Origin of the sequence: Lactobacillus sp. M0396, assembly GCF_016101625.1 — a bacterium.
Classification (GTDB): domain Bacteria; phylum Bacillota; class Bacilli; order Lactobacillales; family Lactobacillaceae; genus Lactobacillus; species Lactobacillus huangpiensis.
The window spans coordinates 173,015-230,685 of the sequence record NZ_JACFQE010000002.1 but is presented as its reverse complement, the minus strand read 5'-3'; the positions used below and the strand labels follow the sequence as shown (position 1 = coordinate 230,685).

Sequence of the window (57,671 nt, the reverse complement as noted above, 5' to 3'; positions counted from 1 at the left end):
TGATATCATGTCAAAGAAAATTTGAGCTAAATTTTATAGCTGGTTTATGAAAGAAATGAAGGAAAAATATGGATGAAGAATGGCAAAAAATGTATGAAGCAGCTAAGAAAGTACAAGGTTTCACCGCAATTGGACCTCATATGGAAGCCGGTGGTGTCGCTGCTGCTGTTTTAGCTGAATCGGGAAAAATTTATACAGGAGTTTGCGTTGACACAGCGTGTGGATTAGGCGTTTGTGCAGAACGCAATGCTCTTTTTAATATGATTACCAATGGTGAAACTAAAATTAGTCGGGTTTTAGCACTAATGGCAGATGGTAAAAATGGAGCTCCATGTGGTGCTTGTCGCGAATTTATTGTTCAACTCATGGAAAAAGATTATCGACAAGTTGAAATTATGCTGGATTATGAAAAAGACAAAGTCGCTACAATGGGCGAACTAACCCCAGAATGGTGGCTATAATGGACAAAGAAGTAAAACTATTTTGGCAGGATTTTTGCCTTAAGCATAATTTGCCTGCAGGCACTAAAGTTGAAGCTTGGGCTTTTGGTTCTAATGAAAAAGATGCAGATGAATTGGCTGAGTTAGTTAGGAGAGGCATAAAAACTGCTACAACTTCAGAATATGTACCAGGCGATGAAGATATGACTAAAGTTGGCGATTGGAACATAATTCTCGATGGTCAAGGCAAACCTGTCTGTGTTGTCCAAGATAAAGTGGTAGAAATTATTCCTTATAATCAAATTTCCGCAGAACATGCTTATCATGAAGGTGAAGGAGACCGCAGTTATCAGTACTGGCGCCAAGTTCATGATCAATTTTTTGAAGAAGAATTTAAAGCCAATGGTCAAAAATTTTATCCACAGGCACCAATGGTATGTGAGATTTTTGAAAAAGTTGAATAATTGAGCTGTTGAAAAATGAAAGAAATATGATATAGTTAAAATAATTTAGGAAAAGAAGGTATTGCAAAAATGGAGAATTAATTTCTGATTTTATTAGTAAGCAAAAAAGTTTGATAACCAATGCTTTTATCACGCATTTTTGCCGATAATCAGAAATTAGTACTGTTCTCTATTAAGGTGGTTCTTTAGTTTCACTGGCTTTTTGTGCACTGCTAATCAAATTATGGGCAATTTGGTTATCAGTGCTTTTTCTTTAGCAAAAAGCAGGTGTTAATATGGAATACATTAAAATTACTAATCTTAAAGTAGATTATCAAGGTGAAGTTTTATTTCAAGCTCCTCATTTAAATGTTCAAGACCGACAAATAGTTGGTTTGATAGGTGATAATGGTGTAGGTAAAACTACGTTGGTCAACATTATTGCTGAAAAGCCTATAATTTTTGGGATAGAAGGGCAAGTTAAACGAAATTGTCATACTATTTTAGTACCCCAAATTTTAAATAACAGTGAGCAAAGTGGTGGAGAAAAGAAAAAAGCAGTTATTATTCAAGCATTACTTCAGATAAATCAAACTCAGAATTCTCTGCTAATTTTGGATGAGCCGACATCTAATTTAGATATTGAGCAACAGAAATGGTTAATTAAAGTCTTAAACGGCTTAAAACAGCCACTTTTAGTAATAAGTCATGATCAGACTTTTTTAAGCAAGCTTGTCAATGTTATTTGGCAGATCAAAAACCAGCAAGTTTATGAATTTAAAGGTACTTATGACGAATACCAGCAATTTCTTAGAGCACAAGAAAAAAGGCAGAACACTCAGTATTTTCAAAAACAAGTTGAGATTAAAAGACTAAAAAAGAACCAACAAGGATTTGAAACTAGGGCTAAAAAATCTACTAAGAAAAAGAAAAATATTTCCTGGTCTGATTGGAAAATAAAAGATAGTAGCGGTTTAGAGAAAAGCCTTTTTCGTAAAAGTACTTTACTGAAAAGGCGTATAGCTAAAGCAGAAACGACGCTGGAAAAGCCACAAGTTCATCATCCAATCACTTTGGGTAATATTGAAAACATGAACCTGGAGCTGTCACAGAAAAGCAGCATAGTCAGATTCAAGACTCAAGATGTTGCTGTTCATAAAAAGCAATTATTCAGTATAACTAAAGAACTGAAAATCAAAGGAAAAGAAAAAATAGCGTTAACTGGAAAAAATGGTGCTGGAAAATCAGTTTTTTTAGCAAAATTATTTCAAAAAAAATTGGCTGTCTGGCTTAATCCACAGCTAAAAATGGGCTATTTCAAACAGAATATGATGCAGGAAACTAAAGAAACAGCTACAGTAAAAGAAGTAATATATAAAAACAGCATTTTTAATAAAACCACTACAATGCAGCTTTTAGGTGACTTACATCTGCAAAGGTCTTTGGATAACCAAGTTAGTGCTTTGAGTGGAGGCCAGCTGGTTTGTTATAAATTGGCAAAAGTGCTTTTAGGTGAGCATAACTTGCTGATACTTGATGAGCCGGACAACTTTTTAGATATTTCATCTATTAATGCTTTAGAAGAATTTTTAAGAAACTATCCGTTTGCTGTTATTGTAGTTTCTCACGATCAGAACCTGTTAAAAAACTTAAACTTTACTTCTTGGAAAATAAAAAATCACAAGTTAATAACTCCTAGCGATTTCTCCAGTAAAGAAAATGCTAAGACTGCTAATCAAATCAGTTTATTACAATTTAAATTAGACCAACTGATTTCTGATCCTAACGCTTCATTTACTGACATTGAAAATATTTCCCAGGAAATAAACAGTCTCAAAAATAAATAAAGTCTCTAAAGAGAACCAAGTTCTATTAATTGAGGTAATAGTAGCATGACTATTCCCGCTAGTAGAATTAATAAAATAAAGTTAAAGGCTAAAAAGCCTATTAATATTCGACTACTATGGACATGAGCCTGTTTTAATGCTAACAAATTAGCAAATGAAGCTAAAGGAGTTCCTAGACCACCAACATTCACACCGAGAAAAATTGAGACTATGTCTGTACTGAATCGAGTCATGAGAAAAGTAGCTGGAACGTTACTGATTATTTGGCTTAATGTTATACCTGTCAGATAAGTGATAAGAGAACTCTGATGCAATAGTTGGGTGACAGTGTTAATGATCAGCTTTTGCTTGCCCAAAATTCCGACTATTAAGAAAAAGCCGATAAAGGTAATTAAAGTACCATAATCGACTTTTGTAAAAAGCAAATGGTTTATGACTATGATAGCTACTGTTACTGCTATGGTGGTATAAATTAGCGGTACGAAATGAAGTACTCCTGCAAGTGTAACTATTAGTAGTGCAAAAGCAATGATTAGAGAAATTGGTTTTACCTCATAGTCTGTTTGTTTTAAAACTGGAAGTGGAGTTGCTGGAATTACAAATGTTGTTAACAAAATTAAAACAAAACTAATTAGGAACAATGGGAGTGAAATTTTGAAAAAATTAGCCGTAGAAAGCTGATAGTGATTGTATAGATAGAGGTTCTGCGGATTACCGAAAGGAGTCAATGCACTTCCTAGATTTGCTGCAATTGTGATTAGTGCCAAAGGAAAAGTAAATGGCCCATGAACCTGCTTGTGAATAACTAAAAATAATGGTACTAAGCTTAGGATCGCAACATCATTAGTTAAAAACATAGCTAAAAATCCTGCTAATAGAACTAATAACTGAGTAACTTGTCTATGGGTATGAGCTAGATTGATGATTTTTTGACTTAAGTAGTCCAATGCCTTAATGTTAATCAAATATTGTGTGACAAGCATTAAACTAAATAAAGATAAGATTGTTTGCCAGTTAACATCGGATATTTTTGGCAGGGTTCGACAAATCACACAAACTAAAAATAAAATTAGAAGAGTAGCCCACATTATTTTTTGCTGCTTAATGATTTTATTGACTGCTTTCATGCTGCATCACTCTTTTAGAAATAATCTGCTCAAAATTTTTAACTTGAATATTTTACTACGAAAAGTAAATAAGAGTTAATTTTTTACATAAATAACTATAAATTATTATTATACTTCTGCTAAAAAAGATTTAAAAACAAAAGATACACTTAAATTGATAATAACTATTATAATATTAATAACTATTAGTATCAGCTTAAATGAGGAGAAAAAATGACGAAACCAATTATTGGTATTGCCGGATCTGAAATGATTGATTCTGGTGGAATGTTTCCTAGTTATAGACGTAGTTATGTTAATGAAGACTATGTGGATTCTGTTGTTAAAAATGGCGGAATTCCGTTTATAATTCCATTTACCGAAAATGACGACATTATAAAGAGCCAAATGGAATATGTTCAAGGTCTTATTTTAAGTGGCGGTCACGATGTTGACCCTCATCTATACGGTGAAGAATTATCGCCCAAAATAGGGCCGATTTGGCCTGAGCGAGATCATTTCGACATGCTGTTATTAAAGATTGCGGAAGAAACCAATAAACCGGTTCTTGGAGTTTGCCGAGGTGCTCAAATCATTAATGTAGCACATGGTGGCAGTCTTTACCAAGATCTTAGCTATCGTCCAGAACAAACTGTGAAACATGAGCAGGGTCATACGCCTGATTTACCTACCCATAAAGTCACTATTAAGAAAAACAGCTTACTAGCTAAAACTTTAGGCAAAACTGAATGCATGGTTAACTCATTTCATCACCAGTTGATAAAAGATGTTGCTCCAGATTTACTTGAAGTTGCTGATGCAAGTGATGGCGTGCCCGAAGGGCTAGAAAATAAACAAGGTACGGTTCTAGCAATTCAATGGCACCCTGAAATGTTACATAATAATCCGAATACAAAATATATGAATAATTTATTTAAATTTGTGGTTAAAAACGCCAAGTAAGGAGTAATAATGACTCAAAATAAAAACGCTGGGGATAAACTAGGCTTTTGGTCAATTGTCTTTTTAGCAATTAATTCGATTATTGGCTCGGGTATTTTTTTAACTCCCGGGAGCGTGGTTAGCCAGGCAGGGAGCAAAGCATTAATTGTCTATTTCATCGCTGCAGTTTTTGCTTCAATTTTAGCTATTTCATTTTCAGCGGCAGCCAAATACGTAACTAAGTCTGGCGCTTCTTATGCTTATTCTAAGGCGGCATTTGGTGACAATGTTGGCTTTTACGTCGGTATCTTGCGCTATTTTTCTGCTAGTGTTGCTTGGGGAGTAATGGCTGTCGGTGTAATAAAGTCAACTATTTCTATTTTTGGTGGAAATCCTGACAAATTTTTAAATGTCACCATTGGCTTCATTATATTAATGCTTGCAGTAACTGTAATTAACTTATTTGGGCAAAAATTTGTGAAACTTGTAATGAACATGGCTACAGCTGGTAAATTAGCTGCATTAATTTTGATTATTGTAGCTGGAGTTGTTTTACTTATTACCACTGGAGCCAGCCATAGCCTGTCATCCGTTGACCAAATAACGCAAAATGGGCATAAAATAGTACCGGTTTTAACTACTACCGGACTTGTTATGGCTGTGGTTTCTGCGTTTTATGCTTTTACTGGGTTTGAATCAGTTGCTTCTGGTTCGGAAGATATGCAGGAACCAGAAAAGAATTTACCTAAGGCTATTCCACTGGCAATTTTGGTTATTGCCGCTATTTATATTGGGGTAGTGGCAGTAGCGATGGTTTTGGATCCTAAGGCATTGATGACAACTAAACAAGTGGTGGCAATCAGTGCGATTTTTAAAAATGATATATTGAGGGATGTAATTTTAGTTGGAGCGCTTATTTCGATGCTGGGAATAAATGTTGCCTCTAGTTTTAATGCACCACGCATTTTGGAGGCAATGGCCCGTGAACATCAATTGCCGGCTACTTTAACAGAAAGGACTAAAAATAACTTTCCCATTAAAACTTTCTTTATTTCTGAAGCACTAGCAATTTTAGTACCCTTAGCTTTTCAGTATAACATGACTAACTTAATTACGTTGAGTGCTATGGTCAGATTTTTAGGCTTCATCATTGTTCCTCTGGCAGTAATCTGCTTTTACTATGGTAAAAATAAGCAGCCAATTTTACCGGCTACTAAAAATGTATGGACTGATATCTTTGTACCAATATTGTCAATTGCTTTAGTAATCTTTTTGCTAGTTAAATATAATTGGCAAGCTCAATTTGGTATTATTGAAAATGGCAAAGTCGTTGGTGTTAACTGGTACGCGATTTTTATGATGATTTTTGGCTTCATAATTTTGCCGCTGTTTATGTTTTGGTTTTCCAGAAAAGAAAGAAGCAGTCAGCAATAAATTTTAAAATTTACAAAAAACCGGACTAGACAATACTAGTTCGGCTTTTTTTCACTGTTAATTAATGTATTTACGGAAGAAGTTTAGCTCATCTTCATTACATTTCTTGGCCAATTCATCTTTTTGATTAACATGAAAAACATGACCTCGTGGATGCTTCTTATCACCATAGAAATGAAGTTCATGGTAAATATTTTTGGCTTTCAGATAGCCTGAAAGCATATAGGCGTTATCACGTAAGAAATCATCAGTGCATGTCATTAAGAAAAGCGGTGGCAGTGCTTGGGTCAAAAATTGTTCGGCGTTTAATTCTTCATGTTTATTTAAACGAATTTCAGGTCTGAAATAGGCTTCGGGTGCCCCAGTATATGATGGGATTTCAGTTAGGAAGTAGGCGCCACAATTTAAAGCGACAGCTTTAATTGTTAAACGGGGTACTGAATAACCAAAATACTTGCAGTATTCATTGTTAGTGTATGCTGCTAAAATTTGTTCTCCCATTTGGCCGCCGGCACTGTCTCCAACAATAAAGACGTTATTTAGATCGAATTGATATTTTGTCGCATTTTCCTCTTGGGCTACCCAGTGAAATACATGGTTGATATCATCCAGTTCTCCGGGATAGGCCACATCTGGTGCTAATCGATAATTGGCATTAACTACGGCAAATCCTTCTTTAGCCAGAGCCAAGCAATAAAACTGATAGGTTTCTTTAGTGCCATATATCCAGCCACCACCATGAATATTTACGATTACCGGTAATTTAGCACTGGTTCTATTCTTTGGTAAATAAACATCGAGTATCTGATACTTGGGATCCTTACCATAAGAAATATTGTCAAACCGTTCTACTTCCGGAATTTGTGTTGGCAATCCAGCATCGCGCTGATCATCACCTTTTTTTATTGCAATTCGTGTTTCTTCAACTAATTTTTGATAGTCAGGTTCTGACATTTTACAGCTCTCCTTTTTTGTAATCGCTTTAGTATTATATTTTACTTCAATATAAGTAAAAAAGAAGGTCATAAATTAACTTTAAAGTGATTATTGAATACGTTTTTAAGAAATAAACACAACCTGTAACTAGTCAATCCACGTGCTTTTTTCGGATAGTTCCGCATGCTTTAAAGCTGTGAAAACTTGTTGAAAATATTCCTTTTTTTCATACCCTTTGCGATAGGCAATGCCATTTGCAAAAGAAATATTGTAATTCAATAAAATAAAATTCAAATTTTCATTGACCTTGTCGTAAAGAATACTCGGAACGATTCCTAAACATCTGTTACTGGCACAAAATATTTCTAATACTACTTCATCGCTGATACTTTTGAAATCAAATTCAGGATATTTAAGAGTTAATTCAAATTTAAAGTGATTGATTAAAGGTAAGGGTGGAATAGAGTTCCAAATGTAAACTTCTTGTTTTGATAAATCTTTGATTTTTAAAGATTTATTTTTGCTAATCGGGTTCTTTTTAGAAGCAATAACTGATAGACCAGTTGAAAAGACCGGTTCAAAATTTATTTCCTTTTTGTCTATAAAAAAATCTTTCTGATATAAAACAAAATCATATTTTCCTTGAATCAATGATGTGGAAATATCATTGCCGTCATTAGGATCAAAAATTTCAAGATTTATTCTGGACTGTAATTTACTATCTAGGTTTTGAATAAACTTTGATAAAAATTCAATTTCAAATAATGATCCTGTAAAAGCAATTGTAATCGGTTCAGTAGCCCTTAAATTGCTGTTTTTAATATCTGTAACTGTTTCATTGATATCTGCATATATTCTTTTAGCCTTAATATAAAAGAATTCACCACTTGCCGTGAGTTCAATACCACGTCTACCAGGTTTTATTAATTTCATCCCTAAGAAGTTTTCTAATTTATGAATATTTTTTGAAACTGTTGAAGGAGCCACAAATAACTGATTTGCAGTCTGGGTAATATTTCTGGTTTGAACTAAAGATAGAAAATATTTAAGTTGATTAGTATTCATGTAATTTCCTTATTTCATTAACAAAAATAAATTAGCAGCTTTGCTAAATTGGAAAAGCTGTTTTCTTTATTATCTGCTGAAAGTGCTTTACACCATGCTACCATAAATTTAATTAAACTAGAGAAGGAGATAGAGGAAATGAGTAAAAAGCAAAAAATATATCCTTGGTTGATGATTGTTACTACTGGTTTGCTTTGCGGTGTAGTCTCTGGTGTTTTTACACAAGTAATGGGACTATTTTTGACACCGCTTGCTAATTCTATTGGTGGCGGAAAATTAGGTTCAGTTTCTTACTACTACACTGTTTTAATTTTAGCCACTGCAGTTGGTACAACCCTAGTGGGAAAATTTATTCACAAGGTTAACGTTTCATTAATCTTGTTAGGTGCTATTGTCGTTACGGCAGCTTCGACTTGGTTATTTTCCATGGCTAACAATGTGATGGCTTTTTATGTTTTAGCGGCAGTTGTGGGTATTTGTTGTGGTTTCAGCGGTTATGTAGTGCAAGGAGTCGTTATTAACAATTGGTTTGTTAAACGCAAAAACTTTGCTTTCACTGCTGGGGCATTCTTTAATACTATCTTTTTGGCAATTATTACTCCAGTTGCATCTCAAATTATTCAAAGTAATGGTTGGCGCAGAGCTTTTATCATATTAGCAATTATTATGTTGGTCGTTGGTGTTCCATGTTCATTGTTTACTAAGGTAGAACCAGCTAAGTTGAATTTATTGCCTTATGGAGTTTCTTCACAAGCTGAACTAGATCAAGTAAATAATGATAGTGAAGAAGAGGAAAGTAATAATTCCAGTACAGGTAAAGTGCTTTTATCAGTTTCATTTGTTCTTGTTTTAATTTTCTTCTGTTTCAATGAGTTTGCCGGTAATATGACATCCCTTTGGCCGTCATTTGCTGAAGGTGTTGGATTTGGAGCAAATGTGGGTGGTTTAATTGCAACTATCATTACTGTAGCTGATTTGATTATGACTCCATTATTTGGGGTTACGAGTGATCACTTTGGTGGAAGAAAAGCTTTGCCTTGGTGGCTATTTTTAACAATTCTAGCTCCAGTATTGATGATTATTGCAAATCAAACGAGGCTGATTCCATTGGCTTTGATAGCTGCAGTACCTGCAGATGCTATTTCTGTCATTATGGGCTCAGGAGAACAAATTTTTGCTAAAGATATTTAGGCAAAGATTTTGATGCCGGTTATTCTTATGCAAGTTCTATTACATATGTAGTAAGTGCTTTTGCTACGCCAGTTTTGAGTAATATTGCTGATGCAACACATAATTGGAATATTGTTGTTGGTATTGTAGCAATCTGTGAAGTTATAGTTCTGTTTGCAGTTATTATTGGTGAAAAAAGAGCAGATAAATTAGCAAAATAGGAGGAGATTATGAATATGAACGAATATGATGTTATTGTTGTTGGTGCAAGTAATGCTGGCGGTATGGCAGCTTGTGCAGCTGCTGAAAAAGGCGCTAAAGTTTTAGTCATTGATAAAATGAATAGTACGGGCTTTTTATACCGTTTAAGTATTGCAGCTGTTGGAACAAAGGCTCAGAAAAAAGCAGGAATTGAAATTGACAAGTATAAGTTAATTAACTATTTGTCAGCATTTGCTCAAGATAATGTAGATCAAAAATTATTGTGGAAGTGGGTTAATAATAGTGCCGAAACTGTTGATTGGCTCGAAGATAATGTTTTAAAGCCTCATGGTTCACATCTTTATGCACAACCAGATGCTGAATATCATACTTTGATTAACACGGCTTTTCCAACTGAACATGATGTTACAAATGATAAGCATGAAGATGTTTTCTATGGTAAGTGGGTCGTTGAAAAAGCCAAGGAACTTGGTGCCGAATTTTTATGGCAAACTAAGTTAGAACATTTGATTACTGAAAATGGTGTAGTAACCGGTGTGGTAACTAAAAATACCAAAACCTCTGAAGTAAAGAAATTTAGAGCCAAAAAGGGTGTCATTATTTGTACAGGTGGTTATGGTTCAAATGAAGCCTTAATGGCAAAATGGAATCCATTAGGCCTAAAGAAGAATGTATACTCTGATAGTCCACGAGATGATGGTTCAGGTCAGGTTGCTGCCTTAGAAATTGGTGCCTGGAGGGATGAAGAACCTGCAGAAATCATATTTGATCGTGGGTCAGTTCCAGTTGGCACTAATACAAATGAATATTATGTTAAGTCTTGGGAAGATGTCGGCTATTTTTGGATGGGAAGCTATCCATTGTTAAAACTAAACTTAAATGGTGAACGTGTAGGAAATGAAAGTGCGCCATATGAGTTTGATATGAATAGGGCAACTAAGCAGCCAGGATATTTACAAGTAGCAATTTGGAATGATGCTACAATGGATAATTTGCAAAAATTCCATACTTTAGGTTGTGCCCGCTTAAACTGGCCCGGCTTTTACAATACTGAAGAAAACAAGCAAGAAATTGCAACTAGGATTAAAGAAGGCTTCATACAAAAAGCTTCTACGATCGAAGAATTAGCTGAGAAATTGAATCTTCCGGTAGAAAATTTAAAGGCCAGCGTGAATACTTACAATAAAATGTGTGCAGAAGGTAAGGACACCCAATTTGGTAAAGAAGATTTCAGACTTTTACCACTCAAAGAAGGTACTTTTTACGGAGCAGTTTATGGTGGCCGGTTGTTAGCAACACTTGATGGCTTGAGAATTAATACCAAGATGCAAGTACTTAATAAAGCAGGAGAAGCGATTCCTCATTTGTACGCAGCTGGTAATGCCAGTGGTGGCTTTTTCTGGGGTTCATATCCAGACCATGTTCCAGGTTTAACTTGCAGCCATGCTCAAACTTTTGGCAGACTAGCTGGGCAGCAAGCGGCTTTGCAATGATAACTTGACTTTTAATAAGTTCAATGATTGTTTAGTTGAAAAATGACAAAAATAACAAAATTACAAAAAATATACCCGTGGTTAATTATTATTGCTTCAGGCTTACTAATGAGTTTGTTGGAATATACCTACACATTGTTATTTAGCCTTTTCCTAAACCCTTTAGTTCATTCACTAAATAGTAGAATGTCAATTGTGTCACTTTATTATACGTTGATTAGTTTTTCCATTGCGGCAATGCTGCCGTTAATTAATAAAATAATTGCTAAAATCAGTTTAAGTAAAATAACTTTCACGGCAATAATTATAGGCTCACTCAGTATTTGGTATTTTTCACATATCACTCAAGTTTGGGAATTATATATTCTTGCTGTTATTGTTGGAATTTGTAGTGCAACGTGTGGAACCGTTGTTCAAGGTATTGTCCTCAATAATTGGTTTGTTAGTAGAAAAAATTTAGCTTTTACAATGGGCTCATTTGTTTCTACTATTTATTTATTGATTATGACACCAGTTTTAACTTATCTAATTTCTATTTCAGGTTGGAGACAAACAATGTTTATATTGTTTTGGTTGACAATAATTTTAGGAATACCTTGTTCGTTAATAATGAAGGCCAAACCTCAGGATGTAGGCCTAACCTCAGGATGTAGGCCTAAAGCCATACGGTTTTGATAAGCGTTCAAAAAGAAATACTAATAGTAAAACTGTAAATAATTCAAAGCAGTTGAAAAATCTTTGGCTTTCGCAGCCATTTATACTCACATTGATTTTCTTCATTGCAATTACTTTTGCTTCAAACATGAATCAGCTTTTTCCTACTTATGCGGTTAAAGTTGGTTTTGGCGCAGCAATAGGAGGCTTAATGGAAACAATTATGACGGGAATTGATATTCTAATTACACCAGTGTTTGCTATCACTACTGAAAAATTTGGTGGGACCAAGTCTCTGCCAGTATGGTTATTTTTGGGTTTATGCACATTTCCTCTTCTGATTCTGGCAACAGTTAAACATGAGCCGATTTTTGCCCTAGTTAGTGCCATTGGCGCTGACATCTTGACAGATATTTATGGACCAGGAGAACAGATCTTTGCAAAAGACATTTTAGGTAAAGATTTTGCGGCAGGATATTCATATATTAATTCTATTACTTATTTAGTAGGAGCCTTTGCAGTACCTGCAGTTAGTCTGGTTTATGAACTTTCATTAAACTGGAACGTGGTTTTTATTTTAGGAATCATTTTGTTAATAATAATGCTATCTGTACTCTTTTGGGGTTATCACAAAGTAGAATATAAGTAGACTAAAAGGGATTGTTCAGTAATCTACCGTACTGAGTAATCCCTCTTTTGTTAAATTACGTACTTTCTTGTTTATTTTGCAATGTCATCGATTGCATTTCTTGCAGAGTAGACACAGTATCCTGCGTGTGTGCCGCTAACTTCGACTCCATATGTATCACCATAAATAACGCCGGAACCATCGCTTCCGATAGCATATAAGTGATTTATAGCTTTGCCGTTGGTATCAATAACTTCGTTTTTCAGGTTAACTTTTAGACCGTCACCTGTTGTAAAGGCTCCAACTTGCATTTCCAAAGCATAAAATGGGCCTTCTTTGACCGGTAGCAAATATTCTACAGATTTACCGAAGTCATTATCACTTCCAATTTCTGAAAAATGATTGTATCTTGCAATATTTCTTTGAAGGTTAGGAGTATTTAATTTTTCTGCTAAGTCAGATATAGTTTCACTTTTAGTTATAAAACTGAGTTTTTTGTCTAAGGCAGTTTTAATTTCCTTTTTCAAGTTGGGATAGTTAGGTAATTCATAAAATGGATGCAAATCAAGTGGGAACTGTTTATTAGTAAAATCATCAATTGTTTTTTGATCAAAAATCGCAAAAATACGATCTTGACGTAACATAGAATTCCCTTCATTGGCCCAATTTGTTACACATGCATATTCATTAACGAAACGATCGCCATTTTCGTTAACCCATAAAACTGGCTCATCACAGACAGCACTGCCTAAGTTCCAATCAGATAGTTCGTAAGCGGGCACTTGATTAGTTTCATCATAAATTTGGCCACCAAAATTCATTGTCATTCCGGTGAAAAATTTACGTGCACCTAGTGACCAGGCCAATTTTAGACCGTCACCTGTACTTTTACCAGAATTGACAGCAACAATTTTTTGAGGATTATATTTATGAGCATGCTTCATTAGTTCTTTATTGTTTAAGTAACCTCCAGAAGCCAAAACAATATTTTTAGCTAAAACAGTCTGTTCAGACTTATCGCTAACATTAACAAGTTTAAGACTAAATTCTCCTGTTTCTGTCTGAGTTATTTCAGTGGCTTCGGTTAAAGTTTTTATTTCAATACCTTTACTTTTGATATAGGGTTCTAAGGCGTTATGAATAGCTTTATCACCATATCCTTCAAATAGATGCCATGTGGCAAAACCAGTGCCCATATTAACGACACCTTTGAATTTTACGCCATGTTGTTGCAGCCAAGTGACATTTTCAGCTGATTGTTCAATATACTTTTTCCAGATTAATCCATTAGCTTCATAATGGGAGTAATCTAGTTCGGTTTTAAGAATGCTTTCAGGTTTAATGTTGATTCCTGCTTCTTTTTGCATCTGTGACTGAACTGCAAAAATCCCTTCAACATAGTTGCCTGTTCCACCAGTAGTATGACCCTTTTCTACAAGAAGAGTTTTTAAGTTTTTATCAGCCGCTTCAGTTGCTGCGGCAAATCCAGACAGACCACCGCCTACAATGACTACATCATAATTGTCTAACATTTTAAATATCCTTTCTTTTACTCTTGCAATTAATGATAGACTGCGGGGTATAGTACTGAGTTTTATAATTTGGAATAGGTTATCACTAAAAGGAATAGTAAAATGAATTTTACCCAACTTCGTTGTTTCATCACTGTCAGTGACAATTTAAGCTTCACGGTTGCAGCACGCAAACTTAATTTTTCGCAATCTGCAATTTCAAAAAATATTAATGACTTGGAAAAAGAATTAAAAACCCAACTTCTTGTTCGTAATCCACATCAAATTGCATTGACAACTGATGGTATCTATTTTTACAATGTGGCCCTCAATATTCTTAAGGAAAAAGATGCAGCAATTGCTAATATCAAAAATATTCATCAGGAAAAGTCTTTCCGTGATATCAAAATTGGGTTGGACTATTCGCCTTTTGAAAGTATCTTTTTACCAGATTTTTTAAAGGGGTTTGAACCAACAAGTTTCAATTTTATTGTTAATTATTTAGGAAACTATGTTTCTCAAATTGCTAATAATAAGATCGATATGGCACTGGTTTCCAGTGACCTTGTTAATAATGCTGTAGGAATAAGATTTGACCAATTACTTGCTGGAAAGTTTTTGCTGATGTTTAATTCTGATAACAAACTGCGTTTTAAAAAAACAGTAAATTTAGCTGAACTTAAAAATTATAGAGTATTAGTTTTATTCACAGATCAAACTTATCCTAGCCTTTTTAAGCTTAACCAACTTCTATATCAAAAACTCGATAAGAAGAATGTTAAGGCAGTTGATAACTACTTTTTAATGTACAACTACGTTCTGGCTGCGGAAAGAGTAGTAGCGATTATTCCTAATTTTGCCATTAATCCTGCTCAAAAAGGTATAAGTTACCGACAACTAAATTACTATGATGATTTTTCATATGGATTAGCGTATTCATCTCTAAGAGAAAGAGATCCGTTGATTCCAAAAATAATGGCAAATTTAAGGCAAAGTATCAAATCTGATATCTAGATATTATTCTTTAAAGAAAAAGCCCAACTTAAAAAATTGGGTCTGTAATATGATTTCAAAAGTTGTCTGTGTTCTGCTGATTTTGGTAAAAATCATCAACAAATTATTAATATACTAATCAAAATCGATGATAAATTAACTGTAAATATAAGCCATAAAAAACCAAACTTAAACAAGTTTGGTTTTTAAAATATCAGCTGCTTTAGTTATTATTCACAGCAATAAAATTCTGATATGCTTCATTTTCTGAAGTAGTTGTAATCTTAAAATTATTAAAATCAGGCTGCTTCTGGTGCAAGTCATTTTCTGCAACGTCAATATAATGTGTAACTGTCGCATTTCCAATTAATTCAATCCAATAGCTATTGGCGTTGCGATGTACCTTTGTTTGGACAAATCCTCCGGGATTTGAAACAGTCAGCAATTTATTAAACAGATCCTGTGACTTGTTAGTCAAAGCGTAAATTAAGCTTGCTGCAGACATGCCAGTACCACAAGCATTGGTAAAACCTACACCGCGTTCGAAAGTGCGGACGAAAAGGTGGTCAGAACTCAGAACCTGAGCAAAACTGACGTTTACTCCGTCTGGAAAATAAGGATTTTTCTGATTTAATTTTGTTCCTAAATTTGCTAACAAGTCACTTTTTAAAACCTCATCTGAAACTAAACTAATCAAATGAGGATTGGGAACAGCAACTGCTGAAAAGGTTAACTTGGGTGCAAATTCAGGTACTGCTTGGTTTAGTAGTTCAGAGCAACCTAAGTTAGTAAAAGGAAGATCTCCAGCTGCAAAACTAACTGGGCTGATTTCGACACTAACTGCTTTAACGTTTTGAGCCCAGTCTGCCTGACAACTGACACGTAAATCGCTTTGCATTGTTTCGACTTTGAAAGATTGCTTGTGGTATTTTTGCGCTAGATAACGACCTACAGTTCGTAGGCCATTGCCACACATGGAAGCAAAAGAACCGTCAGCATTAATGACCTGCATTTTGCCTATGGCTTGTGGGTGCTGCGAATTGCTTACTACTAACAAGCCATCAGCACCGTTTAATAATCCTGTGGCGGAGTTAGTTATTTGTTGGGCCAAATTAACTAATTCATTTTTAGTTAAAGGAGTTTGCAATTGGGTTTGATCTAGTAGAAAAAATGTATTCTGTGAACCGTGAACTTTTTGTAGTTGTACCATAAAAATTGCTCCTTAAATCAATTAAAAAACTTGTGATAGATTTCTTTAACGGCAGCTGCTGCGTCTGCTTTTTTAGTACCTAGCATAATTGAGATCCTTGAAGCACCTTGGTTAATCATATGAATTGCAATATGCTTTTGTGCCAAAGGCAGCGTGATATTCTTCATTACCCCAATTTTGTTTTTCATTCCTTCTCCTACAACCATGATAATGGCATAGTCATCAATCCACTCTAATTGATCAGGATTAAGTGCCTGTTGAATTTCAAGACACATTTGCTGGCGGATTTGCTCATTAAATTGGCGTTTGTCAAAAATCACAGTTAAATCATCAATTCCTGAAGGCATGTGCTCATAAGATATATTAAATTTATAAAAAATTTGTAGTAATTTAAGAGTAAAACCAACTTGTTTATTTAGCAAGTACTTATGTAAATATAATGCTGCAAAATGACCAGAACTAGCTACTCCTGTAATTGTACTTTGAGGCTGAAAGTTATTTTCAGGTACGATCATTGTTCCCGGTAAATCTGGGTGATTGGTATTTTTGACATTAATTGGTATTTGTCCTTCAATTGCAGGAATAATAGCTTCATCGTGAAAAACTGAAAAGCCCGCATATGACAGTTCCCGCAACTCGCGGTATGTCATAACATTAACAGCGTGAGGATGCGTAACTATTCTAGGATCAGCAGCGTAAATAGCATCGACATCAGTGAAATTTTCATAAAGGTCAGCGTCAAGTCCCCGTGCCCAAATTGCTCCGGTAATATCAGAACCACCACGAGAAAAAGTAGCAATTAAACCGTCTTGAGTAACACCATAAAAGCCAGGAACAATTAATAAGTCTGAAGTTTGAGTCCACTTTTGCAAATTGCTGTAAGTTTCCGGCAAAACCTGGGTGTCATTAGGGTTGTCAGTCACAATAAAACCAGATTCTTTAGGGTCTAAGAAACGAGCTGGTATATGACGACTTTGTAAAATTAAAGTCAAAAGTTGAGCATTTAGTTTTTCTCCATGCGCTTTAAAGCCTGCCATTAAAAAATCTTTACTTGGATAAGAAACTTGAGGTAGATTATGTAATTCCTGCAATAAAGGCTCTAATAATTGTTCGGGTATTTTAAAATAAGCGGCAATGTCATGATACCTGGACCAAATTGTTTTAACGACTTCCCTGTAATCTTGTTTAGCAATTGCTTTTTGCGCATACTCGATTAATAAATCTGTTACTTTAATGTCATTTTTATATCTTTTTCCTGGCGCTGAGGTAACTACGATTTTACGAGCCGGATCAGCATTAATAATTTTTAAAACTTTTTGAAATTGTTCTCCGTCAGCTAGAGAACTACCACCAAATTTTACAACTTTCATGTTAATACCTTTCACAATTAAATTTAATTTAAGTAATTAGTATTGGATTTTAACATTAAAATTTTAATCTTCAACCGAAAAAGAAAATTGCTAATTAATAACGCTATTATTTCTCTTAAGAAAGCTTTGGTAAAAATGCTGTCGATAAATGCCGAATATAATAGCCTTTGCTACAACTTTGAGACAATTAATTGCAAAAAATAATTTTGAGGATTTGAAAGTTAAAAAATATTTACCAGCAAAAATGGTTGACAATCATATTAATTAATAATAATATTTTAATAAATCGAAGAGGTTGCAACCAACAAAAGTAGCTGGTGGAGTTTCTGCAAAAGCTGAGAAGCCAGTCAAAGGGGCGGTTGCCGAAGCGTTAGTTATTGCGGTAATTAATTAGCTGGGACGTAATCTAACAGGTTACGGACTGTCGCAATTTTATATTCGCGGAGCGCTATCGACAAAATTGATACCAGATAATAACTTGAAGGACTCTTTTGTTAGGCACAACAAAAGAGCCTTTTTTTATTTAACAAAAGGGAGAGACTTAAATGGCTGCTAATGATTATTACCAGACTAACGCTCAAGGTCACTTGGCAATTGGTGGAGTAGATGCATTGAAACTGGCAAAAGAATTTGGTACTCCATTAGTTGTTTATGACGTACAAAAAATCAAACAGCAATTTCAGGCTTTCCAAAAGGCATTCGCAGAAGAAAGTGTAAATTATGCAATTAGTTATGCCAGTAAGGCTTTTGCTACAATTGCGATTTATCAGGTAATTAATGAACTTGGTGGACATGTTGATGTTGTTTCTGGCGGCGAATTGTATACAGCCTTAAAAGCAGGATTTCCGGCAGAAAAAATCAGTTTTCATGGTAATAATAAGACAGCAGATGAGTTATTAATGGCTGTGCAAAACCATGTCGGTGTCATTGTTTTAGATAATTTTTATGAAATTAAGTTGCTGACGCAAATTTTGCAAAAAACAAATGCTCAAGTGCAAGTAATGCTGAGGCTAACTCCAGGGGTCTCAGCACATACTCACGAGTATGATCAAACTGGTCAAGAGGACAGTAAATTTGGTTTTGATATTAGATCAGGCCAAGCCGAGCAGGCATTTTTAGAGGTAAAAGCTAATAAACAGATGGACTTGATTGGCTTGCATGCACATATCGGTTCACAAATTTTGGAAACAGCGGGTTTTAAGCTGGAAGTTGAAAAACTTATGCAACTGGTCAATAACTGGAAACAAAAATATGATTACCAGCCTCAAGTCTTAAATTTAGGTGGCGGGTTTGGCATTAGATATACCAAGCAGGACAAAGTTTTGACTGCGCAAACTTTTATCAGTCAAATAGTGCAGACAGTTAAAAAATGCATACAAGAAAGTCACTTAAAAATGCCGGCTATCTGGATAGAACCGGGTCGTTCAATTGTAGGAGAGGCTGGTTATAGCTTATATACAGTTGGTGCACGCAAAGAAGTACCGGGACTATTGCCTTACGTTACAGTAGATGGTGGTATGGGAGATAATATCAGACCGGCACTTTATCAAGCACAATATGAGGCATTATTAGCAGAAAATCCTCATGCAGAGCCTGAAAAAACTGTCAGACTGGCAGGGCGCTATTGTGAATCAGGCGATATTCTTATTAAAGAACTGGCACTGCCTCAAAGTAAACCAGGTGATGTAATTGCAGTTCTGGCAACTGGGGCTTATGGCTATAGTATGGCTTCAAATTACAACCGTGTTCCACGGCCAGCCGTTGTATTTGCAGAAAATGGTCAAGCACAAGTAGTAGTTACACGTGAAACTTATGCGGATCTAATCAGCCATGATCGCTTTTATCAAACGAAAGGATAATTAATAAATATGAAAAAAATGTCGGCTGCTGAAATCATTGATTTCATTGCTAATTCAACCAAAAAAACACCAGTTAAAGTATATGTCAAAGGTGACATGGCTAAACTGGACTGGCCTGAAGATTGCAAAATTTTTAATGAAACTCACACTGGTGTCGTTTTTGGAGATTGGCAAGTATTGAAACCCTTTTTAGAAAAAAACGCAGAAAGGATAACATATTATCAAGTGGAAAATGTCAGTCGTAATTCTGCTATTCCGTTATTAGATCTAAAAAACGTCTCAGCCAGAATTGAACCTGGTGCGCTTATCCGTGAAAACGTTGAGATAGGGAAAAATGCTGTAATCATGATGGGTGCAGTCATTAATATTGGTGCGGAAATTGGTGAAAATGCCATGATTGATATGAATGCCGTTTTAGGCGGTAGAGCAATCATTGGTGCTAACAGCCATGTAGGAGCGGGTGCCGTAATTGCCGGAGTTGTCGAACCGGCTTCAGCACAGCCTGTGAAAATTGGCAAAAACGTTTTGATTGGTGCTAATTCCGTGGTTTTAGAAGGAGTCCAAGTTGGCGACCATGCAGTGGTAGCAGCAGGTGCTGTAGTAACTAAAAATGTCCCAGCAAATAGTGTCGTAGCCGGAGTGCCGGCAAAAGTTGTTAAAATGCGTGATCAAAAAACTGCCTCTAAGACAGGAATTGAACAGGGATTAAGAAAGCTGTGAATTAATTAATGTTAACTTCTGAGCAACTCGTTAAAATTCGCCGAGATTTACACCAAATCCCTGAATTAGCCTTGCATGAACACCAAACACAAAAATATTTATTACAGATTATTGGCAATTTTACTCAAAAATATATTGAAGTTTGCACATGCCCTGAGGTGCCCACAGCAATATTGGTCAGGGTTCAGGGAAGTAAACCGCAAAAAACAATCGGTTATCGAGCAGATATTGATGGATTACCTATTGAAGAAAAAACGTCTTTGCCGTTTGCCTCCAAAACTCATGGTCAAATGCATGCCTGTGGTCACGATATTCACATGACAGTGGCACTGGGAATTTTGGATTATTTTTGTGAACATCAGCCACAGGATAATTTGCTTTTCTTTTTTCAACCAGCTGAAGAAAGTGAAAGTGGGGGCAAAAAAGCCTATGAGGCTGGAATCTTTACTGGCAAATGGCGTCCAGACGAGTTTTTTGCCTTGCATGTTACTCCTGACTTACCTACTGGCACAATTGGCTGCCGTTTAGGAACATTATTTGCGGGAACAACTGAAATCAATATTGATTTATATGGTAAAGATGGGCATGCCGCATATCCACAACAAGCCAATGATATGGTAGTAGCTGCTTCTTCTTTAATAGAACAAATTCAGACAATTGTCTCACGTAGTATTGATCCCATTGCAAGCGGAGTTATTACAATAGGAAAGGTCAGGGCCGGAACAGTTAGAAATGCTATAGCAGGTCATGCTCATCTAGAAGGGACTATTCGCGGACTAACCCAAAAAATGATTGAAAGAATAGATCAGCGCCTGCGGGATGTGACTCAAGGAATAGCGCAAAGTTTTAATGCTAAGGTTGATTTGCAGCTTAATCAGGGTGGCTATTGGCCAGTTGAAAATGACCCCCAAATTACAGCAGAATTCATTGATTATATGAAGAAAAATCCTCAAATTGATTACCAAGAGATGCAACCGGCTATGACAGGGGAAGATTTTGGCTACTTACTGGCACAAATTCCCGGTACCATGTTCTTGCTGGGGGTGAACGATAATTCTCAACTCCATTCTGCAACCTTTAACCCACACGAAGAAGCAATAGTAACAGGAATTAAAGCAATGGTAGGTTTTTTACTGAGTCATATGTAGCTCAAAAGGAGAAAAAACATGACTAATTTTGATAAAGCAGATTTATTGACCGCGATAATTACGCCCTTTAATAAAGAAGGAAAAGTTGATTATCCCGGACTGAAAGAATTGACAGAACATTTAATTAATAACGGCAGCAATGGTTTGGTGATTGGTGGCACCACTGGGGAAACAGCAACAATGACCCATGATGAAAAAATAGAACTATATACTAAGTTTGCTCAAATAATTGCGGGGCGAGTCCCCGTAATTGCGGGCACGGGCAGTAATAATACTGAACAGACAGTTGCATTTACTCAAGAAGTAGGGCAAATTCCTAGCATTGATATGGCTTTGGTAGTAGCGCCATATTATAACAAGCCTAATCAAAGAGGAATTATAGCCCACTTTGAAAAAGTAGCAGAAAATTCTCCCGTCCCAATTATTATTTATAACATTCCAGGTCGGACTGGAATTAAGATCAGCAAAGAAACTTTGGTTAGTCTGTCGCATAATCCTAAAATTGCTGGTGTTAAGCAATGTGCGGAGTTAGAAGACTTAGAATATATTGTCGAACACGCAGCAAGTGACTTTTTAGTGTATACAGGCGAAGACTTGCAATCTTTAACTGCTAAAGTTTTAGGTGCAAAAGGAGTGATTTCGGTAGCTTCTCATGTTTATGGTTCGGCCATGCGTGAAATGTATGATGATTTAGATCAGGGTAAAGTAGCTGCAGCAGGGAAATTGCAAAGACGACTAATGCCGAAGATGCAAGCCTTATTCATGTATCCTTCACCATCTCCAGTTAAAGCTGTCTTAAATGCACAAGGCTTACCATCTGGTGGCTGTCGTCTGCCTATTATGGATTTAAATGAAGCAGAAAAAAGGCAATTAGCTGTTCATTTAGGTTTAGATGAATCAGCTTTATTGCATAAACTGCCGTTAGAACTAGGAGTATAATATGAAAAAAATTTTGGTAGCTGGGGCCACAGGATCTATGGGAAAACAAACAGTACAATTAGTTAATAAATTAACGGATTGTCAATTAGTAGCTGTTTTAGCTCCAACGGCATCTAAAAGTTCAGAATTTGGAGCTTCAGTTAAATGCTTTAACAATTTGACTGCTGTCGATATTGATGCCGATATTTGGATTGATTTTACCACCCCACAAGCTGTTTATGAAAATACTAAATTTGCTTTGGAACACCATATGCACCCCATTGTTGGAACAAGTGGTTTAACCCCAGATCAAACAAAAAAGCTGCAAGCAATTGCACAAAAAGAAAAAATTGGTGGCATTATTGCTCCAAATTTTGGTTTGTCAGCTGTCTTATTAATGAAGTTTGCACAAGAAGCTGCCCGTTATTTTCCTGATGCAGAAGTAGTTGAAATGCATCATGCTGATAAAAGGGATGCACCTAGTGCAACAGCAATAGCGACTGCAAAATTAATAGCAGCTAGTCGTAACCCAGAAAATTGCTCTCAATCTGCGAATGATTCTGCAGCTCGCGGTGCTGATTATGACGGTGTTCCTGTACATTCCGTTCGCTTACCAGGCTATGTAGCTCACGAACAAGTGCTTTTTGGCGGTTCCGGAGAAGCTTTAACTATCAGACAAGATTCATTTTCTCGTTCTTCATTTATGCAGGGCGTGAAAGTGGCCTTGAGTCGGGTAATGGATTTACCAGATTTAGTGGTCGGTTTAGACCAGATTTTATAATTTATAAGGAGAACAAAAATGCCACAATTAGCTACTGATTTAACTTCTATTATTCATACACCATTAGAAAAAATCCCTCCTTCTGGTATACGTGCTTTTGCCCAAAAAGTTGAGGATATTCCTGGCTTAATAAAATTGACTTTAGGAGAACCTGATTTAAATACACCTGAACATGTTAAAAAAGCAGCTGCTCAGAGCATTTTAGATAATGATTCACATTATTCTGCTCAAAAAGGAACACCCAGATTGCGTCAGGCTATTAGCAACTTTTTACTGCGCAAGCAGGGCTTAACTTATGATCCTGACAGCGAAATTGTAGTTACAGTGGGTGCAACTGAAGCTATAGCCGCAACAATGCTGGCTTTGTTTCAACCGGGGGATGAAATTATTGTACCTACTCCTTCTTATGCCCTTTATTTTCCATTAATTCAATACACTAAAGCTGAGTTGGTTGCTATTAATACAGCAGACACAAATTTTGTGTTAACTCCCGAAGATTTGGAAAAGACACTGGATGAGCACCCTCATGCTAAAGCAATTTTACTGAATTATCCTACTAATCCAACTGGCAGGGAATGTCCCAGTTCTGTTTTAGAGCAAATAGCACCAATCATTAAAGAGCATCACCTTTATGTAATTTCTGATGAAATATACAGTGAGCTGACTTATAACTTTAATCACGTATCGATTGCGCATTATTTACCCGATCGTACCCTACTAATTAATGGCTTATCCAAGTCTCATGCGATGACCGGTTACCGTCTGGGTTATGTAACTGGACCAGCCGCTCTAATTAGCTTAATTGCAAAAATGCATGCATTCTTGGTTACAGCTCCATCAAATCCGGCACAAGCAGCAGCTGCTGAGGCCTTGGAAAATGGTGATCAGGATCCGGTAGAAGCACGACCAATTTATCAAAAACGGCGTGATTATATTGTTAGTGAATTAAATAATATGGGTTTAGAAACTCATGCCAGTGAGGGTGCATTTTACGTTTTTGCCAAAATACCGGCAAGTTATGGTAAGGATGATGAAGCCTTCGCACTGGATTTGGCCCATAAAGCCAAAGTTGGTGGCACTCCGGGTAATGCTTTTGGTCCTGGCGGAGAAGGCTACATTCGCTTTTCTTATGCTGCCAGTGACGAAAATCTACATACGGCTATGAGTCGAATTCAAAAGTTTTTAACAGAAAAGGGTGAAAATTGATGAGAGAGTATGTAGTTGCAATTTTGGGCGCTACAGGTGCAGTAGGTCACCGTTTAATTAGTGAGCTGGAAAAAGCAGCAATTCCAGTCAAGCAAGTTAAATTGCTGGCTTCCAAGCGTTCAGCAGGCAAGAAGTTACAGTTTAAAGGGCAAGAAATTACAGTTGAAGAGGCACAACCTGAGTCATTCACTGGCGTTGACTTGGTTTTATCATCTGCTGGCGGTGCTGTTTCAAAAAAGTTGTTGCCTGAAGCTGTAAAAAGGGGGGCAGTATGTGTAGATAATACTAGTGCTTTCCGTATGAATGATGATGTTCCACTAATTGTGCCTGGAGTTAACGATGACCAATTAGCTAATCATCATGGCATTATTGCCAATCCTAATTGCTCGACCATTCAGATGGTAGCCGCGCTTTATCCGCTTCACGTTAAATGGGGTATTAAGCAAATTATTGTTTCAACTTACCAAGCTGTTTCTGGCGCTGGCAAAGCGGCCTGGGATGAATTGTTGCGACAAGCACAAGATAGGCTGAATAATCAACAAACTGAAGCCAAAATTTTGCCAACTGCGTCTGCTAAAAAGCATTACCCCATGGCGTTTAACCTATTGCCTCAGATTGATGTTTTTGAAGATGATGGCTATACGCACGAAGAATGGAAAATGATTCATGAAACTAAAAAAATTTTGTTTAATGATCAGGATTCAAAGCAAATAAAAGTTACTGCTACTTGTGTCCGTGTGCCAGTTGAGATTGGTCATGGTGAAACGGTTTATTTCACCTTAAAAGATCAGTCAGCGTCTGCTGCTGAAATAAAGCAGGAAATTGAGCGGACTCCCGGGTTAGTTTTACAAGACGATCCGCAAAACCAAATTTATCCGCAACCACTTTTAGCAGCAGGCAAAAAAGAGACTTTTGTTGGCCGTATTCGTCCAGACCAAGAAAATCCTGGTGCGTTTAATATGTGGGTGGTTGCTGATAACTTATTAAGGGGCGCTGCCAGCAATACCGTGGAAATTGCTGAGTGTTTAGTCAGAGATAATTTAGTAGATAGGAAGTTTTAAGTTAATTAATAAGATAAACCAAGCTTGTAAAAGACAAAAGCTTGGTTTTTATTTACTTAAAATTAGTTATTGAAATAAATATTAGCCAAATTTTCCTACTATTTTTTTGCAATTTTAAACAGTAAAAAATCCATGGATATTGTGAAAGCGCTATTTTATACTGGCAATGTATTAATCAAATATATATAAATTAGAAGTTATTTTATGAAAGGAGTATATTAATGAGTCTTTTAAAAGCTTTGCTCATCGCATTTTGGGCAGGATATTGTTCGTTTGACGATCAGGGACCACAAATGTTTCGGAGGCCTCTCCTTGTTGGTCCAATTGTTGGCTTTATTTTGGGAGACTTGCCAACTGCATTGGTAATTTCAGCAACATTGGAATTAATGTGGATGGGATTAGGCAATATGGCTGGTTATCAAACACCAGATATGATTGTCGGTACAATTATCGGGGTAACTGTTTCCATTACTTCTGGAACGGGAGCTACATCAAAAGGAATTGCAGCTGGAGTTGCAGCAGCAACTACTGTAGCTGTTTTGATTCAACAATTAATAGTAGTTACTCGAGTATTAAAGCAGTTTTTTGAACCGTGGGCTCAAAAACTGGCTAATAATGGTGATTTAAGCGGAATAATGCAAATAAATATTGTTGCTTTTATCATTCAGTTTTCAATTCGTGCAGTGCCAACATTTCTTTTTGTTTATTTTCAAAAAGGCATAATTGATAAAATATTGGCGTTTGTTCCAAGCAATATTTTAAATGGTTTAGGAACAGCGTCATCTCTACTGCCTGCCGTTGGTCTATCTATTTTAATGACAATGATGATGAAAGGAACGTTATGGCCATTCTTAATCTTTGGCTTTGTTTTATCAGCTTATTTAAATTTGGGTATTTTACCAGTTACGTTAATTTCTTTGATTTTCGCTGTAATTTATTCCTACATTATGGAAATCATCGATAAGCAAAATGAAATGGGCTCAGAAGGTAATAGTGTTAATAATCAACAAGTTGATGAAGATGCGGGGTACGATTTATGACTAATGAGGTTGAAACTAAAAACAGGAAAAAAATTACCCGTAAAGATTTGAATAAAGTATTTTGGCGGTTGCAAATTTGGGGACTAAACGTTACTTCAACGTTGGTCTTGACTCAAGCTATTGGCTTTCTCAATGCTATGGTGCCGATTATTCGTCGTCTTTATGGTGATAATAAAGAGCTTAGGATAGAGGCCATGAAGCGACATTTGACCTACTTTTTATCACAAATTACGGCAACAGGTATGATACTTGGAATTACTGCGGCTGTTGAAGAAACAACTAGTGAAGATGAAAAAGAAGCGGTCGTTGCTATCAAGGCAGGGATGATGGGCCCGTTAGCTGGTATTGGTGACAGCGTCTTTAAAATAACTATTCAGGCTATAGCAGGTAGTATTGGTGCTGCATATGCATTGCAAGGAAATGTCTTAGGCCCAATTTTAATGTTTTTAATCTATAACGGAATTAACATTGCTGTTAAATATTATGGAATTATTTTTGGCTATGAAAAGGGTACCGAGTTTATTAAAAGTGGCAACCAAAAGAAAGTTATGCAAAGGATAATTAATATTTCAACAGCGATCGGCGTAATGGTCATTGGCGCACTTATTGCCCAATACGTCAAAATAAATGTTGGTACGGTAATTTATACTAAAGGCACAAAAATTGTGATTCAAAAACTATTAGATGGTGTCATGCCTAAACTTTTACCTTTGCTCTTTACTCTAGGTCTATATAAATTACATTCTTATTTACCACGTAAGTATTTAACTTGGTTAATATTTGCTATTTTGATTTTGGGAACAGTTTTAGCAGTAATGGGAATTATCAAATAATTGTAAGGAGGTTAATGATGGCTATAAATATTATCTTGGCCAGTCACGGCTTGTTTGCTCAAGAAGCATTAAAGTCGGCTGAAATGATTATCGGATTGCCCCAAAAAAATATTGCGGTTTTATCTGTTACTAAAGGTAAAACTTATGAAGAAAGTCTTGATGAGATTCAAACTAAATTAAAAGCGCTTAATGAAAAAAATGCGGAAACTCTTATCTTGGTTGATATTTTCGGTGGCACCCCAGCTAATGTGTCTACGTATTTAACTTTGACAAATGAAAATGTTTTGGTTTATTCAGGATTAAATATGCCAGTTTTACTGGAACTATGCTTAAGCAATCCTGAAAATTTAGCAGAAGCTAAGAAGATTATTGAAAGAGCATATCCGCAAGCATTAGTGAATATTACTGAAAAAGCAAAAGAAGGAGAAAAGCAAAATGGCAATCAAATGGACTCGTATTGATGATAGATTGATTCACGGACAGGTAGCCAGTTCTTGGCTGCGTCATGTTGGAGCTGAACAAATTATATGTATTAGTGATAGGGCAGCTAGTAATCCAGTGCAGGAACAAGTGTTAAAAATGGCCGCACCTGGTTATATTGTGCATGTTTTTGGAGTTGATAAATTTGTTCGTGTTTATCAGAAAAATCCGATTAAAAAAACCACTTTTTTGATACTAACCAGTACTCTTGATTTATTGCACTTAATTGAGGGGGGAGTTGACATAAAGTCAGTTAACTTCGGTGGCATGAGAGAACGTAAAGAGCGTACGATTCGTTATAACAATGATTTGTGTTTTACTCATGAAGAAAAAGATGCTTTGGACAAATTGGTGGACTCGGGATTGGAAATTAATTTCCAAATGGCCGCTTATGATGCTCCTATACCGATCAAAGAATATATTCAGCAAGTACAGGGAAAGAACAATGGAAATTGATTACGCAGAAGCATACGTTTTGGATAATGGTCAGACAGAAATAGATATTAAAACTAGTGAACAAAATCTAGATAACTATGAACTTTATTGGACTCTAGATAACGATAGATATACTAGACAAAGGAAATATCTGTTAACAAGTAATAAATGTAAGGTATGTTTTCAATTTGCTTATTCGACTGTTAGACCAACTTATTTTATTTTAAATTTTAAAAACTATGAGCCATTATTATTTGGTTACCGCATTTTGCCCGTACCAGGTATGTACAATCTGCGTGATATCGGTGGATATAGAACTACCGATGGCATGAGAATTAAATGGGGCCAAGTTTATCGATCTGACTATTTGCATAATTTACAGCCTTCAGGTTACACCTTTGTTAAGAACCTGGGATTACATTCAATAATTGATTTTCGTAGCTCTGATGAAGTTAAAGAAACGCCTAATCCTGTTATTGATCCAGAGATTCACACTTTCAATTTTGATCCTAATGCACAAACAGCGGCTATAGCAGGTAAAGCTCAAAATTTGGATACGGGAAAAGACATGAAAGAAAAGGCAAAAGAAGCCTTAGTTAAAGGTGAAACTGGTAATGATCAAATGATCAGACAACAGGAATCTTTTGTTAATAGTCATTCAAGTATTGCGGCTTTTAGCAATACTATAAAAGTCACAGCGCAAAGCAAATATTTACCTAGCTTGCAACATTGTCGAGGTGGCAAAGACAGAACGGGTTTTGCTTTTATGGTTTTAGAAGGTATTCTGGGTGTGCCGCAAGATTTACTAGTATATGATTATATGTTAACTAAAAAAGCACGAGCCAAAAAGAATGCCCGTTATTATCAAAAGTTTTTAGAACAAACTGGCGATAAGAAAATTGCAGATTATATGTATTCTCTTTTTGATACTAAAGAAGAATTTATCACTGCTTCAATTACAAAAATAATGCGTGAATATGGCTCTATTTATAACTATGCAACTGTCGAGTTAAGACTGACTGAGACGGAATATCTGAAGTTGCATCAGTTATTATTAGAAAAAGCATAAGTTTTCAGTTAAAGTAAGTATTAAGATTGTCTAAAAAGGTGAGTTTGTAAAACAATGTTAAATTTAACTTTTCGCGAAATTAATTTGCTAAATCTTTTTTTAAACAATGATTTACTTACTATTTCCGAATTAAAAAAGAAAAGCGGAATTTCCGCACGAACATTGAATACTGAATTTGCGCAAATTAATAAAACTTTGCTTAATGCAGGACATGATATCAGAATTGTTAGTCAAAGAGCTAAAGGCTATTTACTTGACTATTCTTTAGCAGAAAATGAATGGCTGAAATTATTAAAGCAAAATTGTTCGGAATATTTAAATCTTAAATTTAACCACTTATTTCATAATAAATTACGAATTGCTAAAATCTGCAGATTCCTTTGTGCAAGCCCAAACTTCACTAAAATTGATCAACTCGCAAGCAGGCTAAATTTTAGTATTGCAACTATTAATAAGGACATGCGTGATGTGAAGAATTTCTTTAGAATTTATAACTTAAAAATAAAGTCTGTTCCATACTATGGTATGAAAATAATAGGAAAATTTGGTGCAATTCGCTCATGTTTAGTCGATTTATTTGACGTTTATAATTTTGATCAAGAAGATTCGTTGTTGCCCGAATATGCTTTTTCTGAATATGGAGTCACTAAAGATAATTTATTGAAAAAGAGCCAAAGTATATGCCAATTAGTTCATAAATATGATTTTCCGTTGACAGATGATGGCTTTAAACAAGTAACAAAATACCTGCTTATTTATAAATTACGTCCAGACATTAACTTAAAAATAAATCAAAGCATTAAAATTGAATTGATGCGGTCAAAAGCATTCTTAATTGCAAAAGAGCTAATTAAAAATAATATAAAAGAAGAGCTATATTTAGCCTTGTTTTTATTAATTAATGCGGAAATTGATCAAATACCTGATCTTAAAATACTAAAAACTTTTTCGCAGCAAGTATATCTTCAAACTAAACAAATCTCGGAATCTCTTACAGAACAATTTTCTTTATACATTGATAAAAAATCTGATATTGCTTCTTACATTTATCGAGGCTTCTTTATTAGATATCTCAAAAAAAAATATAATTTTGTTTTCTACAATAGAGAGCTAAGCACAGAAAATGTGGCTCATAAACTTTTTGCCACCAGCTCCTTAACTGTGGCTTTATATAATTGTTGCTCTGATTATGATCAAATGGAGTTAAATGACAGCCTCTTCAATGAAATTATTTTGGGTCTATACAGTAAAATTCACCAGAAACAAAATAGCTATTTTCCCACCAACTTTTTAGTTGTAAACGACTATGGTAAATTAGCAAGTAGTCATTTAATTGGCAAACTTAATTTAGCTAAATATAATGCTAATTATACTTTTGTTTATTCGTATGAATTAAAGAATATCGATTATGCTAATTTTGATTATTTATTAGTTTCTTCAAAGATTAAATCCAGGCTTAAAAATATCCCCATTCCTAAAATAACCTTTTCTTTCTTTTCTGATGATCGTCTGAGAATGGCTTTATGGCAAAGGATATTATCGACCAAGCGAAAAATTGGTTCAATAGCCAATTATTTTAAACAGCCAGTAATAATTACAATAGGAAGTTTGAATGGAAGAATCCAAGAAATAATAGCTGACCATCTAATCACTCAATTAAATATTTTGCCAAAATATCAACCTAATTTTATTAGATATGTTGAGGCACTAATTTTAAGTGAAGGGTATCATGCTTATCCATATAATATGTATCTCACACTTTTGGGTCCTCACCAAGTTAATAAACATTATTTTGTTTTTAAATTTAAACAACCGGTGATGTTAAATAAGCATAAGGTTTTTAGTTTACAAATTATAGTTCTCGATCTTAGTAAAGGTTTATTAGAAATTAAAAATGGTGACTCTGAATTGCAGCAATACTTTAATATTACTGTTAACAGGTAATTAAGGCATTAATAATAATTTACTTTAAATATAAAAATTAACTCTTTTAAACTGAATTATCCAGTTTAAAAGAGTTTTTTGCTTAATGTTCGTATTAATTATAATTATACGCGTATGCTAAACTTAAGCACTTTCATAAGCTAATAAATACAAACTATTTAATGAATAAGTATAAATTTTATTCGTATTTGATGTTGACAGCAGATTAAAAATTCGATAACCTAATATACAAAGCGGAGGTAATATATGAATCGCAAAACAGCAATATGGTTGTTAATTCCTGCATTCTTGGGAGTATTGGTATTCACTTTTTTCCCTTTAATTCAAATTGCAATACCAACATTCCAAAGTAAAAGTGGCTTCTTTTCACTTTACGCGCAATTTTTAAAAAGTTCTTTTAATTGGGCAGTCATTGGACGTAGTTTTCTAATAGCAATTGTAACGGTGATTGTTGTTTTGATCCTTGGAGTGCCTATTTCTATCTGGATAGGAAGACAAAAAACAGTAGTTAGACAAATACTAAATTTGCTAATCCTTTTTCCCATGTTAACCAATGCAGTTGTAAGAAACTTTGCCTGGATTATTATTTTGGGACATGATGGAATCGTCAATAAAACTTTGCTGGCATTGCATCTAATTAAGTCACCGCTAAATATTCTTTACACTAATACTTCTATTATTATTGGTTCAGTTTACTTGTTTTTACCAATTATGATTAACTCATTAATTGGCAGTGTGGCTGAATTAAATGTGGAGATTGAAGAAGCTGCAGCCGTTCTTGGTTCCAGTCCTTGGCGAACATTATTTAAGGTGATCATTCCTCAATTAACTACTGGCATTTTAACTGGCTGCATTTTAGTGTTTGCCGGAACAATGACAGCCTATACTACCCCAGAAATTCTTGGTGGTAACCGCCATCTGGTAATGGCGACTTTGATTTATCAGCAAGCAATGACATTAGGCAATTGGCAAAATGCCAGCGTTATCTCACTAATTTTAATTGTTATTTCTGCTCTTTCAATGTGGCTCATGAGAAGACTTAGCCATCATTTAGATCGGAGGCCAATTAATGCTTGATCGTAAAAATAAAACTCTGACGGTGATTTCGATTATTATTTTGGCTTTAATCATGTTGCCATTGATTTTAGTCGTAATTACATCCTTTAATACGCAAAGTTCAATTTCATTACCAATTACCGGCTTTACACTTTCTTGGTATAGCAATATTTTCCAACAGCCTGATTTTATTTCAGGTTTTGAATCAAGTCTAATTGTTGCTTTGATTGCAAGCATATCGGCTTTAGTAATTGGCATCCCTGCAGTCTACGCTTTGACGCGTTACAACATTCATCATGCCGCTTGGTTTCAGTCGTTTTTCCTCAGTCCAACTTTAATTCCTGAAATTGTTATTGGGTTTGCACTCTATCAAGCTGCAGTCATTACTATGAGAATTCCGGTATTTATCGGCTTGATTGTCGGACATTTTCTGCTTTGTTTACCGTATGTCATTCGCTTAATTACAGCCAGCATGCTGCTAATGGACAGTCATATCGAAGAAGCGGGTTGGATTTGTGGCTGTTCTCGTAAAAAAGGATTTTTTCTGATTGTTTTACCTAATATCAAAGCCAGTATCATTGCTGCGTTTATGATGTGCTTTATCAATTCCTTCAACAACATTCCGGTTTCTTTATTCATGAACGGACCTTCTCTTACCATGTTGCCACCGGCAATTTTGAATTATTTGCAAAATAATTATGACCCTACTGTATCAGCAATTTCTGTGCTTTTAATGATCTTTACGGCACTAATGATGTTCTTGGTTGAAAAAGCAATTGGTATTAAAAATATTACAAAGTAGAGGAGTAGTGCAGTGGCAAATTTAGAAGTTCAAAATTTAGCAAAATCATACGATGGCAAAACTAAAGTTTTAAAAGATATATCTTTTGCTGTCAATAACGGAGAGCTGGTTTCAATTCTCGGTCCTTCTGGCTGTGGCAAAACAACAACACTTAGAATTATTGCCGGTTTAATTCCAGAAACTACAGGACAAGTTTTAGTTAACGGTAAAGATATTACTAAAGTACCTGTTTATAAGAGAAATTTCGGGATGGTTTTTCAAAGTTACGCACTTTTTCCCCATATGAATGTTTTTGATAACGTTGCTTTTGGACTGAAAATGCGTAAGCTTGACAAAAGTGCCATCAAGAAAAGAGTGACTGAAATGCTGGCAACTACCGGCTTAAGTCAACTGGCTAAACAATTTCCAGCGCAGCTTTCCGGAGGGCAGCAACAAAGAGTTTCGTTAGCAAGGGCTCTGGTTACCAATCCAGAATTGTTATTAATGGATGAGCCATTAAGCAATCTTGATGCAAAATTGCGACTGAAGATGCGTGAAGAAATTCGTGACTTGCAGCAAAAACTTAAAATGACAGTGCTGTTTGTAACACATGATCAGCAAGAATGTTTTGCAATTTCCGACAAGGTTTTAATTATGAAGCAAGGACGTATTGATCAGTTTGATACGCCACAGAATATTTTTCATCATCCCCGTACGGAATATGTTGCCCGTTTTATTGGCTATGACAATTTTATTACTGTCACTGCTGCTAATCGTCAGGATGAGCATCATATCAAAGTAGGCGAAACAGTTTTAAATACGGTTGAACCAAATCAAGATGCAAAAGTGCTGACTATTCGTCCAGAAAACATCCACTTGAATTTAGCTGATGCTTCTGAAAATTCATTTACTGGTACTATCATGAGTCGTGAATATTTAGGACAAAGTTTTAAGTATGCCATTCATTCAGCTATAGGGGACTTTCAAGTTGAGGAAGCACGGCAAAAGATGCGCAGCTCAGGAGAAGAAGTAACGCTAACTCTTCCTGCTAAACATCTTCATCCGTTATCAGAATAATCATTCTTTAGAAAGGTTTTGTTATGAAATTTAAAAAAGCTTGTTTGTTAGCAGCTAGTTTTATCATTGCCGGTACAACTTTGGCAACTTCCGCTTGCTCGTCTAATGCTGGCAGCGGTAAACTGACGGTTTCTACTTTTGGCTTGGCAACTAAGCAGATGCGCTCCGACGTGCTTGATCCATATGCTAAGAAAAACAATGTTAAGGTGTCTACACAGTTTGGGGACAGTTCTACTCGCCTAACGCAGATTGAGCACAATTCTAATTCACCTGTAGATGTCATTGAATTGGCACAAAACAATGCAATTACAGGAGCCAAAAAGAAACTCTTTAAAAAATTGGATTTCTCCAAACTCAAAAATTTCAAGTATTTATCAGCTGACCAGCAAAAGCTGGCAAAAGATACTAATACTGTTCCGTATACTGTTAACAGTTTTGGCATTATTTATAATCCGAAAAAGGTTCACATTAAAAGTTGGGATGACTTATGGTCTAAGAACTTAAAGGGCAAGATTGCAATTCCTGATATTGTAACAACTTTTGGTCCTGCAATGCTCTATGTGGCAGGGGACCATGCTAAAGTCAGCGTAACCAAGGATGATGGCAAGGCTGCCTTCAAAGCGTTAAAGCAGTTAAAGCCGAACGTTGTTAAAACATATTCTCAAAGTTCAGATTTAAGCAATATGTTTAAAACGGGAGAAATTACCGCAGCGGTTGTAGGTGATTTTTCAATCAGCATGCTGCAGGCCACTAATCCTAGTTTGAAGTATCTGGTGCCAGCGTCAGGAACCTATGCTAACTACGATAATATTGCAATCTTAAAAAACAGTAAGAATACTCAAGCGGCATATAAGTATATTGACTTTCGTATAAGTGAAGCTAACCAAAAGAAAGTCGCCAGTGCAAAATCTCTTAATAATGCACCGGTTAATTCACAAGTAAAATTGACTGCTGCTGAAGCTGCCAATAAAACATATGGTGCGATCGCACAAAGAGCAAAAACTATTGACTTTTATTACGTGAACAAGCAAATGCCTTCATGGATCAGTCAATGGAATAAAATTATGAACCAATAATTGTCAGAAAATAACCTGCCTTCATTAATAAGGCAAGTATGATTTTCGGAAAGGTCTATTATGAAAATTAAAAAAGTATGTTTAATGGCAGCAAGTTTAATTGTTGCGGGAGCAGCTATTGCTACTTCAGCTTGTTCTTCTAAAGCAAACGGTGGCAAGTTAGTTGTTTCTACGTTCGGCATCTTGACTAAGCAAATGAGATCAGATGTACTCAATCCTTTTGCCAAGAAAAATAACGTTAAAGTTTCAGCACAATTTGCTGCAGATACAACTACGAGCTTAACCCAAATTGAGCATAATCCTAACTCTTCAGTTGACGTGATTGAAGTGGCGCAAAAGAATGCTTATGCGGGTACGAAAAAGAAGTTGTATAAAAAAGTAGATTTTTCTAAAATCAAAGATTTTAAATATTTATCCAGTAGTGAACAAAAGCTGGCTAAAGACACAGGCACCGTTCCTTATACTGTTAACAGCGTAGGTATAATTTATAATCCTAAAAAAGTTCATATTACAGAATGGGATCAACTGTGGTCTAAAAAGTTAAAGGGCAAGATTGCAATTCCTGATATCGTAACAACTTTTGGTCCTGCAATGCTGTATATTGCGGGTCGCCATGCTAAAGTCGACGTCCCAAGCGACGGTGGTAAAGCAGCTTTCAAGGCTATGAAAGAATTGAAGCCTAATGTGGTTAAGACATACGACCAAAGTTCAGATTTAACCAATATGTTCAAAACAGGTGAAATCAGTGTGGCCGTTGTTGGTGACTATGCTATCAGCATGTTGCAGGCTACTAATCCAGGCCTTAAATACATTGTTCCAGCATCAGGCACATATTCTAACAGCAACGTTGTTGCCATTTTAAAGAATAGCAAGAATACAGATGCTGCATATAAGTATATTAATTTTAGACTAAGTGAAGCTATTCAAAAGAGATGTGCCAGTGCAAAATCACTTAATAACGCCCCAGTTAACACGCAAGTTAAGTTAACACCGGCTGAAGCCGCTAATAAGACTTATGGGGATATGGCAAAACGCGCAAAGAGCATGAATTTCTTCTATGTTAATAGCCATTTGTCTTCTTGGGTTAATCAATGGAATAAAATTATGAATCGGTAAATAGTAATTTAAAAATGAAGGGTTGGAATATTTCAACTCTTTCGTTGTTTATGGGGGAGAAAAATGACACAAGTTGATCTTTTAATAAAAAATGGCCATGTTTTTAATGTTTTTTTACGTAAATTTGTTGATACTCAAGTTACAGTCAAAAATGGCAAATTCTATTGGGTTAACCAGGATTTACCAGGAATTAGGGCTAAAAAGACAATTAATCTCAAGGGTAAGTATCTAATCCCGGGATTTGTTGATGCCCACATGCATATTGATTCATCCATGACTACTCCTGCGATTATGGGACAAACAATTTTAAAATACGGTACAACAACGATTATTGCTGACGATCATGAAGTAACAAATGTTGCTGGTATCAAGGGACTAAAAAATTTCATTGCAGAGCCGTCACCGATTGATATTTTCTTTGGCATTCCATCTTCAGTTCCATCAACGAATCCAGATATGGAAACGACAGGTGGCAAAATTGGCGTGAAAGAAGTACAAGAACTGCTTAAAGATCCGCGCTTTATTTGTTTAGGCGAAGTGATGAACTTTAAGGATATGACTTCTCCGCATAAAACCTTGATCAAAGACATTATCAAAGTTTGTCGTGAGGAAAAACCTACAATGCCTCTTGAAGGTCATGTGCCGGCATATGCTGGTGAAGATCTGGCTAAAGTTATCTACGCTGGAGTTACTACTGATCATACGGAACAGACAGCTGCCTTAGTTAATGAGAAAGTTCCTAATGGCATGTTTGTTGAGGTGCAACTAAAATCAATGCTGCAAGAAGTAATTGACACGATTATTAAGAATAACTACTTTGAACATGTTGCCCTGGTAACAGATGATTCTATGCCTGACACTCTGCTTCATGGTCATTTGAACTATTTGGTGAAAAAAGCAATCAAAATGGGGATGACACCAGAAGAAGCAATTTACATAGCTACCTATACACCGGCTCGCCATATGGGATTATGGGATAGAGGTGCAATTGCTCCTGGCCGAGTAGCTGATTTTGTTATCCTAGATGATCTGCAAGATTTGTCAATCACGGCTGTTTATAAAAATGGGATTAATGCAGCAGATATCAAAGAGCAGACAGGTTACCAATTTTTGCCAGAGTTGCATCACTCGGTTAATGCGCCTAAATTATTACCTGATGACTTTGTGGTTAAAACAGATTTGGTCGCAAACGGAGAAGTATTGGCAAATATTATTCAACTTAATCCTGTGGGTACTTTTACTAACCATATTCAAGAAAAACTCGAGGTAAAAGATCACATAGTTCAATGGCAGAAAGCCGGTTTAGCACTGATTATGGTGCAAGACCGTTATAGCGGTAGCGGACATTATAGTCTTGGTTTCGTTGACCGTGGTATTATAAAAGACGGTGCGGTAGGAGCGACTTGGGCTCATGATCACCACAACATAATGATCATGGGTACGAATACTACCGCAATGCTCAAGATTCAGAATCAACTGGTTGAACAGCAGGGCGGCTATATCGCAGCAAAGGGTGATAAAATAGTTGCCAATGCAAAATTAGCTATTGGCGGCGTTGCCAGTGACCAACCGATGTCTGTTTTAGGTACAGAAATAGGCAAGGTGCGCAAAACATTGCAGGAACTAGGGTATAAAAATCCTAACGAGATTATGTCATTTTCTACTTTGTCTTTACTGGTTTCACCAACCATTAAAATTTCAGATAAGGGTCTATTTGAAGTCAAAAGTCAGAAAAAGATTCCACTTTTTGAAGAAATTAGGTAGAGAATGAGAAAATTAATTAAATAATGACCAAAAAATCTGCTAGTCAGATATTGTGAGATTTCACAATATAAACTAACAGATTTTTTCATACTTAAGAAGTGAAGATGTTTATTTCTTTAACCATTCTTTTACTATAGCCTTATATTGAGCCAAAGTAATTGCGCCATCTTCACCTTCACTAGTTGCGTTAAAAGCATCAGCAGCACCATAAGGAGTTTGAGTCATGTGAGCCATGCCCATTATGCGATGTCCCTTATTTAATAAATTGGTATAGTGTCCTGCCCTTCTATAACGGTTGTTCCTAAAACGGCCTGATTATATACAGGGTCTTCCCAATTAGGAGTGAACTCATAGGGCGCTAGGCTAGGGCTTTTCTTTACGTTCCATTCCCAGGCTACTTTTTCAGTCATCCAGTTGCTAATTGGCTCAGCACCGGCAGAAAGATTTTCCAGGTTGAAATGATAGCCGTAAAAGCCCGGATGATTTAAGGAACCCTGTTTTTGATAATCTGCATCAATCATTGAAATTGCTGTAGAAGTTGGAGAAATCTTTAGCTCACCAACTCCAGCTTTAGTTCTTTCCTTGTTTGCATTAGCAAGACTCTGAAGAGAAGCTTTAATGTTAACGTTGCTGGTAGCATCATCTTTGCCACCTAACTTGACATAAGTATTGAACCATGATGGTGCGCCTTTTTGCGCTTGACTATCAATTTTGCCTGTTCTGAGTAAAGTGGCTGCTTTTTGTGCTTCCTGTCTTTGTGCAGTAGTTAGCGAAGTATCATTTGCCATAAAATCCATCAAACTTGCTCCGTTTTTAGCAGGCCGATTTTTTGGTGTTTTGACTATATTGAGCGGTAAACCATCGTAATAGTGAATATATTTATTTTTACCGATGCGATAATATTTATAGCCTTTAATCTTTTTAATAGAAGTATAATAGAGACTCTTGCTCTTTTTATATACTTTTCTGGTTTTTTTACCCTTGTGATCGTAGACATATGTTTTACTAGACACAAATATTTGATGTTTAGCAGCAAATACGGGTTGTGGGTTACTAAATGAACTAGTACCTAGTAATATTAAAATACTGGCAATTATTGCAATAAAACTTTTTTTCTTCATTGGTTCTCCCTTCATAAAATAATAAAACCTATTTGCCAAAAAATTATTAAATTAATATAATTTTATTTTCGAATTAACGATCTTTTTATTATTATGCATTACCTTTTTCAAAAAGGATTTCTTGGCGCCACAGTTGACATACAGGTCTACTTGAGGAAGGTGGGTACTATGGGAAAGATTGCCTTTGCGTGAAGCCTTCTGAGTAAACCACCGATATTTAGCATAATGTGGGTTATTGAAGTGCATGTCATTTTTAAAACGATATTTTTTCCCTGGCTTAAGGTGAGAAAGATTAAAGCGAAATCGCATTAAATAAACACGACCATGTACAAACTTTTTGTGGTCGATGTTATTTATGTAAATACCATCTTCTTTAGCAGAAAGTCCCGTCGCCTTTTTATTAACAACATATATGCTTGGAGTAAAGAACGTTGGCTTCCCCGTGTTAACTTTTAGATGACGAGTGAAAAAAGTAACATTTCCTACCCAATTACCATAAGCCTTTTTAGTAGAATTAACGTTATAATATTTTTTATCAAAAGCTGCTTTAATTGTTATAGCAGATGCACTAACGCTTTTAGGTGAAAATAGAATAAGGCCAGTCAATAGCACAAAAAAAGTAGCAATAAATTTAACAACTGATTTTTTCTTCATTATTTATTACCTTTAAAAACAAAATAAAAATATCTGGATAAATTTATAAGTCATCGCCACCAATAATAAAGTCGTAATTTGGATATTTGTGATCTTTTAACTTTTTTGCAAGTTTAGCTGTCTGATACCAGTGACTATCTACATACCAATAAACATTCTGATATTCTGCATAACCTAAAACTTTATTACCATCTAATTTAGCAACATTATACCAATCAAGTGTACCTTCGTCAGGGTAACCCCAAATTCCAACTCCAGTCCAAGTATAGCCTTTTTGAGTCATTTTATTTGATAAATAAACCCAAGATCTTGTTTTTTTACTTGGTTTAGGCATAACCTTAGGTTTAGCTTTTAACAATTTAGGATACTGGTGACCATTTTCGTAATAAATTTGTTTTGTTTTAGTGAAAGTCATCTTATCGATTTTCTTTGTCTTGGAATTGTATGAGTACCATGTCCCACGCCAGCTTTTAGGAAAAACAGCCTGGGTTTGCTTAGCTTGCACATTACTTGGCGTATTAATAAAATTGCCAATCGTGCCGACACCTATCAAGGTGGCTACCAACATAATCACTTTTTTAAATTACATTTTTTATTACCTCTATACAAAATTCAACTTTACTACAAACAAACTATACGCTTTCTGTACTTCGTGTAACACTTTAAAGCGGATAAAAAAACATAAATAAAGAAATACAAGCCACATAATTGAAAATATATAAGCTCTGCTTTCAGATTTAGGCAAGTCAAAACAGCCTTTGATAAAGATACAAAACCTTTTATATTTTGAACACAAAAAATCCCAGCGCTGACTACCTAACAGAACTGGGATAACATTATTTTAACGGAAAATGCAAATTATTACCATATTTGTCAATGATTTGGGGATAAAAACTTGAACTGCTTATTTGTCGCCATTCATAATTGTATTTTTAACGATCACATAATCAACTAATTTAATTGAACTAAGATCTCTGCCCCCAGCATATGAAATTGAGGACTGCAGATCTTCCTGCATCTCTCTTAAGGTATCGGCAATATGACCACGATAGGGAACGAGCATCTGTTTACCCTCAACGTTTCGATAAGCTCCTTTTTGGACTTCCGAAGCTGACCCCCAATATTGCTTATATGTTTTACCGTTAATTTTGATTACATTACCAGGTGACTCTTCATGCCCTGCAAGCATTGAGCCAATCATAACCATTGTAGCGCCAAAACGAATTGACTTCGCTATATCGCCGTTATAACGGATGCCGCCATCAGCAATCAGCGGTTTGCTTGCTACTTTGCTGCACATTCTTAAAGCGGCGAGTTGCCAGCCACCGGTGCCAAAACCGGTTTTAAGCTTGGTAATACATGCGCGACCAGGACCAACACCAACTTTTGTGGCGTCTGCTCCTGCACCTTCTAATTCACGAACTGCTTCCGGGGTCGCAATATTGCCTGCTGTTAAAAAAGTATCTGGCAATTTTTCTTTGATGTATTTAATCATATCAATAACATAGACAGAATGCCCATGAGCTACATCAATCGTGATATATTCAGGCTTAATGTTTTTAGCAACTAGCTGATCGATAAAATCATATTCGCCTTTTTTAATACCAACAGATATAGAAGCAAATAGACCTTTTTCATGCATCATCTTGATAAAAGCGAAACGCTTTTCAGGTTGAAAGCGGTGCATGACATAGTAGTAGCCGTTTTGGGCCAGCCAAACCGCCAAGTCATCGTTAATGACGCTTTCCATGTTGGCAGGTACGACTGGTATTTTAAATGTTCGGTTTCCGAACTTAACACTGGTATCTGCATCATGACGGCTCTTAATGATCCCTTTATTCGGAACGAGCTGGATATCATCATAATCAAATGCTTCCATACTGAAATAATTGCTCATAAGTAAATCGGCTCCTAAATAAATATCTTTACAAACGAAGTAACTATAATCAAAAATGCTTTTTTTGTCAATATAAAAATCGAACTATTAAAAATATAATCACCATAATAATTCGCATTTAAATTTGACTAAAGAATGGTAAATTGCTAGACTATTTACGTGATATTTGTAGAAATTTAATGAGGTGAATAAATATGACAGCAGTTGCAGTTGTTGGTAGCCAATGGGGCGACGAAGGAAAGGGCAAAATTACTGATTTTTTGAGTAATGAAGCTGCTTATACTGTTCGTTCAAATGGTGGTAATAATGCTGGCCATACTATTGAAATAAATGGTCAAGATTTTAAAATGCGTTTAATTCCGTCAGGTATTTTTGCGTCAAAAGAAGGGGCCGTAATTGGTAATGGCGTAGTTATTAATCCTGAGGTTTTATTTAGTGAATTAGAAACCCTGGCTGAAAAGGGTATTGATACAAGTAAATTAAAAATCTCTAACCGGGCTCATATCATCATGCCATATCATATCAAGCAAGATGAATACCAAGAAGAAGCAAAAGGTGATCAAAAAATCGGTACTACTAAAAATGGTATCGGACCGGCTTATATGGATAAAGCATCCAGAATTGGTATTCGTGTTTGTGATCTTCTTGAAAAAGATACTTTTGAAGCAAAATTACGCGCTAATTTAGAGCAAAAAAACGAAGTATTTACCAAAATTTACGGCAAGCCGGCACTGAAATTTGAAGATATTTTTGCCAAATACTTTGAATACGGTCAGAAAATGAAAAAATACGTCACAGACACTTCAGTGTTAGTTAATGATGCTTTGGATAATGATAAAACGGTATTATTTGAAGGGGCACAAGGAATTATGCTTGATATAGATGAGGGAACATATCCATTTGTTACTTCGTCAAATACAATTTCAGGTGGAATTGCCAGCGGTATCGGTGTTGGTGCTAATCGGGTGAAAAGTGTCATTGGTGTTTGCAAAGCATATACCACCCGTGTTGGTGCTGGTCCTTTTCCTACTGAATTACTAGATGAAACTGGTGACCGTATTCGCGAAACTGCTCATGAATATGGCACAGTTACCGGCCGTCCTCGGCGCGTGGGCTGGTTTGATTCAGTTGCTTTACGTCACGCCAAACGCGTTTCTGGCATCAATGGTTTAAGTCTTAACTTGCTTGATATTTTTAGCGGTTTTGACACTATTAAAATTGCAACTGCTTATGAACTTGATGGTCAGAAAATTGATTACTATCCTGCAAGTCTAAAAGAATTAGACCGCTGCCAACCTGTTTACGAAGAATTACCTGCTTGGAAAGAAGATATTACAGGTGCTAAGACTTGGTCTGATTTGCCAGAAAACGCACAGAAGTTTTTAAACCGTGTTTCAGAACTTGTAGGCATACCTTTAGTTACTGTTTCGGTAGGCCCTGACCGTGAACAAACGATTGTTTTACAAAATCCGTGGGAAATGTAATTTATGCTGGAACGTTATACTCGCCCTGAAATGGGTAAAATATGGTCTGATGAAAATAAATATGAAGCATGGCTAAAAGTAGAAATTGCTGCTACCAATGCTTGGAGTGAATTAGGCGAAGTCCCAAAAGAAGATGCTGCTAAAATTGCTCAAAATGCCAGCTTCACACCAGAGCGGGTGGCAGAATTGGAGCAGGTAACTCATCATGACGTGGTTGCTTTTACACGAACAGTTTCTGAAAGCCTTGGACCTGAGAAAAAGTGGGTACACTTTGGTCTGACTTCGACGGATGTTGTTGATACGGCACAAGGATATATCTTAAAACAGGCAGATGAGATTATTCGTCAAGATCTGCACAAACTAAAAAAGACGATTGCTGAAAAAGCACGTAAATATAAAAATACGGTGGAAATGGGTCGCACGCATGGTGTGCAAGCTGAGCCCACTACTTTTGGCTTAAAACTAGCTCGCTGGTATGCGGAAATTAATCGTGATATTGAACGCTTTGAACATGCAGCAAAAGGAGTAGAATCAGGAAAAATTTCCGGTGCCGTTGGGACTTTTGCTAACGTACCACCAGCTGTTGAAACCAGTGTCTTAAAGCAGCTAGGCTTAACTCAGCAGCCAATTACCAGTCAAGTATTACCACGCGATTTGCATGCTGAATATATTGCTACTTTGGCGCTAATAGCCACAAGTATTGAAAATTGGGCAACCGAAATTAGAAGTTTGCAACGCTCTGAAATCCACGAAGTAGAAGAGCATTTCCGTGCAGGGCAAAAAGGTTCTTCAGCAATGCCTCACAAACGTAATCCTATTGGCTCAGAAAATCTTTGTGGTATGGCGCGGGTTTTACGGGGCCATATTATAACTGCTTATGAGGATGTATCACTTTGGCATGAACGCGATATTTCCCATTCCAGTGCTGAACGTGTAATTTTACCTGATACTACAATTGGTATTGATTATATGCTCAGTCGTTTTAACCGCATTTTAACCAATCTTGATGTTTTCCCAGAAACAATGCTTAAGAACATGGATAAAACTTATGGTCTGATTTATTCCCAGCGCTTATTATTAAAACTGATTGATGAGGCTGGTCTTTCTCGTGAAGATGCTTATGATATGGTTCAGAAATTAACCACGAGATCTTGGAACGAAGGAATTTCCTTTAGAAAATTAGTTGAAAGCAGCCCAATCATGGACTATCTTTCAGAAGATGATGTAGCTGATGCATTTGATTATCATTACCATTTGCGTCATGTTGATGAAATCTTTAAAAAAGTTGGCTTAGAATAATTAGTAAAGCAGATAGGACAAAATTATTGCTCTTAGACTAACCAAAAATGCATTGAGCTTCATTGTGATGTGAACCCCAAAATTAGGACAAATTTGGGGATCATATCATTACTCAATGCATTTTTGATTCTTGGTATTGTTTACTGATTTTAATAAATTAGAGATCAATCATTATTAATCAGTGGCATACTAGTGATGAGACAGCCATTACTTAATTTATAATTGGCTTTCTTCTTTAGATTAACGGCCGTTATGTCAAAAGCAACTTTGCAAGCAAGGATACCTGTAAAATTGCTGGTTACCACATAAATTTCTTAAGATTATTTAAATCAGTTATCGTTAAGTTACCAATACCTTTTAGTCTTGTTTTATCAATTCTTAGCTGATAACGTTTATTACAGTCTATCCACGATTCCTTGTGAAGGCCAGACTTTTGCCAATCGGTAATTTTAGCATACTTTGCGCGAATGCGTTTTGACTTATTTTGATATTTACTAGTAATTTTAAATACATAATAAAATTCATCATCCTGCTCAATATATAAAACTGGCCGACTTTTTCCGTCTGGTACATCTTCGTATTCAAGGTATGTTATAAAAATATCGCCCAAATTCATTAACTGGTCTCCTTAATCTGCGAAAAAGTCAGCTATTTCTTCGGAGGTTTCAACCTTTTGTGCAGGAATTTTACGACTAGCTGCAATAATTTCATCTTTTAGATGGTCATAGTCATCAACTGAAAATGCTACGGGTAGTTTGCCTTTGTCAGCAATCTGTGTAAGCATCATTGAAATCACATCATTAGGTTTAAGACCAATTTTTCTAATAACTAGCTCTGCTGTATCAGCTATTTGTTTGTCTATATTAACAGAATATCTTTTAGTAACAATCTTAGTTGCCATAATTTGCCTCCCAAAATTATTTTATTACATAAATAATATCATAAAATTACCTAAAATAGCATACTTTAGGTAATTCTTGTAAATTTTAGTCTAAAACTGTCTTAAATAAAACAATATTTTAGCCGTATTTCGTATTAAAGCGAATTACGGCTTTTTAAGTGCTCTTGAATTTTTTGTTTCTTCTGAATCAAAAAAATATGCCACTTGGTTTCTTATAATTGCCACTTAGTTAAAAGTGCTAGATTTTACATTAAAATAAGCGTTTAATTAAATCATCAAGTGATGAAGGGCAGGTGAGAAGCGTGAAAATAAAAATAGAACTGAATCCGGATATGGAAGATGACGATACCAGTGTAACAATTCATGCTAAATCTGTGACGCCAGAAGTTGAACAGATATACCGACAGTTGCAAGGTATCAGTGAACATCCTGACCAAATAGAAGGCAAAAAAGATAATGTGTCCTATTACTTGAGCATGAATGAAATTTTATTTTTTGAAACAGAAGATAAACAGGTGATTGCACATACTGCCAAGGATGCCTTTACCGTAGACTACAAACTCTATGAACTAGAAAATTTGTTAAATAATCAGTTCATGCGGGTATCTAAGTCAACAATTTTAAATTTAAATCAAATTTATGCGTTAACACGTTCGATTTCTAACTGTAAGATTAATTTTCGCGATTCTTATAAAACTGTCTATGTTTCACGTCACTACTATCACAATTTGAATGATAGGTTAAACGAGAGAAGGTCATCATAATGAAAAAATTTAAACTTAGAGAAGTATTTTGGGGCATTGCTCTAGTAGCAGCTGCCGTATTCTTAGTCCTTAATCAGCTGCATCTGCTTTCATTTCATTTAAAAGTAAGCATGATTATTTGGACGATAATATTCGGAGCAGCACTGATCGAAAGCGTGGCTAATAAAAGTTTGTTTGGTACAACTTTTTCCATTGCCTTTTTGTTAATTGTTTACGCTGAACCCTTGCATATTACCAAAATTGTACCGTGGACGGTCTTAGTGGCGGCGTTATTAATTTATTTAGGCTTAACGCTGATTTTTAAGAGAAGCTGGTTTCCCAGGATAGTCTATTTTAACCAAAAAAAAGACGGCAAATGGAAGAACTTTAGCAATAATCGCTCAAGAATTGATAATAACGTATTCAGTAGCGGTACTGGAAAAGTTGATGGAGAAGATATAGTAATCAATCAGCGCTTATCATCAGTTTCGCGCTACGTTCATTCACAAAATTTACGCAGTATAACAATTAATTCTTCTTTGGGTGAAGTTGAAGTCTACCTTGATCAGGCTAAAGCTGCAGGCGATGTGGTGACCGTTGACATTAGTGGCACTATGGGTGAGATTGAAATTTACGTTCCAACTTCATGGAGAGTCAACAGTGATAACTTAAACCTGGCTCTGGGAGAATTAGATATTAATGACGAATCTACCGGTGGCGGTCCTACACTAATGTTAACTGGGCATTTCAGCTTGGGTGATGTGGAAGTTAATTATGTTTAACTTGGAGAAAATAAAATGGTCAATTTAAAACAATTACATGATTATGTCAAAGAAAATTATGAAGCCGGAAACTATAAAGATGCTGAAAAAGCATATAAAAAATGGCATGATACCAATGATTATACCTATAATGCAGCAAAAACTGCTGTGAAAAAAAGTTCTCTCAGTGATTATCAAATGGGTTGTGAACAAGCTAAAAAGGACTATGCAGAGAGTCATTCTTTCAAGGTTTTTCCTAAAAAAGGTGTTAACTTAGTTAATCGTATTACCCAGAATAAAGCAATTGAAATAGAACGCTACATTGACGGCTACAATGATGCCAAGACCAAAATTTTACGGGCGAAAAAATAGCCCATAAAGGAGACTATTAATTATGTATGGCTCATTATTAGCCAATGTAAGTCCAGATAGAAGAATTAAGGAAGCTGTAGAACAATTTTCTCAACATACACAAGCCTATTATCTGGAAAATAAGCCAGTCGGATTAATGACCTGTTGGCAAAATGCTTTTCACCCTTATTCTTTAAATTTTGCGGGCTATCTTGCACCTAGATTAACCAGCGTGGAACAAATGCAGGTTTATGAGCAAATACTGACGGATTTAACGGCAAAAGCCCAAAAAATCACCAAAACGCATTAATTACTTATGATTATGCACCGCAATTACTCTTTAATGCTATTGGTCAAAAAAATGGTTTTAAATTAATCAGAACTACTGTAGAACCCCAGATGCCCTTGAAAAGGGCACTGAAAAATATTCTAATTGATACTGATTTACAGATGGTCACTCTACATGAAATAAAAAAAGATTCTGTAATAATGAATAGGCTGGCACAAGTGAGTTTCTCCGATTATCAAAAAAATCATTTAGCAAATCCGGTTGCAAAGATACCTCTTAGTGAGTGGAGCAAAACCATTTTCACTGATCAACTTGAACACGCCCCATTAGCGCTAATTGCTGCTGGACAAATTAAGGCTTATTGCTTTTCTTTTGAGGATACCCCTCAAAAATTGACTTTAGGATGGATGGGTGCTGTTAAGCCTAATTTATTAGACCAATTGCAACAGCAATTGCTAAATTGGGCACAAGCAAAATATCAAACTTTAAGTGGTGAATTTGACTCTACAGACCCATTAGCAACGAGGACTTACAGAAAATATGCGTTTAATCTGTGTCCAGTTTATGAAACGTATTTAAAGGAACTTTTTTAAACAGGTGACGAACGACAAGCTATTAATAGTTTGTCGTTTTTTATAGGTAGAAAAAATTCATGTTGACTTAAAGTTCACTTGAAGTATTACCATTAATCTAATCGTCGGATGAACAAGCTTGGTTAGTGTTAAAAAGCGATAAAACCAAACTGATAGAAAGACTGGTATATCCATGAAACGTAGTAAAGTTATTGTCCACATGTATGTTTCAATTGATGGCAAAATTGATGGTGAATACGGTAGTAGTATTTCTAGTCAATATTATTCAGATGAATTATTTGAATTAAGCAATGCTGATGCTAATGGTCGTGAAACTATTCAAATGTATGCCACGCCAGCTAATGCACAGATTGATTTAAGCAAATATCCTGCAGATAAAATTGAATACGAAGATTGGCTGCCGGATATTAAGTCACAAACCTGGTCGGTTTCTTTTGATCGCAAGGGCAAATGCAACTGGACACAAAACTATTTCGAATATAATGGTTATAAGATGCATGCAATTGAAATAGTTACTAAGCAGGCAAGTAAAAATTATTTAGCTTACTTACGTACCTTACAAATTCCTTATATTATTAGTGGTGAGCAGGAATTTAACTTAACAGAAGTTCTGGTTAAGTTAAAACAGCATTTTAATATCACAACGCTTGCTGTTTGCGGTGGCTCAATTATTGACGGCGTCTTTTTAAAGGCACACTTAGTTGATGAAATTTCTTTAGTAGTTGCACCACATGTAAACGGAGATTCCCAACAAAAATCTGCTTTCAATACTTTAGGTAAATACATTGATGATTCATTTGCCTTTGTAAGTGCCAAAAAATTAGCAGACGGCGGTGTACACCTGTTGTTTAAGAAACAAAGTTAGTTTCTCTTAATACTATAAAATTGGTTAATTCAGAGTATCAAGTTGGAAACGGTTTGGTACTTTTAATTTTGCCAAAATTTTAACCAACGAATATGGCGTCTTTTTACTTGTCTATAATTGATAGCGATAAAAATAATAGGGGATATTCCAACTTTGCGAATCAGCTGCAACTAAATCATCCTTCATTAAGTATTTAGGCAATAATGCAGTTGCCTGGCCTTTTTTGACCAGCTCTAAAATCATTTCCAGCGAATCAATTTCAGTGACGCTGTTTTTATTCTGCGTTAATTTGAGAGTCAAGTTACGAAACGGACAATTTATGTCTGCGTTTATGGCAACCGGTACTCTTTTATTTTCCTGCTTTTTGCCTTTTAAAAAACAGGCTTGTAAATGGCTTTTCTTGATTAACGAATATTGGGGTAAAGTGATCGGAGTAAAGGCCCAGACCATGTCATAGGGATGCTTAGTCAATAATTCTTGAATTTCATTAGTACTTTTAATGATGACTTCATATTGATCAAGTGCAAACTGTTTCTTTTGGGTAATAATATAGCCAAAAAGCAACTCAGAGATTAAAACTTTTGGTTTGTTACTGGTTAAATCGTCTTTTAAATTTTGATAGTTTTGTAGTGCTTTAGTTGCAAAATGATACATTTTTTGCCCATTTTTAGTTGGTCTGACTCCTAAATTAGAACGCACAAAAAGTGGCGTTTTCAGTTCTCGCTCCATTGTTTTGAGCCTGGCCGTAATATTGGATTGAGTGTAGCCCAATTTCAATGCCGCTTTATTCAGTGATCTAGTTTGATAAATTGTTTGATAAATATATAAATCGTTAAAATTCATAATACTCCATATCATTAAAAGTGATAACCCTATTATAATCTCGGATTATGCAGAGTGAATTTGTTTTAATATACTAATTTTGTAATCTAAAGGGGGAACTTATTATGACTACAAAAATTGGTATTAATGGTTTTGGTCGCATCGGTCGGCTTGCTTTACGGCGAATTTATGAAGTGGCCAGTGACGACATCGAAATTGTCGCAATCAACGACTTAACTTCACCAGCTATGTTAGCACACTTATTAAAATATGATACTGCGCATGGTCAATTTAATCATGAAGTAACTGCTACAACTAATAGTATTGTAATTGATGGTAAAAATATTCCGGTTTATGCGGAAAAAGATGCCAGTCAAATTCCGTGGGTTAAAAATGACGGGGTTAAAATAGTACTTGAATGTACTGGATTTTATACTTCAACTGCAAAATCCCAAGCTCACCTTGATGCTGGTGTTAAAAGAGTATTAATTTCTGCTCCTGCAGGCAATATGAAAACTATTGTCTATAGCGTAAATGATGATCAATTAACTGACTCTGATCAAATTATTTCCGCAGGCTCATGTACCACTAATTGCTTGGCACCATTAGCACAGGCAATGAACGATGAATTTGGCATTCAAGTGGGAATTATGTCTACAACGCATGCCTACACAGCTTCACAAATGTTGCAGGATGGACCTGATCGTGGTGGCAATGTCCGTAATGCTCGTGCCGCTGTTGCTAACGTTATTCCGCATTCAACTGGAGCAGCTAAAGCGATTGGACTAGTTATACCTGAACTGGATGGCAAACTTACGGGTATTGCTCAACGAGTCCCTGTTATTTCTGGTTCTATTACTGAACTAGCTGCCGTTTTAAGAGAAAAAGTTACAGCTGAAGAATTTAACGCTAGAATTAAAAAGCATACTGAAGGCAATGCTTCTTTTGGCTATAATGACGACCAAATTGTGTCATCAGATATTATTGGCACTGAATTTGGTTCGGTATTTGATCCAACTCTTACCCAAGTTGAAACTGGAGATAATGGGGTACAACTAGTCAAGGGTTACGCCTGGTATGACAATGAGTCCGGCTTTGTAGCCCAAATGATCAGAACACTGCAAAAGATTGCCCAGCTAGGTTAATTCCAAAAATTAACTGATATTTTTATCAATTTATAACTGTTTATCATCAATAAAAAATGGTTCTGCCAAGTGCAGAATCATTTTTTGTGCTTTTAAAATATGCTAGTCATTTTTCAACCATGGCGCTGTGAGCATTTGACTAACGGTTTGCTTAATATCATTGCTTTGGGCAATCAAAGAAATTACCGCAGCCCCAGCTGCCTTAGTTTTAGCGATTGCGCCTAAGTCGCTAGCGGTAATCCCACCAATAGCAACAATTGGTCGGGTTGTGCTTTTGACCAGTTTGCTTAAGCCGGCAATACCAATTTCGGGGTCGGCATCACTTTTAGATTGGGTGGCATAAATTGGACCACTGCCATAATAATCAATTCCGCTAATTTTATTGGCTTGCTCAACTTGCGTTAAATTCGAGCAAGAATAGCCGATAATCATCTGACCGCCAACTTCTTTAATGACCTGTCTGATTTCTTCATCACTTTGACCAACATGGACACCTTCGGCATGAACATGTTGTGCGAGCTGAACATCATCGTCAATGAAGAAAGGCACGTGATACGTTTGACACAATTGATGCAGCTTTTGTGCCATGGGGAGTCTCTCAGCTTCACTTAAAGTTGAATTAGGTCCCTTGTCTCGAAATTGAAAAGCAGTAATACCTGCAGCAAGTGCTTCTGCGACTATGCCCGGTAATGTTTTACCTTCCGGAACGTCTTGACTGCCACAAATAAAGTAAGCATGTAAAAAATCAGTGTTAAAGTTTTTCATTATTTCTCCTAAATTACTGAGCCCAATGATTTAAAGGACCGTGACCATGACCAACTTGAATGGTTTCCTTAATGGTTTTAGTAACGTACTTTTTAGCAATTTTAATTGCTGACGGTAAACTTTGACCTAAAGCCAGTTGAGCCGTAATTGCTGCAGCTAAGGTGTCACCGGTGCCGTGGGTGCGCTTGGTATGTATTCTGGAACTGCTGACCCAAAGATCGGAACCATCAGCAAATAAAGCATAATCTTTTACTTGTTCACTACTTGCATGACCGCCTTTAATTAGCACATTTTTAACTCCCATATCTTGTAATTTATGAGCTAATTCTGGATATTGGGCTTGATCTTGTACTTTGATGCCAGTTAAAGTCTCCGCTTCTGGCAAGTTGGGTGTTATAAGATCGGCTAAAGGCAGCAATTCGTTTTTAACGGTGGCGACAGCATCTTGACTTAATAATGGTGCGCCCCCTTTAGCAATCATCACTGGATCTATGGTAATAGGACCAAAGTCATACTTTTGCAAATTAAGTGCAACTTGGTGAACGTGATCTGCATCGCCCAACATTCCTGTTTTACAAGCACGGATGTGGAAATCTTCTGACAGAGAGGCGAATTGGGCATCGATCATTTCTAAGGGAAGTAAAAAAGACTTTTGCACACCTAAAGTGTTTTGTGCTGTCACTGCTACCACTACAGCTGTACCAAATACTTTTTGCATTTGAAAAGTTTTTAAATCAGCCATGATTCCAGCACCGCCACCTGAATCTGTGCCGGCAATAGTTAAAACTTGGGGAAAAGAATTAATTTTTTCAGTCATCATAAAGTTCCTTAATCAAAATCTGCAATTTGTTCAATATCTGCAACTTTTACTTTATACAGATAATCCATGAGATACATGCCAAAAGTAGCGGGTCCGACATTGGGATGATCTTTAACTACTAATTGACCGGCGCAACTGAAAACTAAAGCACCTATTTGAGCTGCTTCAAAAGGATCGTCAGCAACAGTTGAAAAAGCTGTGACAATACTGGTTAACATATCTCCTGAGCCGACATGAGTTTTAAAAAGGGGTGAGCCGTTATGGACATGGGCTATTCTTTTACCATCGCTAATTGTGTCTGTAGGTCCGCTCGCAATGACTGTGCAACGATATTTTTGAGCAGTTTTAGCAGTAATTTCATCAATATCGCCAGAACCGGAGCCTGCATCAATCCCCTTTGAGCTCCAATCAAAGCCACCTAAGGCAGCTATCTCACCAATATTGCCCCGAATAATACTAGTATGAAAATCCCATAAAAGTTTATCTGTGATTTTATAACGGTACTCCACGGCGCCAACGGCAACGGGATCAAATACTATGGGTTTATTATATTGGCGCGCTAAATCTTCCACTTTTTTAATGTGGTTAATTTGCTGCTTGGTTAAGCAACCAATATTAACTGCCACAGCGGAAGCCATCCGCACAATTTCTTCAGCTTCAGCGATTTCATTGCTCATAATTGGTGAAGCACCAATAGCATTAACAGCATTGGCCACGTCTTGAACTGTTACAAAATTAGCAATATTGAAAATAACCGGGTTTTCTGCTCGCAATTTGTCTAATAATTCTAACTGCATTTTATTACTCCTAATTTAATATCCTTAAAATTTTTGACTAATAAAAAAAACTTTGACATGTGGAAATGCCAAAGCTAAAGCAGTTTTGACACGTTCCTACGCAAGTATTAACTTACAGGTTCAAAGGGTCTGAAATATTTTCATCTCAGCCAAAAAGGCACCCCTCGTGTTATCGCTTACAATTATAGCGTATTTTATTGCTTATTACAAGGTTAGTTTGATAAAGACGCTATCTATTATAAGCTATAAGTGTTAGTATTTTAACTAATATTAAAAATGTGCTAGAAAACAAAAAATTATAGTGATTATAGTTAATATTTAATAAAATGTAATTAGTATTAATCAAAAGTTATTTTAACAAATAGTATTTAATTTGGAGGAGAACAATCATGAATTTCACTGATCGACTACACGAAGCGGGGAAGGCATTGTGGCATGAAAGTATGGTGCATCCATTTATTAAGGAATTGCAAAGTGGCGAACTCCCAATTGCAACTTTTAAATTTTATCTGTTGCAGGATCGCTATTATTTAAGAGAATTTAGCAAGTTGCATGAATTAATTGCGGCAAAAACGGATAATCAGGAAGTAAAGGAATTTTTACTGGCAGGGGCACAAGACTTGAAAGATGTCGAAATATCAGTGCGAGGCCATTTTTTTGAAGAATTAAAAATAACTGCGACTGAAATTTCTGAAACTCCGGTGGCTCCAACAGCTTATAACTACGTTAACCATATGCATATGACATTAAATCGATTTGGTGTTAAACCAGCGGTTGCAGCGCTTTTACCATGTTACTGGCTCTATCAGGAAATTGGCCAAAAAATGGCAGAAAAGGGCTCACCGGTTTCTTATTATCAAGAGTGGATTGATACTTATGATGGCGAGTGGTATGGTGCCAACGTAGAAAAAATGCTGCATTTAACCAATTCTTTGGCTGAAAGTGCCACTAATGAAGAACTTGAGCAAATGGAAACTGCATTTGTACGCAGCAGCTATTATGAATTGCAGTTTTGGCAGATGGCTTATGAAAAACAAGATTGAAAGTAAATTCTGCAAAAAGAGCTTTTATTTTATTCTTACTTGTCTTTAGTCAATTTCATAATAAAATTTTGATATTGACCAATGTAATTATTGTTCAAAGTCCCAGGAAAGTGTGCAACTTGGGGAAAGCAAGATATACTTTTATAATAATTAATGCCAAAACTTTGTTCTTTAAATTGTTTTGGTATTTTTTGTGAGTTCAGTTAAATCATTTAAATTCTTTTACCATCATATATTTGGTAGATTAATTGAATTTATGCGTTGAGCGTTAATACCTATGCAGAATAATTAAGAATTTCATTTTTAATTAGCTTGGTTACCGTTTTAACTTTCTTACAAGATCACTAGCAGCTTTGAAGACATTAGCCAGCTGTTTTAAAGCTAAGCCGATTATGCATACGATAAAGTTACGCACATTTTTTACCGCAATAAGGCAGTTTTTAGTAAGCGCTTGCTATCATTTATATTTTTTGATATTATTATAATGGGGCATTTTATAAAACAATAAAATATTATCAATCACTACTATAGTTACTTCCTTAGGACATCCTGGTGCAGCTACTACCATACTAGCAAAGATGGAATGTGGCAGTATATGGAACTTTGGAATAGGCTGGAATGGACTTTTTGTCTATATACGCAATGATACTATTTTATTTACTGATTGTTGTTACAGCTGAAAGGAAGTGATCTTATCAAAAAAGTAGTTAGCCTATTCTTGGTAATGTTAACCATTTTAGCTGGCCTACTGGTAATTAACATTTACCAGACCAAGGATCAAGATAGGATTGAAAAAATAGAAGAGACGTCAGATTCGTTCAAGGTCTATGTATCTGATAGTCCACGCGTCGCAGACGAGACGCTGACCTTCTTCAAGCACATGGCTGGCAAATATGGTTTGACGCTAATTAAGTCCGATTATGGCGGGGAAACAGTAATCAAGTCAGCTGTGGTCAGCAAGGACAGCTTTCCCTATTATGAATTCTTCGCCCGGAATAGAAAATTCGACCTGTTTCCAAACAAGAAAACCGTATATTTACAGGGCAGGGATATCCCCGTGTTCTTGAAAAGCGAACGTATAAGACTGCAGAGTCTTGACAAGTTTTGGGGCAAGGGTGACAAGTCCGTGAATGGTGTCTACACGGTTATCGGCAATCTAAAGTACCGCAAAACAGTTGTGCGCAAATTGGCTGTATTTTTTAATACAAGCGAGAAAGACCTATTAACTCCCAAAGTGTTTTCTAAAAAGGAATACATTAATAGAACGCTGATGATTTATCTGATCTTGTTCTTAACACTGGCCATACTAACAATCCTTGCCACCTTTTCAATACCACTGACAAACGTTAAGCAAATTGGCGTATACAAGCTGTTAGGTCTGTCTAACTTGGACGTGGTAAGTAAATTGTTCATGTTGCCACTTGCGTCCTTACTTGGCGCCAGCTTACTTTTTGACATCGGAATCAGGTTGTTTTTCGCCTACTGGCCAGCGGGCTTTGCCAAGTGGGTGTTGATTAGTCAACTGATTGTAGTCATGATTTTTGCCTTGTCTATTCTTATCGCACTTGCTCTGATTAGGAGTATTCGAATTATCACGCTGCTAAAGCAGGGCATCAACTTCAACCTGGGCATGGCTATCACACTGGTCATCAAAGTTGCTACGGTAGTGTTAGCCACAGTGTTGCTAATAGGTGGCTTGGCTAACGTTAAGGAAGCCAATGAAAATAGCAGGCAATCCGAAAAAGTAGCCCGCTTGGGCAGCTACTTGACTGCAGAACGAACCAGTGTTGTTTCAACCGAAGCTATTAAAAATGACGAAGTTCATAATGGCAAGAATGAGGCCAAGATAGGACACTTCTTTAATGACTTGGAAAAAGAGAGCAATGCCTATTTTGTGTCCGGTTCAATCACTAACCCGCAAAGGAGCCTGGCACGCTTCAAATTTGCTGATAGCTTCACCCCCAAGGACCGCTACCCGGTAGTGCGGATTAACCGAAACTATCTTAAACATTTGGGTCTGAATTCATCTACAGGGCTAAAAAATAGATTCTACGTACCAATTGAAATGAAGAAGGATCATGATAAGGTAACTAAACTTACAAAGTTGCTTGTCCTTGACCGTTCAGACAAGTCAAGAAAAGACTTGACAAAAACACGAGTAAATATTTTATACTATCGGTCTGCACCAGCAACCCCGATTTACATCAATGAAAAACTTAAGCTTTTTAAGCGGCCAATTTATGAATTAATTGATTCGAACCACTTAGATCACTGGAGCAAACTGCAGCTATCGATTTCAGGTCTTAGTAATCCCATCAGAATCCCGGCATAACCGGGCGCAGATTAAACGTTTAGGCCGAGCTAAATACATGCGAGGCATCAAAATAAAGTTTGCAACGGCAACTTCGCTTGCCAATAGCCTTACTACTATATACCGCTGGGGTCTGCTAATTTCACTAATTTTGCTGGGCGTCACCTTTACGATTTCACTGGTCGTTTCGGCTTTCAGCGCGGTTCTCTATTTCAGAACCAATGAGCAGAAGCTATCAATTTTTCGCCTGCTAGGTTTTAAACTCATTGACCGATACGGCATGGCCATCACCTTCTTGCTAAGTCTATATGCAGTTCAAATCGGCGTAGCCCTCTTTTGGGGCAGAAGCATTGGGGCACTGCTGACCGGTGTGCTGTTAGCAGGTGTTGACTTATTGGTAACGCTGGCCATCTTTATCAGTCAGGAGAACCGAAATATTGTTCAAGTATTGAAGGGCGGGTGAGACAATGATTAAGATACACAATTTGACTAAATCTTTTGGACGCAAGATTGTCTTTCAGAATTTAAATTTAGAGATCAAGGACAAAGAGATGGTAGCCATTATGGGTGCCAGTGGCAGTGGCAAGTCGACTTTATTAAACATTCTGGGGTTAATTGATGGCTTTGATTCCGGCAACTATATCTTTGACGGACAAAGTAACATTAAACCCAACAGCAGGCAGGCAAATCGGCAAATTCGTGATAAGATAAATTACATTTTTCAAAATTTTGCCCTAATTGATAATCTGACTGTTGCCCAAAACTTGACCTTGGCGCAAAAATATGTCAAGAAGGACAAAGCGGCTAAAATAAGGCAGATTGATGAGGCACTCAGGCGGGTTGGTCTTGAAAACTATAAGGGCAGTAAGGTTTATGAGCTTTCTGGCGGGCAGCAGCAACGGGTTGCTGTTGCCCGTGCTATGATTAAGCCCAGCCAGTTGATTCTGGCGGATGAGCCGACTGGGTCGCTAGACGAACAGAACCGCGACATTATTATGAAGGAGTTAAGGCAGCTGAACATGATGGGCAAAACGCTGGTAATTGTTACCCATGACTCTGTGGTAGCTAGCTATTGTTCCAAAATTATTAAGCTATAAAAATGAATGATGAACAATTTTTTAAATTAAGAAAGATACTAGATTTTTTTAAAAAACAAGCTCCGACAGCTATTATCGAAGAGAA

The 57,671-nt window shown here is 36.2% G+C and carries 61 protein-coding genes and 2 riboswitches (2 of these 63 running past the window's edge); of the genes, 44 read left to right on the top strand and 17 right to left on the bottom strand.

All coding sequences use genetic code 11. The annotated features are described in order from the left end of the window. From H3T43_RS03605 to H3T43_RS03590, 4 genes are all read left to right on the top strand, one after another. On the top strand, positions 1-25 hold the end of the coding sequence (locus H3T43_RS03605; RefSeq protein ID WP_198212681.1) for a GNAT family N-acetyltransferase. 461 nt of this gene lie to the left of the window's left edge; only the last 25 of its 486 coding nucleotides appear in the window; its start codon lies off the left edge, out of view; it ends in the stop codon at positions 23-25. Between the two features lie 43 nt (positions 26-68). Beyond that, a complete protein-coding gene (locus tag H3T43_RS03600) occupies positions 69-461 on the top strand; it encodes a cytidine deaminase (RefSeq protein WP_198212679.1) in 393 nt (130 codons plus the stop codon). Further along, a complete protein-coding gene (locus H3T43_RS03595) occupies positions 461-904 on the top strand; it encodes an ASCH domain-containing protein (RefSeq protein WP_198212677.1) in 444 nt (147 codons plus the stop codon). Before H3T43_RS03600 ends, H3T43_RS03595 begins: the two co-directional genes overlap by 1 nt. Before the next feature lie 275 nt (positions 905-1,179). Then, positions 1,180-2,730, top strand: coding sequence for an ATP-binding cassette domain-containing protein (locus H3T43_RS03590; protein ID WP_198212675.1), 1,551 nt, complete (start codon positions 1,180-1,182; stop codon positions 2,728-2,730). Between the two features lie 5 nt (positions 2,731-2,735). Here H3T43_RS03590 and H3T43_RS03585 read toward each other — a convergent pair whose 3' ends face one another. After that, a complete protein-coding gene (locus tag H3T43_RS03585) occupies positions 2,736-3,857 on the bottom strand; it encodes an SLC13 family permease (protein ID WP_198212673.1) in 1,122 nt (373 codons plus the stop codon). A gap of 213 nt (positions 3,858-4,070) precedes the next feature. Between H3T43_RS03585 and H3T43_RS03580 the strand changes: the two genes are divergently transcribed. Continuing rightward, positions 4,071-4,799 carry a gamma-glutamyl-gamma-aminobutyrate hydrolase family protein gene (locus H3T43_RS03580; RefSeq protein WP_198212671.1) on the top strand — a complete coding sequence of 243 codons (729 nt, stop codon included), beginning with the start codon at positions 4,071-4,073 and terminating at the stop codon, positions 4,797-4,799. A 9-nt stretch (positions 4,800-4,808) separates the two neighbouring features. Next, a complete protein-coding gene (locus H3T43_RS03575) occupies positions 4,809-6,212 on the top strand; it encodes an APC family permease (protein ID WP_198212669.1) in 1,404 nt (467 codons plus the stop codon). A 57-nt stretch (positions 6,213-6,269) separates the two neighbouring features. Here H3T43_RS03575 and H3T43_RS03570 read toward each other — a convergent pair whose 3' ends face one another. Beyond that, the gene (locus tag H3T43_RS03570) at positions 6,270-7,166 is read right to left on the bottom strand and encodes an alpha/beta hydrolase (RefSeq protein ID WP_198212667.1); all 897 of its coding nucleotides are present in this window, start codon (positions 7,164-7,166) and stop codon (positions 6,270-6,272) included. 129 nt (positions 7,167-7,295) lie between these two features. Beyond that, the gene (locus H3T43_RS03565) at positions 7,296-8,213 is read right to left on the bottom strand and encodes a LysR family transcriptional regulator (RefSeq protein ID WP_198212665.1); all 918 of its coding nucleotides are present in this window, start codon (positions 8,211-8,213) and stop codon (positions 7,296-7,298) included. Between the two features lie 138 nt (positions 8,214-8,351). On the opposite strand from H3T43_RS03565, the gene H3T43_RS03560 reads away from it, so the two are divergent. The 4 genes from H3T43_RS03560 to H3T43_RS03545 all read left to right on the top strand — a co-directional run bounded on the left by H3T43_RS03560 (position 8,352) and on the right by H3T43_RS03545 (position 12,401). Next, positions 8,352-9,404 (top strand): MFS transporter, encoded by a 1,053-nt coding sequence (locus tag H3T43_RS03560; RefSeq protein ID WP_198212663.1) that lies wholly within the window; start codon positions 8,352-8,354, stop codon positions 9,402-9,404. A gap of 209 nt (positions 9,405-9,613) precedes the next feature. Beyond that, on the top strand, positions 9,614-11,098 hold the full coding sequence (locus H3T43_RS03555; RefSeq protein WP_198212661.1) for an FAD-binding protein: 1,485 nt from the start codon (positions 9,614-9,616) through the stop codon (positions 11,096-11,098). Positions 11,099-11,140: 42 nt separating this feature from the next. Then, on the top strand, positions 11,141-11,773 hold the full coding sequence (locus H3T43_RS03550; protein WP_370520775.1) for an MFS transporter: 633 nt from the start codon (positions 11,141-11,143) through the stop codon (positions 11,771-11,773). Positions 11,774-11,963: 190 nt separating this feature from the next. Beyond that, positions 11,964-12,401, top strand: coding sequence for a hypothetical protein (locus tag H3T43_RS03545; RefSeq protein WP_198212657.1), 438 nt, complete (start codon positions 11,964-11,966; stop codon positions 12,399-12,401). A gap of 71 nt (positions 12,402-12,472) precedes the next feature. Here H3T43_RS03545 and H3T43_RS03540 read toward each other — a convergent pair whose 3' ends face one another. Then, complete coding sequence (locus H3T43_RS03540; RefSeq protein WP_198212655.1) at positions 12,473-13,912, bottom strand: FAD-dependent oxidoreductase; 1,440 nt, start codon at positions 13,910-13,912, stop codon at positions 12,473-12,475. 102 nt (positions 13,913-14,014) lie between these two features. Here H3T43_RS03540 and H3T43_RS03535 point away from each other — a divergent pair, with 102 nt between their 5' ends. Next, the gene (locus H3T43_RS03535; RefSeq protein WP_198212653.1) at positions 14,015-14,905 is read left to right on the top strand and encodes a LysR family transcriptional regulator; all 891 of its coding nucleotides are present in this window, start codon (positions 14,015-14,017) and stop codon (positions 14,903-14,905) included. A 202-nt stretch (positions 14,906-15,107) separates the two neighbouring features. Here the strand turns inward: H3T43_RS03535 and dapF are convergent, their stop codons facing one another. Both dapF and H3T43_RS03525 read right to left on the bottom strand, forming a co-directional pair. After that, positions 15,108-16,094 (bottom strand): diaminopimelate epimerase, encoded by a 987-nt coding sequence (gene dapF, locus H3T43_RS03530; RefSeq protein ID WP_198212651.1) that lies wholly within the window; start codon positions 16,092-16,094, stop codon positions 15,108-15,110. 17 nt (positions 16,095-16,111) lie between these two features. Continuing rightward, entirely contained in the window at positions 16,112-17,464 is a 1,353-nt protein-coding gene (locus H3T43_RS03525; RefSeq protein ID WP_198212650.1) for an aspartate kinase, read from the bottom strand. A 281-nt stretch (positions 17,465-17,745) separates the two neighbouring features. Next, positions 17,746-17,924: riboswitch (Lysine riboswitch) on the top strand. Between the two features lie 85 nt (positions 17,925-18,009). Here H3T43_RS03525 and lysA point away from each other — a divergent pair. The 19 genes from lysA to H3T43_RS03430 all read left to right on the top strand — a co-directional run bounded on the left by lysA (position 18,010) and on the right by H3T43_RS03430 (position 37,828). Beyond that, a complete protein-coding gene (gene lysA / locus H3T43_RS03520; RefSeq protein ID WP_198212648.1) occupies positions 18,010-19,323 on the top strand; it encodes a diaminopimelate decarboxylase in 1,314 nt (437 codons plus the stop codon). A 9-nt stretch (positions 19,324-19,332) separates the two neighbouring features. Next, positions 19,333-20,043, top strand: a complete 711-nt coding sequence (dapD, locus tag H3T43_RS03515; protein ID WP_198212646.1) for a 2,3,4,5-tetrahydropyridine-2,6-dicarboxylate N-acetyltransferase — start codon at positions 19,333-19,335, stop codon at positions 20,041-20,043. A gap of 8 nt (positions 20,044-20,051) precedes the next feature. Then, positions 20,052-21,191, top strand: a complete 1,140-nt coding sequence (locus H3T43_RS03510; protein ID WP_198212644.1) for an N-acetyldiaminopimelate deacetylase — start codon at positions 20,052-20,054, stop codon at positions 21,189-21,191. A gap of 18 nt (positions 21,192-21,209) precedes the next feature. Further along, positions 21,210-22,130: a 4-hydroxy-tetrahydrodipicolinate synthase gene (gene dapA, locus H3T43_RS03505; RefSeq protein WP_198212642.1), complete on the top strand. Its 921-nt coding sequence runs from the start codon at positions 21,210-21,212 to the stop codon at positions 22,128-22,130. Position 22,131: 1 nt separating this feature from the next. Continuing rightward, on the top strand, positions 22,132-22,890 hold the full coding sequence (gene dapB / locus H3T43_RS03500; protein WP_198212640.1) for a 4-hydroxy-tetrahydrodipicolinate reductase: 759 nt from the start codon (positions 22,132-22,134) through the stop codon (positions 22,888-22,890). Positions 22,891-22,908: 18 nt separating this feature from the next. Then, positions 22,909-24,096, top strand: a complete 1,188-nt coding sequence (locus tag H3T43_RS03495) for an aminotransferase class I/II-fold pyridoxal phosphate-dependent enzyme (protein ID WP_198212638.1) — start codon at positions 22,909-22,911, stop codon at positions 24,094-24,096. Then, positions 24,093-25,157, top strand: coding sequence for an aspartate-semialdehyde dehydrogenase (locus tag H3T43_RS03490; RefSeq protein ID WP_198212636.1), 1,065 nt, complete (start codon positions 24,093-24,095; stop codon positions 25,155-25,157). The genes H3T43_RS03495 and H3T43_RS03490 overlap by 4 nt, the downstream gene beginning before the upstream one ends. Before the next feature lie 221 nt (positions 25,158-25,378). Next, positions 25,379-26,197, top strand: a complete 819-nt coding sequence (locus H3T43_RS03485) for a PTS sugar transporter subunit IIC (RefSeq protein ID WP_052060247.1) — start codon at positions 25,379-25,381, stop codon at positions 26,195-26,197. After that, positions 26,194-27,030: a PTS system mannose/fructose/sorbose family transporter subunit IID gene (locus H3T43_RS03480; RefSeq protein WP_034978392.1), complete on the top strand. Its 837-nt coding sequence runs from the start codon at positions 26,194-26,196 to the stop codon at positions 27,028-27,030. Before H3T43_RS03485 ends, H3T43_RS03480 begins: the two co-directional genes overlap by 4 nt. Before the next feature lie 17 nt (positions 27,031-27,047). After that, entirely contained in the window at positions 27,048-27,491 is a 444-nt protein-coding gene (locus tag H3T43_RS03475; RefSeq protein WP_198212634.1) for a PTS sugar transporter subunit IIA, read from the top strand. Next, a complete protein-coding gene (locus tag H3T43_RS03470) occupies positions 27,466-27,966 on the top strand; it encodes a PTS sugar transporter subunit IIB (protein ID WP_034978387.1) in 501 nt (166 codons plus the stop codon). The genes H3T43_RS03475 and H3T43_RS03470 overlap by 26 nt, the downstream gene beginning before the upstream one ends. After that, positions 27,956-29,014: a tyrosine-protein phosphatase gene (locus tag H3T43_RS03465; protein WP_198212632.1), complete on the top strand. Its 1,059-nt coding sequence runs from the start codon at positions 27,956-27,958 to the stop codon at positions 29,012-29,014. The genes H3T43_RS03470 and H3T43_RS03465 overlap by 11 nt, the downstream gene beginning before the upstream one ends. Before the next feature lie 54 nt (positions 29,015-29,068). Next, positions 29,069-30,958, top strand: a complete 1,890-nt coding sequence (locus H3T43_RS03460; RefSeq protein WP_198212629.1) for a helix-turn-helix domain-containing protein — start codon at positions 29,069-29,071, stop codon at positions 30,956-30,958. A 246-nt stretch (positions 30,959-31,204) separates the two neighbouring features. Further along, positions 31,205-32,035, top strand: a complete 831-nt coding sequence (locus tag H3T43_RS03455; RefSeq protein ID WP_198212627.1) for an ABC transporter permease — start codon at positions 31,205-31,207, stop codon at positions 32,033-32,035. Beyond that, entirely contained in the window at positions 32,028-32,816 is a 789-nt protein-coding gene (locus H3T43_RS03450; RefSeq protein ID WP_034978376.1) for an ABC transporter permease, read from the top strand. The genes H3T43_RS03455 and H3T43_RS03450 overlap by 8 nt, the downstream gene beginning before the upstream one ends. Before the next feature lie 12 nt (positions 32,817-32,828). Continuing rightward, the gene (locus H3T43_RS03445; protein ID WP_198212625.1) at positions 32,829-33,872 is read left to right on the top strand and encodes an ABC transporter ATP-binding protein; all 1,044 of its coding nucleotides are present in this window, start codon (positions 32,829-32,831) and stop codon (positions 33,870-33,872) included. 23 nt (positions 33,873-33,895) lie between these two features. Beyond that, on the top strand, positions 33,896-34,948 hold the full coding sequence (locus H3T43_RS03440; protein ID WP_034978370.1) for a PotD/PotF family extracellular solute-binding protein: 1,053 nt from the start codon (positions 33,896-33,898) through the stop codon (positions 34,946-34,948). A 60-nt stretch (positions 34,949-35,008) separates the two neighbouring features. Next, positions 35,009-36,064 carry an ABC transporter substrate-binding protein gene (locus H3T43_RS03435; RefSeq protein WP_198212623.1) on the top strand — a complete coding sequence of 352 codons (1,056 nt, stop codon included), beginning with the start codon at positions 35,009-35,011 and terminating at the stop codon, positions 36,062-36,064. A gap of 63 nt (positions 36,065-36,127) precedes the next feature. After that, positions 36,128-37,828 (top strand): adenine deaminase C-terminal domain-containing protein, encoded by a 1,701-nt coding sequence (locus tag H3T43_RS03430; RefSeq protein ID WP_198212621.1) that lies wholly within the window; start codon positions 36,128-36,130, stop codon positions 37,826-37,828. 108 nt (positions 37,829-37,936) lie between these two features. Here H3T43_RS03430 and H3T43_RS09525 read toward each other — a convergent pair whose 3' ends face one another. The 5 genes from H3T43_RS09525 to H3T43_RS03410 all read right to left on the bottom strand — a co-directional run bounded on the left by H3T43_RS09525 (position 37,937) and on the right by H3T43_RS03410 (position 41,500). Next, complete coding sequence (locus H3T43_RS09525; RefSeq protein WP_255534810.1) at positions 37,937-38,068, bottom strand: hypothetical protein; 132 nt, start codon at positions 38,066-38,068, stop codon at positions 37,937-37,939. 17 nt (positions 38,069-38,085) lie between these two features. Next, a complete protein-coding gene (locus H3T43_RS03425; RefSeq protein ID WP_232350251.1) occupies positions 38,086-38,949 on the bottom strand; it encodes an SLAP domain-containing protein in 864 nt (287 codons plus the stop codon). Positions 38,950-39,000: 51 nt separating this feature from the next. Continuing rightward, positions 39,001-39,603 (bottom strand): hypothetical protein, encoded by a 603-nt coding sequence (locus H3T43_RS03420; RefSeq protein WP_198212619.1) that lies wholly within the window; start codon positions 39,601-39,603, stop codon positions 39,001-39,003. 43 nt (positions 39,604-39,646) lie between these two features. Then, positions 39,647-40,171, bottom strand: coding sequence for a hypothetical protein (locus tag H3T43_RS03415; protein WP_198212618.1), 525 nt, complete (start codon positions 40,169-40,171; stop codon positions 39,647-39,649). A gap of 336 nt (positions 40,172-40,507) precedes the next feature. After that, positions 40,508-41,500, bottom strand: coding sequence for a GMP reductase (locus H3T43_RS03410; protein WP_198212617.1), 993 nt, complete (start codon positions 41,498-41,500; stop codon positions 40,508-40,510). 194 nt (positions 41,501-41,694) lie between these two features. Between H3T43_RS03410 and H3T43_RS03405 the strand changes: the two genes are divergently transcribed. After that, positions 41,695-42,984, top strand: coding sequence for an adenylosuccinate synthase (locus H3T43_RS03405; protein WP_198212616.1), 1,290 nt, complete (start codon positions 41,695-41,697; stop codon positions 42,982-42,984). Between the two features lie 3 nt (positions 42,985-42,987). Next, entirely contained in the window at positions 42,988-44,283 is a 1,296-nt protein-coding gene (gene purB / locus H3T43_RS03400; RefSeq protein ID WP_198212615.1) for an adenylosuccinate lyase, read from the top strand. Between the two features lie 298 nt (positions 44,284-44,581). Here purB and H3T43_RS03395 read toward each other — a convergent pair whose 3' ends face one another. Together H3T43_RS03395 and H3T43_RS03390 are read right to left on the bottom strand one after the other, a co-directional pair. Beyond that, complete coding sequence (locus tag H3T43_RS03395; protein ID WP_198212614.1) at positions 44,582-44,899, bottom strand: type II toxin-antitoxin system PemK/MazF family toxin; 318 nt, start codon at positions 44,897-44,899, stop codon at positions 44,582-44,584. 12 nt (positions 44,900-44,911) lie between these two features. Further along, entirely contained in the window at positions 44,912-45,184 is a 273-nt protein-coding gene (locus H3T43_RS03390) for a type II toxin-antitoxin system RelB/DinJ family antitoxin (RefSeq protein WP_038524621.1), read from the bottom strand. Positions 45,185-45,486: 302 nt separating this feature from the next. On the opposite strand from H3T43_RS03390, the gene H3T43_RS03385 reads away from it, so the two are divergent. The 6 genes from H3T43_RS03385 to H3T43_RS03360 all read left to right on the top strand — a co-directional run bounded on the left by H3T43_RS03385 (position 45,487) and on the right by H3T43_RS03360 (position 48,786). Continuing rightward, a complete protein-coding gene (locus H3T43_RS03385) occupies positions 45,487-45,948 on the top strand; it encodes a LytTR family DNA-binding domain-containing protein (RefSeq protein WP_045928768.1) in 462 nt (153 codons plus the stop codon). After that, on the top strand, positions 45,948-46,709 hold the full coding sequence (locus tag H3T43_RS03380; protein ID WP_198212612.1) for a LiaF domain-containing protein: 762 nt from the start codon (positions 45,948-45,950) through the stop codon (positions 46,707-46,709). The genes H3T43_RS03385 and H3T43_RS03380 overlap by 1 nt, the downstream gene beginning before the upstream one ends. Before the next feature lie 15 nt (positions 46,710-46,724). Then, the gene (locus H3T43_RS03375) at positions 46,725-47,060 is read left to right on the top strand and encodes a hypothetical protein (protein ID WP_198212611.1); all 336 of its coding nucleotides are present in this window, start codon (positions 46,725-46,727) and stop codon (positions 47,058-47,060) included. Between the two features lie 22 nt (positions 47,061-47,082). Further along, positions 47,083-47,349 (top strand): hypothetical protein, encoded by a 267-nt coding sequence (locus H3T43_RS03370; RefSeq protein ID WP_198212609.1) that lies wholly within the window; start codon positions 47,083-47,085, stop codon positions 47,347-47,349. Between the two features lie 89 nt (positions 47,350-47,438). Next, positions 47,439-47,921: a hypothetical protein gene (locus tag H3T43_RS03365; protein WP_198212607.1), complete on the top strand. Its 483-nt coding sequence runs from the start codon at positions 47,439-47,441 to the stop codon at positions 47,919-47,921. Positions 47,922-48,093: 172 nt separating this feature from the next. Then, a complete protein-coding gene (locus H3T43_RS03360; protein WP_034981016.1) occupies positions 48,094-48,786 on the top strand; it encodes a dihydrofolate reductase family protein in 693 nt (230 codons plus the stop codon). Between the two features lie 111 nt (positions 48,787-48,897). On the opposite strand, the gene H3T43_RS03355 is transcribed toward H3T43_RS03360, so the two are convergent. Further along, complete coding sequence (locus H3T43_RS03355; protein ID WP_198212605.1) at positions 48,898-49,629, bottom strand: LysR family transcriptional regulator; 732 nt, start codon at positions 49,627-49,629, stop codon at positions 48,898-48,900. A 104-nt stretch (positions 49,630-49,733) separates the two neighbouring features. On the opposite strand from H3T43_RS03355, the gene gap reads away from it, so the two are divergent. Beyond that, positions 49,734-50,753 (top strand): type I glyceraldehyde-3-phosphate dehydrogenase, encoded by a 1,020-nt coding sequence (gap, locus tag H3T43_RS03350; RefSeq protein WP_198212603.1) that lies wholly within the window; start codon positions 49,734-49,736, stop codon positions 50,751-50,753. 102 nt (positions 50,754-50,855) lie between these two features. Here the strand turns inward: gap and thiE are convergent, their stop codons facing one another. Genes thiE through thiM form a run of 3 tightly spaced genes read right to left on the bottom strand, consistent with a single transcriptional unit; the run spans position 50,856 to position 53,135 of the window. Then, on the bottom strand, positions 50,856-51,521 hold the full coding sequence (gene thiE, locus H3T43_RS03345) for a thiamine phosphate synthase (protein WP_370520778.1): 666 nt from the start codon (positions 51,519-51,521) through the stop codon (positions 50,856-50,858). Between the two features lie 10 nt (positions 51,522-51,531). After that, positions 51,532-52,335, bottom strand: a complete 804-nt coding sequence (thiD, locus tag H3T43_RS03340) for a bifunctional hydroxymethylpyrimidine kinase/phosphomethylpyrimidine kinase (protein WP_198212599.1) — start codon at positions 52,333-52,335, stop codon at positions 51,532-51,534. 11 nt (positions 52,336-52,346) lie between these two features. Further along, positions 52,347-53,135 carry a hydroxyethylthiazole kinase gene (gene thiM / locus H3T43_RS03335; protein ID WP_198212597.1) on the bottom strand — a complete coding sequence of 263 codons (789 nt, stop codon included), beginning with the start codon at positions 53,133-53,135 and terminating at the stop codon, positions 52,347-52,349. Between the two features lie 76 nt (positions 53,136-53,211). Then, positions 53,212-53,310, bottom strand: a riboswitch (TPP riboswitch). Between the two features lie 214 nt (positions 53,311-53,524). Here thiM and tenA point away from each other — a divergent pair. The 5 genes from tenA to H3T43_RS03310 all read left to right on the top strand — a co-directional run. Then, positions 53,525-54,178, top strand: a complete 654-nt coding sequence (tenA, locus tag H3T43_RS03330) for a thiaminase II (protein WP_232350250.1) — start codon at positions 53,525-53,527, stop codon at positions 54,176-54,178. A gap of 880 nt (positions 54,179-55,058) precedes the next feature. Beyond that, the gene (locus H3T43_RS03325) at positions 55,059-56,510 is read left to right on the top strand and encodes a hypothetical protein (RefSeq protein WP_198212595.1); all 1,452 of its coding nucleotides are present in this window, start codon (positions 55,059-55,061) and stop codon (positions 56,508-56,510) included. Positions 56,511-56,547: 37 nt separating this feature from the next. Next, on the top strand, positions 56,548-56,952 hold the full coding sequence (locus H3T43_RS03320) for a DUF1430 domain-containing protein (RefSeq protein WP_198212594.1): 405 nt from the start codon (positions 56,548-56,550) through the stop codon (positions 56,950-56,952). A gap of 4 nt (positions 56,953-56,956) precedes the next feature. Further along, the gene (locus tag H3T43_RS03315) at positions 56,957-57,586 is read left to right on the top strand and encodes a putative bacteriocin export ABC transporter (protein WP_198212592.1); all 630 of its coding nucleotides are present in this window, start codon (positions 56,957-56,959) and stop codon (positions 57,584-57,586) included. Positions 57,587-57,588: 2 nt separating this feature from the next. After that, positions 57,589-57,671, top strand: partial view of a hypothetical protein gene (locus H3T43_RS03310; protein WP_198212590.1) — the start only. The gene runs 334 nt beyond the window's last position; the window shows 83 of its 417 coding nt (coding positions 1-83); its start codon is at positions 57,589-57,591; its stop codon lies beyond the right edge, outside the window.

Excerpts from the sequence above, each read along its gene's own strand:
- H3T43_RS03600 (WP_198212679.1), top strand. The coding sequence starts at position 69 with ATGGATGAAGAATGGCAAAAAATGTATGAAGCAGCTAAGAAAGTACAA.
- H3T43_RS03595 (WP_198212677.1), top strand. The coding sequence starts at position 461 with ATGGACAAAGAAGTAAAACTATTTTGGCAGGATTTTTGCCTTAAGCAT.
- H3T43_RS03590 (WP_198212675.1), top strand. The coding sequence starts at position 1,180 with ATGGAATACATTAAAATTACTAATCTTAAAGTAGATTATCAAGGTGAA.
- H3T43_RS03585 (WP_198212673.1), bottom strand. The coding sequence starts at position 3,857 with ATGAAAGCAGTCAATAAAATCATTAAGCAGCAAAAAATAATGTGGGCT.
- H3T43_RS03580 (WP_198212671.1), top strand. The coding sequence starts at position 4,071 with ATGACGAAACCAATTATTGGTATTGCCGGATCTGAAATGATTGATTCT.
- H3T43_RS03575 (WP_198212669.1), top strand. The coding sequence starts at position 4,809 with ATGACTCAAAATAAAAACGCTGGGGATAAACTAGGCTTTTGGTCAATT.
- H3T43_RS03570 (WP_198212667.1), bottom strand. The coding sequence starts at position 7,166 with ATGTCAGAACCTGACTATCAAAAATTAGTTGAAGAAACACGAATTGCA.
- H3T43_RS03565 (WP_198212665.1), bottom strand. The coding sequence starts at position 8,213 with ATGAATACTAATCAACTTAAATATTTTCTATCTTTAGTTCAAACCAGA.
- H3T43_RS03560 (WP_198212663.1), top strand. The coding sequence starts at position 8,352 with ATGAGTAAAAAGCAAAAAATATATCCTTGGTTGATGATTGTTACTACT.
- H3T43_RS03555 (WP_198212661.1), top strand. The coding sequence starts at position 9,614 with ATGAATATGAACGAATATGATGTTATTGTTGTTGGTGCAAGTAATGCT.
- H3T43_RS03550 (WP_370520775.1), top strand. The coding sequence starts at position 11,141 with ATGACAAAAATAACAAAATTACAAAAAATATACCCGTGGTTAATTATT.
- H3T43_RS03545 (WP_198212657.1), top strand. The coding sequence starts at position 11,964 with ATGGAAACAATTATGACGGGAATTGATATTCTAATTACACCAGTGTTT.
- H3T43_RS03540 (WP_198212655.1), bottom strand. The coding sequence starts at position 13,912 with ATGTTAGACAATTATGATGTAGTCATTGTAGGCGGTGGTCTGTCTGGA.
- H3T43_RS03535 (WP_198212653.1), top strand. The coding sequence starts at position 14,015 with ATGAATTTTACCCAACTTCGTTGTTTCATCACTGTCAGTGACAATTTA.
- dapF (WP_198212651.1), bottom strand. The coding sequence starts at position 16,094 with ATGGTACAACTACAAAAAGTTCACGGTTCACAGAATACATTTTTTCTA.
- H3T43_RS03525 (WP_198212650.1), bottom strand. The coding sequence starts at position 17,464 with ATGAAAGTTGTAAAATTTGGTGGTAGTTCTCTAGCTGACGGAGAACAA.
- lysA (WP_198212648.1), top strand. The coding sequence starts at position 18,010 with ATGGCTGCTAATGATTATTACCAGACTAACGCTCAAGGTCACTTGGCA.
- dapD (WP_198212646.1), top strand. The coding sequence starts at position 19,333 with ATGAAAAAAATGTCGGCTGCTGAAATCATTGATTTCATTGCTAATTCA.
- H3T43_RS03510 (WP_198212644.1), top strand. The coding sequence starts at position 20,052 with ATGTTAACTTCTGAGCAACTCGTTAAAATTCGCCGAGATTTACACCAA.
- dapA (WP_198212642.1), top strand. The coding sequence starts at position 21,210 with ATGACTAATTTTGATAAAGCAGATTTATTGACCGCGATAATTACGCCC.
- dapB (WP_198212640.1), top strand. The coding sequence starts at position 22,132 with ATGAAAAAAATTTTGGTAGCTGGGGCCACAGGATCTATGGGAAAACAA.
- H3T43_RS03495 (WP_198212638.1), top strand. The coding sequence starts at position 22,909 with ATGCCACAATTAGCTACTGATTTAACTTCTATTATTCATACACCATTA.
- H3T43_RS03485 (WP_052060247.1), top strand. The coding sequence starts at position 25,379 with ATGAGTCTTTTAAAAGCTTTGCTCATCGCATTTTGGGCAGGATATTGT.
- H3T43_RS03480 (WP_034978392.1), top strand. The coding sequence starts at position 26,194 with ATGACTAATGAGGTTGAAACTAAAAACAGGAAAAAAATTACCCGTAAA.
- H3T43_RS03475 (WP_198212634.1), top strand. The coding sequence starts at position 27,048 with ATGGCTATAAATATTATCTTGGCCAGTCACGGCTTGTTTGCTCAAGAA.
- H3T43_RS03470 (WP_034978387.1), top strand. The coding sequence starts at position 27,466 with ATGGCAATCAAATGGACTCGTATTGATGATAGATTGATTCACGGACAG.
- H3T43_RS03465 (WP_198212632.1), top strand. The coding sequence starts at position 27,956 with ATGGAAATTGATTACGCAGAAGCATACGTTTTGGATAATGGTCAGACA.
- H3T43_RS03460 (WP_198212629.1), top strand. The coding sequence starts at position 29,069 with ATGTTAAATTTAACTTTTCGCGAAATTAATTTGCTAAATCTTTTTTTA.
- H3T43_RS03455 (WP_198212627.1), top strand. The coding sequence starts at position 31,205 with ATGAATCGCAAAACAGCAATATGGTTGTTAATTCCTGCATTCTTGGGA.
- H3T43_RS03450 (WP_034978376.1), top strand. The coding sequence starts at position 32,028 with ATGCTTGATCGTAAAAATAAAACTCTGACGGTGATTTCGATTATTATT.
- H3T43_RS03440 (WP_034978370.1), top strand. The coding sequence starts at position 33,896 with ATGAAATTTAAAAAAGCTTGTTTGTTAGCAGCTAGTTTTATCATTGCC.
- H3T43_RS03435 (WP_198212623.1), top strand. The coding sequence starts at position 35,009 with ATGAAAATTAAAAAAGTATGTTTAATGGCAGCAAGTTTAATTGTTGCG.
- H3T43_RS03430 (WP_198212621.1), top strand. The coding sequence starts at position 36,128 with ATGACACAAGTTGATCTTTTAATAAAAAATGGCCATGTTTTTAATGTT.
- H3T43_RS09525 (WP_255534810.1), bottom strand. The coding sequence starts at position 38,068 with ATGGGCATGGCTCACATGACTCAAACTCCTTATGGTGCTGCTGATGCT.
- H3T43_RS03425 (WP_232350251.1), bottom strand. The coding sequence starts at position 38,949 with ATGAAGAAAAAAAGTTTTATTGCAATAATTGCCAGTATTTTAATATTA.
- H3T43_RS03420 (WP_198212619.1), bottom strand. The coding sequence starts at position 39,603 with ATGAAGAAAAAATCAGTTGTTAAATTTATTGCTACTTTTTTTGTGCTA.
- H3T43_RS03415 (WP_198212618.1), bottom strand. The coding sequence starts at position 40,171 with ATGTTGGTAGCCACCTTGATAGGTGTCGGCACGATTGGCAATTTTATT.
- H3T43_RS03410 (WP_198212617.1), bottom strand. The coding sequence starts at position 41,500 with ATGAGCAATTATTTCAGTATGGAAGCATTTGATTATGATGATATCCAG.
- H3T43_RS03405 (WP_198212616.1), top strand. The coding sequence starts at position 41,695 with ATGACAGCAGTTGCAGTTGTTGGTAGCCAATGGGGCGACGAAGGAAAG.
- purB (WP_198212615.1), top strand. The coding sequence starts at position 42,988 with ATGCTGGAACGTTATACTCGCCCTGAAATGGGTAAAATATGGTCTGAT.
- H3T43_RS03395 (WP_198212614.1), bottom strand. The coding sequence starts at position 44,899 with ATGAATTTGGGCGATATTTTTATAACATACCTTGAATACGAAGATGTA.
- H3T43_RS03390 (WP_038524621.1), bottom strand. The coding sequence starts at position 45,184 with ATGGCAACTAAGATTGTTACTAAAAGATATTCTGTTAATATAGACAAA.
- H3T43_RS03380 (WP_198212612.1), top strand. The coding sequence starts at position 45,948 with ATGAAAAAATTTAAACTTAGAGAAGTATTTTGGGGCATTGCTCTAGTA.
- H3T43_RS03375 (WP_198212611.1), top strand. The coding sequence starts at position 46,725 with ATGGTCAATTTAAAACAATTACATGATTATGTCAAAGAAAATTATGAA.
- H3T43_RS03370 (WP_198212609.1), top strand. The coding sequence starts at position 47,083 with ATGTATGGCTCATTATTAGCCAATGTAAGTCCAGATAGAAGAATTAAG.
- H3T43_RS03365 (WP_198212607.1), top strand. The coding sequence starts at position 47,439 with ATGCCCTTGAAAAGGGCACTGAAAAATATTCTAATTGATACTGATTTA.
- H3T43_RS03360 (WP_034981016.1), top strand. The coding sequence starts at position 48,094 with ATGAAACGTAGTAAAGTTATTGTCCACATGTATGTTTCAATTGATGGC.
- H3T43_RS03355 (WP_198212605.1), bottom strand. The coding sequence starts at position 49,629 with ATGAATTTTAACGATTTATATATTTATCAAACAATTTATCAAACTAGA.
- gap (WP_198212603.1), top strand. The coding sequence starts at position 49,734 with ATGACTACAAAAATTGGTATTAATGGTTTTGGTCGCATCGGTCGGCTT.
- thiD (WP_198212599.1), bottom strand. The coding sequence starts at position 52,335 with ATGACTGAAAAAATTAATTCTTTTCCCCAAGTTTTAACTATTGCCGGC.
- thiM (WP_198212597.1), bottom strand. The coding sequence starts at position 53,135 with ATGCAGTTAGAATTATTAGACAAATTGCGAGCAGAAAACCCGGTTATT.
- tenA (WP_232350250.1), top strand. The coding sequence starts at position 53,525 with ATGAATTTCACTGATCGACTACACGAAGCGGGGAAGGCATTGTGGCAT.
- H3T43_RS03325 (WP_198212595.1), top strand. The coding sequence starts at position 55,059 with ATGGCTGGCAAATATGGTTTGACGCTAATTAAGTCCGATTATGGCGGG.
- H3T43_RS03320 (WP_198212594.1), top strand. The coding sequence starts at position 56,548 with ATGCGAGGCATCAAAATAAAGTTTGCAACGGCAACTTCGCTTGCCAAT.
- H3T43_RS03315 (WP_198212592.1), top strand. The coding sequence starts at position 56,957 with ATGATTAAGATACACAATTTGACTAAATCTTTTGGACGCAAGATTGTC.